Annotated in this window: 53 protein-coding genes (1 of these 53 running past the window's edge); 28 read left to right on the forward strand and 25 right to left on the reverse strand. The window is 50.6% G+C overall.

The genetic code is table 11. The features are described from left to right. Positions 1–311: 311 nt before the first annotated feature. The 8 genes from ACN5NT_RS04660 to ACN5NT_RS04695 all read right to left on the reverse strand — a co-directional run bounded on the left by ACN5NT_RS04660 (position 312) and on the right by ACN5NT_RS04695 (position 8339). Positions 312–1349: an FAD:protein FMN transferase gene (locus ACN5NT_RS04660; RefSeq protein WP_136795412.1), complete on the reverse strand. Its 1038-nt coding sequence runs from the start codon at positions 1347–1349 to the stop codon at positions 312–314. A gap of 22 nt (positions 1350–1371) precedes the next feature. Further along, positions 1372–2247 carry an RnfABCDGE type electron transport complex subunit B gene (gene rnfB / locus ACN5NT_RS04665; RefSeq protein ID WP_136795413.1) on the reverse strand — a complete coding sequence of 292 codons (876 nt, stop codon included), beginning with the start codon at positions 2245–2247 and terminating at the stop codon, positions 1372–1374. Positions 2248–2292: 45 nt separating this feature from the next. After that, positions 2293–3231, reverse strand: coding sequence for an electron transport complex protein RnfA (locus tag ACN5NT_RS04670; RefSeq protein ID WP_419174657.1), 939 nt, complete (start codon positions 3229–3231; stop codon positions 2293–2295). Continuing rightward, a complete protein-coding gene (gene rsxE, locus ACN5NT_RS04675; protein WP_136795415.1) occupies positions 3228–3848 on the reverse strand; it encodes an electron transport complex subunit RsxE in 621 nt (206 codons plus the stop codon). The genes ACN5NT_RS04670 and rsxE overlap by 4 nt, the downstream gene beginning before the upstream one ends. Positions 3849–3868: 20 nt before the next feature. Beyond that, complete coding sequence (locus tag ACN5NT_RS04680) at positions 3869–4765, reverse strand: FMN-binding protein (RefSeq protein WP_136795416.1); 897 nt, start codon at positions 4763–4765, stop codon at positions 3869–3871. Continuing rightward, positions 4762–5808 (reverse strand): RnfABCDGE type electron transport complex subunit D, encoded by a 1047-nt coding sequence (locus ACN5NT_RS04685; protein ID WP_136795417.1) that lies wholly within the window; start codon positions 5806–5808, stop codon positions 4762–4764. The genes ACN5NT_RS04680 and ACN5NT_RS04685 overlap by 4 nt, the downstream gene beginning before the upstream one ends. A gap of 138 nt (positions 5809–5946) precedes the next feature. Next, a complete protein-coding gene (rsxC, locus tag ACN5NT_RS04690; RefSeq protein ID WP_136795418.1) occupies positions 5947–7266 on the reverse strand; it encodes an electron transport complex subunit RsxC in 1320 nt (439 codons plus the stop codon). An 83-nt stretch (positions 7267–7349) separates the two neighbouring features. Further along, the gene (locus ACN5NT_RS04695) at positions 7350–8339 is read right to left on the reverse strand and encodes a dihydroorotate dehydrogenase-like protein (RefSeq protein WP_419174658.1); all 990 of its coding nucleotides are present in this window, start codon (positions 8337–8339) and stop codon (positions 7350–7352) included. Positions 8340–9183: 844 nt separating this feature from the next. On the opposite strand from ACN5NT_RS04695, the gene ACN5NT_RS04700 reads away from it, so the two are divergent. From ACN5NT_RS04700 to hrpB, 3 genes are all read left to right on the forward strand, one after another. Continuing rightward, positions 9184–10080 carry a DMT family transporter gene (locus tag ACN5NT_RS04700; RefSeq protein WP_228721420.1) on the forward strand — a complete coding sequence of 299 codons (897 nt, stop codon included), beginning with the start codon at positions 9184–9186 and terminating at the stop codon, positions 10078–10080. Positions 10081–10180: 100 nt separating this feature from the next. Further along, positions 10181–10537, forward strand: coding sequence for a cupin domain-containing protein (locus tag ACN5NT_RS04705; protein WP_228721421.1), 357 nt, complete (start codon positions 10181–10183; stop codon positions 10535–10537). Between the two features lie 60 nt (positions 10538–10597). Further along, complete coding sequence (gene hrpB, locus ACN5NT_RS04710; RefSeq protein ID WP_419174659.1) at positions 10598–13273, forward strand: ATP-dependent helicase HrpB; 2676 nt, start codon at positions 10598–10600, stop codon at positions 13271–13273. 43 nt (positions 13274–13316) lie between these two features. On the opposite strand, the gene ACN5NT_RS04715 is transcribed toward hrpB, so the two are convergent. The 3 genes from ACN5NT_RS04715 to ACN5NT_RS04725 all read right to left on the reverse strand — a co-directional run bounded on the left by ACN5NT_RS04715 (position 13317) and on the right by ACN5NT_RS04725 (position 17319). Beyond that, positions 13317–15290: a hypothetical protein gene (locus ACN5NT_RS04715; RefSeq protein WP_419174660.1), complete on the reverse strand. Its 1974-nt coding sequence runs from the start codon at positions 15288–15290 to the stop codon at positions 13317–13319. A gap of 262 nt (positions 15291–15552) precedes the next feature. Continuing rightward, on the reverse strand, positions 15553–16110 hold the full coding sequence (locus ACN5NT_RS04720) for a hypothetical protein (RefSeq protein WP_419174661.1): 558 nt from the start codon (positions 16108–16110) through the stop codon (positions 15553–15555). 21 nt (positions 16111–16131) lie between these two features. Next, the gene (locus tag ACN5NT_RS04725; protein WP_419174662.1) at positions 16132–17319 is read right to left on the reverse strand and encodes a hypothetical protein; all 1188 of its coding nucleotides are present in this window, start codon (positions 17317–17319) and stop codon (positions 16132–16134) included. Between the two features lie 479 nt (positions 17320–17798). Here ACN5NT_RS04725 and ACN5NT_RS04730 point away from each other — a divergent pair, with 479 nt between their 5' ends. From ACN5NT_RS04730 to ACN5NT_RS04750, 5 genes are all read left to right on the forward strand, one after another. Beyond that, on the forward strand, positions 17799–17984 hold the full coding sequence (locus tag ACN5NT_RS04730) for a hypothetical protein (RefSeq protein ID WP_136795425.1): 186 nt from the start codon (positions 17799–17801) through the stop codon (positions 17982–17984). 286 nt (positions 17985–18270) lie between these two features. Continuing rightward, positions 18271–19245 (forward strand): transposase, encoded by a 975-nt coding sequence (locus ACN5NT_RS04735; RefSeq protein WP_167495625.1) that lies wholly within the window; start codon positions 18271–18273, stop codon positions 19243–19245. A 6-nt stretch (positions 19246–19251) separates the two neighbouring features. Next, a complete protein-coding gene (locus ACN5NT_RS04740; RefSeq protein ID WP_136795427.1) occupies positions 19252–20013 on the forward strand; it encodes a sulfite exporter TauE/SafE family protein in 762 nt (253 codons plus the stop codon). A 77-nt stretch (positions 20014–20090) separates the two neighbouring features. After that, positions 20091–20570 carry a hypothetical protein gene (locus ACN5NT_RS04745; RefSeq protein ID WP_419174663.1) on the forward strand — a complete coding sequence of 160 codons (480 nt, stop codon included), beginning with the start codon at positions 20091–20093 and terminating at the stop codon, positions 20568–20570. Beyond that, a complete protein-coding gene (locus ACN5NT_RS04750; RefSeq protein WP_136795429.1) occupies positions 20567–21196 on the forward strand; it encodes an NAD(P)-dependent oxidoreductase in 630 nt (209 codons plus the stop codon). Before ACN5NT_RS04745 ends, ACN5NT_RS04750 begins: the two co-directional genes overlap by 4 nt. A gap of 94 nt (positions 21197–21290) precedes the next feature. Here ACN5NT_RS04750 and ACN5NT_RS04755 read toward each other — a convergent pair whose 3' ends face one another. Continuing rightward, the gene (locus ACN5NT_RS04755; protein ID WP_136795430.1) at positions 21291–21851 is read right to left on the reverse strand and encodes a chalcone isomerase family protein; all 561 of its coding nucleotides are present in this window, start codon (positions 21849–21851) and stop codon (positions 21291–21293) included. A 316-nt stretch (positions 21852–22167) separates the two neighbouring features. Between ACN5NT_RS04755 and hslO the strand changes: the two genes are divergently transcribed. Next, positions 22168–23052, forward strand: a complete 885-nt coding sequence (hslO, locus tag ACN5NT_RS04760) for an Hsp33 family molecular chaperone HslO (RefSeq protein WP_136795431.1) — start codon at positions 22168–22170, stop codon at positions 23050–23052. A 109-nt stretch (positions 23053–23161) separates the two neighbouring features. On the opposite strand, the gene ACN5NT_RS04765 is transcribed toward hslO, so the two are convergent. After that, on the reverse strand, positions 23162–23431 hold the full coding sequence (locus tag ACN5NT_RS04765; protein ID WP_136795432.1) for a hypothetical protein: 270 nt from the start codon (positions 23429–23431) through the stop codon (positions 23162–23164). A gap of 218 nt (positions 23432–23649) precedes the next feature. Here ACN5NT_RS04765 and ACN5NT_RS04770 point away from each other — a divergent pair, with 218 nt between their 5' ends. Then, positions 23650–23904 (forward strand): hypothetical protein, encoded by a 255-nt coding sequence (locus ACN5NT_RS04770; RefSeq protein WP_136795433.1) that lies wholly within the window; start codon positions 23650–23652, stop codon positions 23902–23904. Between the two features lie 93 nt (positions 23905–23997). On the opposite strand, the gene aspS is transcribed toward ACN5NT_RS04770, so the two are convergent. Then, positions 23998–25782 carry an aspartate--tRNA ligase gene (gene aspS, locus ACN5NT_RS04775; RefSeq protein WP_136795434.1) on the reverse strand — a complete coding sequence of 595 codons (1785 nt, stop codon included), beginning with the start codon at positions 25780–25782 and terminating at the stop codon, positions 23998–24000. 149 nt (positions 25783–25931) lie between these two features. Beyond that, positions 25932–27185 carry a histidine--tRNA ligase gene (hisS, locus tag ACN5NT_RS04780; RefSeq protein WP_419174664.1) on the reverse strand — a complete coding sequence of 418 codons (1254 nt, stop codon included), beginning with the start codon at positions 27183–27185 and terminating at the stop codon, positions 25932–25934. Between the two features lie 266 nt (positions 27186–27451). On the opposite strand from hisS, the gene ACN5NT_RS04785 reads away from it, so the two are divergent. From ACN5NT_RS04785 to hypB, 12 genes are all read left to right on the forward strand, one after another. After that, complete coding sequence (locus ACN5NT_RS04785) at positions 27452–28441, forward strand: NAD(P)H-dependent flavin oxidoreductase (RefSeq protein ID WP_136795436.1); 990 nt, start codon at positions 27452–27454, stop codon at positions 28439–28441. Positions 28442–28481: 40 nt separating this feature from the next. Beyond that, positions 28482–29819, forward strand: a complete 1338-nt coding sequence (locus ACN5NT_RS04790) for a polya polymerase (RefSeq protein WP_136795437.1) — start codon at positions 28482–28484, stop codon at positions 29817–29819. Between the two features lie 376 nt (positions 29820–30195). Next, positions 30196–31272, forward strand: coding sequence for a hydrogenase small subunit (locus ACN5NT_RS04795; protein ID WP_136795438.1), 1077 nt, complete (start codon positions 30196–30198; stop codon positions 31270–31272). A gap of 96 nt (positions 31273–31368) precedes the next feature. After that, positions 31369–33069: a nickel-dependent hydrogenase large subunit gene (locus ACN5NT_RS04800; protein WP_136795439.1), complete on the forward strand. Its 1701-nt coding sequence runs from the start codon at positions 31369–31371 to the stop codon at positions 33067–33069. Between the two features lie 60 nt (positions 33070–33129). After that, on the forward strand, positions 33130–33771 hold the full coding sequence (cybH, locus tag ACN5NT_RS04805; protein ID WP_136795440.1) for a Ni/Fe-hydrogenase, b-type cytochrome subunit: 642 nt from the start codon (positions 33130–33132) through the stop codon (positions 33769–33771). Continuing rightward, a complete protein-coding gene (gene hypF, locus ACN5NT_RS04810) occupies positions 33749–36145 on the forward strand; it encodes a carbamoyltransferase HypF (protein WP_419174665.1) in 2397 nt (798 codons plus the stop codon). Before cybH ends, hypF begins: the two co-directional genes overlap by 23 nt. Next, positions 36108–36389, forward strand: coding sequence for a HypC/HybG/HupF family hydrogenase formation chaperone (locus ACN5NT_RS04815; RefSeq protein ID WP_136795442.1), 282 nt, complete (start codon positions 36108–36110; stop codon positions 36387–36389). The genes hypF and ACN5NT_RS04815 overlap by 38 nt, the downstream gene beginning before the upstream one ends. Next, positions 36389–37474 carry a hydrogenase formation protein HypD gene (hypD, locus tag ACN5NT_RS04820; RefSeq protein WP_419174666.1) on the forward strand — a complete coding sequence of 362 codons (1086 nt, stop codon included), beginning with the start codon at positions 36389–36391 and terminating at the stop codon, positions 37472–37474. The genes ACN5NT_RS04815 and hypD overlap by 1 nt, the downstream gene beginning before the upstream one ends. Positions 37475–37575: 101 nt before the next feature. Continuing rightward, on the forward strand, positions 37576–38589 hold the full coding sequence (hypE, locus tag ACN5NT_RS04825; protein ID WP_419174667.1) for a hydrogenase expression/formation protein HypE: 1014 nt from the start codon (positions 37576–37578) through the stop codon (positions 38587–38589). Positions 38590–38621: 32 nt separating this feature from the next. After that, the gene (locus ACN5NT_RS04830; RefSeq protein ID WP_136795445.1) at positions 38622–39140 is read left to right on the forward strand and encodes a HyaD/HybD family hydrogenase maturation endopeptidase; all 519 of its coding nucleotides are present in this window, start codon (positions 38622–38624) and stop codon (positions 39138–39140) included. Positions 39141–39149: 9 nt separating this feature from the next. Further along, on the forward strand, positions 39150–39497 hold the full coding sequence (locus ACN5NT_RS04835; protein ID WP_136795446.1) for a hydrogenase maturation nickel metallochaperone HypA: 348 nt from the start codon (positions 39150–39152) through the stop codon (positions 39495–39497). 67 nt (positions 39498–39564) lie between these two features. After that, positions 39565–40314, forward strand: a complete 750-nt coding sequence (gene hypB / locus ACN5NT_RS04840; protein WP_136795447.1) for a hydrogenase nickel incorporation protein HypB — start codon at positions 39565–39567, stop codon at positions 40312–40314. Positions 40315–40388: 74 nt separating this feature from the next. On the opposite strand, the gene ACN5NT_RS04845 is transcribed toward hypB, so the two are convergent. Beyond that, entirely contained in the window at positions 40389–41447 is a 1059-nt protein-coding gene (locus ACN5NT_RS04845; protein ID WP_419174668.1) for a dipeptidase, read from the reverse strand. A 150-nt stretch (positions 41448–41597) separates the two neighbouring features. Next, positions 41598–42536 (reverse strand): hydroxymethylbilane synthase, encoded by a 939-nt coding sequence (gene hemC / locus ACN5NT_RS04850; RefSeq protein ID WP_136795449.1) that lies wholly within the window; start codon positions 42534–42536, stop codon positions 41598–41600. 150 nt (positions 42537–42686) lie between these two features. Between hemC and ACN5NT_RS04855 the strand changes: the two genes are divergently transcribed. Then, on the forward strand, positions 42687–43460 hold the full coding sequence (locus tag ACN5NT_RS04855) for an endonuclease/exonuclease/phosphatase family protein (RefSeq protein WP_419174669.1): 774 nt from the start codon (positions 42687–42689) through the stop codon (positions 43458–43460). Here the strand turns inward: ACN5NT_RS04855 and ACN5NT_RS04860 are convergent. The 4 genes from ACN5NT_RS04860 to ACN5NT_RS04875 all read right to left on the reverse strand — a co-directional run bounded on the left by ACN5NT_RS04860 (position 43414) and on the right by ACN5NT_RS04875 (position 47944). Next, the gene (locus ACN5NT_RS04860) at positions 43414–44844 is read right to left on the reverse strand and encodes a sensor histidine kinase (protein ID WP_419174670.1); all 1431 of its coding nucleotides are present in this window, start codon (positions 44842–44844) and stop codon (positions 43414–43416) included. The genes ACN5NT_RS04855 and ACN5NT_RS04860 overlap by 47 nt on opposite strands. Continuing rightward, entirely contained in the window at positions 44825–45499 is a 675-nt protein-coding gene (locus tag ACN5NT_RS04865) for a winged helix-turn-helix domain-containing protein (RefSeq protein ID WP_419174671.1), read from the reverse strand. The genes ACN5NT_RS04860 and ACN5NT_RS04865 overlap by 20 nt, the downstream gene beginning before the upstream one ends. Before the next feature lie 31 nt (positions 45500–45530). Next, positions 45531–46295, reverse strand: a complete 765-nt coding sequence (pgeF, locus tag ACN5NT_RS04870; RefSeq protein ID WP_419174672.1) for a peptidoglycan editing factor PgeF — start codon at positions 46293–46295, stop codon at positions 45531–45533. Positions 46296–46450: 155 nt separating this feature from the next. After that, a complete protein-coding gene (locus tag ACN5NT_RS04875) occupies positions 46451–47944 on the reverse strand; it encodes a DUF3373 family protein (RefSeq protein WP_419174673.1) in 1494 nt (497 codons plus the stop codon). Between the two features lie 357 nt (positions 47945–48301). On the opposite strand from ACN5NT_RS04875, the gene ACN5NT_RS04880 reads away from it, so the two are divergent. Continuing rightward, the gene (locus ACN5NT_RS04880; protein ID WP_419174674.1) at positions 48302–49090 is read left to right on the forward strand and encodes a sirohydrochlorin cobaltochelatase; all 789 of its coding nucleotides are present in this window, start codon (positions 48302–48304) and stop codon (positions 49088–49090) included. Positions 49091–49154: 64 nt separating this feature from the next. Here ACN5NT_RS04880 and ACN5NT_RS04885 read toward each other — a convergent pair whose 3' ends face one another. From ACN5NT_RS04885 to nifA, 4 genes are all read right to left on the reverse strand, one after another. Continuing rightward, a complete protein-coding gene (locus ACN5NT_RS04885; RefSeq protein ID WP_419174675.1) occupies positions 49155–50684 on the reverse strand; it encodes a DUF3373 family protein in 1530 nt (509 codons plus the stop codon). 269 nt (positions 50685–50953) lie between these two features. Then, entirely contained in the window at positions 50954–51292 is a 339-nt protein-coding gene (locus tag ACN5NT_RS04890; protein WP_136795457.1) for a P-II family nitrogen regulator, read from the reverse strand. Between the two features lie 18 nt (positions 51293–51310). Continuing rightward, positions 51311–52636: an ammonium transporter gene (locus tag ACN5NT_RS04895; RefSeq protein ID WP_419174676.1), complete on the reverse strand. Its 1326-nt coding sequence runs from the start codon at positions 52634–52636 to the stop codon at positions 51311–51313. A gap of 437 nt (positions 52637–53073) precedes the next feature. Continuing rightward, positions 53074–54693, reverse strand: a complete 1620-nt coding sequence (nifA, locus tag ACN5NT_RS04900) for a nif-specific transcriptional activator NifA (protein WP_419174758.1) — start codon at positions 54691–54693, stop codon at positions 53074–53076. Between the two features lie 572 nt (positions 54694–55265). On the opposite strand from nifA, the gene nifH reads away from it, so the two are divergent. From nifH to nifD, 4 genes are all read left to right on the forward strand, one after another. Then, positions 55266–56093 carry a nitrogenase iron protein gene (gene nifH, locus ACN5NT_RS04905; protein ID WP_136795459.1) on the forward strand — a complete coding sequence of 276 codons (828 nt, stop codon included), beginning with the start codon at positions 55266–55268 and terminating at the stop codon, positions 56091–56093. A gap of 92 nt (positions 56094–56185) precedes the next feature. Then, positions 56186–56533 (forward strand): P-II family nitrogen regulator, encoded by a 348-nt coding sequence (locus tag ACN5NT_RS04910; RefSeq protein ID WP_136795460.1) that lies wholly within the window; start codon positions 56186–56188, stop codon positions 56531–56533. Further along, a complete protein-coding gene (locus ACN5NT_RS04915; RefSeq protein ID WP_136795461.1) occupies positions 56530–56904 on the forward strand; it encodes a P-II family nitrogen regulator in 375 nt (124 codons plus the stop codon). Before ACN5NT_RS04910 ends, ACN5NT_RS04915 begins: the two co-directional genes overlap by 4 nt. Positions 56905–56991: 87 nt before the next feature. Beyond that, positions 56992–57671, forward strand: the 5' portion of a protein-coding gene (nifD, locus tag ACN5NT_RS04920; protein ID WP_136795462.1) for a nitrogenase molybdenum-iron protein alpha chain. 958 nt of this gene lie beyond the right edge of the window; only the first 680 of its 1638 coding nucleotides appear in the window; the start codon lies at positions 56992–56994; the stop codon falls past the right edge of the window.

Here is a 57671-nt window from a genome sequence, read left to right on the forward strand (position 1 = left end):
CGTGGGACGTGGGACGTGGGACGTGGGACGTGGGACGTGGGACGTGGGACGTGGGACGTGGGACGTGGGACGTGGGAAAGCGTAACCTTCCCGGAACTCAAAGCAATAAAAAAATCCCGATACCATTCCGGTACCGGGATTTTTCCATATCATTTCTTCAGCCCTTAGTCCCTCCGCCTACCTCAGTCAATTCAGGTGGCGTCAGGTTCGAAGTTTTCATCAATACGCTATAGTTGTTCTATGCGTATTGATGAAACACTGAAGAAGATAGCGTCAGATGGATTGACACCACCCTCGAAGATCCACAATACTTACACCTGCCAACCAGCGGAGTGCGTGGCCTTCCCACTTCTGTCGATCACAAAGCACTCGGTATCAGGCTGTGAGTTGATGAACTTCACGCCATCCACCGGCTCCATAACAAAGACAGAGGTACTGAGGGCATCGGCGTCCATAACGGTGGAAGCCATTACGGTAACGCTGGTGGACAATTGTGGCGAATGGCCGGTCTTGGAATCGACGATGTGGTGGAAAACCTTCTCCCTGTCGTAGAACACCTCATAATTACCGGAAGTGGCAATGGCTCCGTCTTTCATGGTGATTACATCAGGATATTGCTTCGACTTTTTCGGGTCCTGAATTGCCACAGTCCAGGCCCGGCCCTTGGCAGCAGTACCGCTGGTGCGGATATCACCACCTGCATTGATCAGGTGATTGGTGATGCCATGCTTGGCGAGAACCTCTGAAGCCCGGTCAACAATGAATCCTTTGGCAATACCATCGAGGGTAATACCCATATCGCTGTGGGAAAAGAGGATATCGCCGCCCTGTACCTTGATCTTGTCGGTACCTATGGTCGCCAGCAGCTCATTCACCTCACGCTCTACCGGCTCCTTGCCGGCAGCGAACGACTCGTTATACAGGTCGATCAGCGGCTTGACGGTGATATCAAAAGCACCGGCAGTCTCACGGTTGTAATACATTGAGCGCGCCACCAGTTCCTGCATCTCTTTCGGTGGAGCAACGATTCTGCCAACCCCGTTCAGTTCGCTGACCGGGGAGCTGGACTCGAAACGGGTCAGCATGGAGTTGAGACGGTCTATCTCTTCAAAAGCACGACCGATTGCATTCTCCGCCTCATCGCGGGATGGGTGGATGGCAGTCATTGCCACATAGGTCCCCATGGACAACCTGGTAGCGGTTACCTTGTACTCTTTTTTGTTGAAAAGAAATGCCTCAGCCTTTTCCGCCGGCAACAAGGCCACAGAGGCCGCGCCAAGCCCAAGCAAACCGGACAGCTTCAAGAACGATCTTCTCTTCTGATCAACAACATTTTCGGCAGTTTTCATATCAGTATCCAATCCTTTCATATTATCCGGCCATTTTCAGGCCATCTGCGACGTCTCTGGTTATAACCTGACGACCGTCATACATTCTGAAAATATCACGAGGGCACTTGGCAACACAAGCCTCTTCACAACTGGGCCCATAGTCGATACATGCTTTATGGTCGATCTTGATCTTATTGTCTTCATAGCTGACGGCATCCGCCGGGCACGCTTTGACACAGAGCTTACACCCGATGCAGCCCACTTCGCAAACGGATTTTACCAATTTGCCAAGATCTTTGGTTGAACAAGGTACCCAGACACGGGCCTTCAGGGTTTGCAGCTCGATGATACTTTTCGGGCATATCTTGACGCAAGCCCCACAGCTTACGCACTTATCCGGGTTGATAACCGGAAAGTTCTCTACCATTTCAATGGCATCGAACGGGCAAACCGCTTTGCACTCACCAAGACCGATACAGGCATACTGGCACTTGGAAGGCCCGCCGAAGCCGAGGTTGGCAGCCGTGCAGGAGGCAAAGCCGATATACTCATGTTTGTGGCTGACGCGACCTTCGACGCGGGAGCAACGCACCACCGCCATCTGGTCTTCCACGGCAGCCATTTTTTTACCGGTGAGTTCGGCAACCCTGTTGGCAACAGCCTCTTTACCAGGGAAACAAAGATTGGGAGGTACGTCGGGGTCGTTAACCACTGCGATGGCATATCCCTCGCAACCCGGATAACCGCAACCACCGCATTGAGCCATGGGCAGGGACTCCGTCACCTCTTCGATGAGCGGGTTGACCTCAACCGCGAATTTATGGGCCGCAATGGCCAGGCCTATCCCGAAAAACAGACCGATACAGCCAAGCAGAACCACTCCACCTAACGCTATTTTTATTAATGCCGGATCCATATCACTACTCTCATATTCATCCGTTAATAGTTAACATCCTCTGTCCTAGAACAGCTGCAGACCTGAGAATCCCAGAAAAGCCATGGCAAACTGACCGGCAACGATAAAGGCCATGGGCAGCCCCTTGAAAGTTGGCGGAATGTTTGCGAGCTCCAACCGTTCACTGACAGAACTCATGAGATACAGAGCCAGCAGGAAGCCGCCACCGGCACCCAGCGACAGCATCAGGGTCTCAAAGTAGTTGTAATTGTTGTCAGCCAGGATGAGTGGCACCGCAATTACAATACAGTTGGCAATAACCAGGACCAGATAGACACCGAATGAGTTAAACAGTACCGGGTTCACCTTTCTGAGAATGGTATCCACGGCCTGTACCGTCAGTGAAGTGAGGCCGATGAAGATAACGATCTGCAGAAAGCCGAGATTATACGGCACCAGCACAAACTGATAAAGGAACCATGCCATGGAAGCCGAGATCACCATAACGATGGTGAACACCACACCCATACCTTTAGCGGTAGCCTTACGTTTTGCCGTTCCGAAAAACACACAGAGACCAAGGTACTTGGTAAAAACAAAGTTCTGGATCAACAACGCCGAAATCATGATCGAGAACAGATAGCCAAGATAAGACTTGGATACCGTGAAGTCGATTATGGCGTCACCCTTCAGGTTTCGTGCCTCGACCACGTGGGTTTCGGTGGTGTTCAGTGGATCTGCAAATTTCAGGGATACTGACTTGCCGTTTGCTGCCACATCCGCCGCAACAAGCTGCAACCTGATATCGGGGTCCGGCTCTTCGTATACCACATAGTTATTTACGTCACCAGCACCGGCATCTGCTGCACCGGCAAAGGTGACGATGATTTCGTTGTCATCACCAAACTTCTTGCCGCTCACAAAATCTGCAGCCTGCAACCAGGCAGGCAGAAGGAGCGCCACCAGGGTAAAGCAGAGTATTTTACTCAGGTGTTTCTTTATCATGAGGTTACTCCTTTCTTACGCTTGTAGACCACTTCCACCCAATTGAAGAAAGCCATCATGAGCCCGACCACAAAGAAACCGGCACTTGGCAGGATGAAAAACAAGAGCGGTTTGAAGCCGAGAACGTCATAGCCGAGAATCATGCCGGAACCAAACAGTTCACGGAAAGCACCGATGACGACCATACCAACCATAAAACCAAGCCCCATACCGACCGCATCCCAGAACGAGTCGCTCACCTTTTCTTTACAGGCAAACATCTCAAGACGCATGGTGATGATGGCAAAGGCCACGATCAGTTTTACAAAAATTCCCATCTTGGCGTAGGCGTCTGGCATATACGCCGCCAGCACCAGGTCAATTACGGTAACCCAGGTGGCGATGGTCAGTGTGTAGGTAGGAATACGAATACGGGGATGAATTACATCCTTAAAAAGCGATATCGTCACACTGGAGAACACCTGTACGAAAAATACGGCAATACCCAGCATGATACCGTTCATGACGTTGGTGGAGATACCCACAGCAGGACACATGGACAAGGCCAGCTTGAATATCGGGTTCTCACTCAGGATACCGCGACCGAGCAATTGTGAAATAGACTTATCGTTTGCCACGTTACTACCTCTGCTAAAGTTTAGAAGGAAACAGCAATCTGCTGTTCTTTCAGTACGGAGTCGAGGGTATCGATGCGGTATGCAAACTTCTTGGTTATACCTTTCAGACCATCGGTTACCGCTTTGGTAGAGATGGTCGCACCCGTGAGCGCATAAATATCCTGTTCCCTGTACTTCTCCATCATTGCCATCTGCGCAGACTCGTCTACCTTGCCTTCCAGGGCTTTCTGATACTCGCCCGGCAGTGGCTCTTTAACAACTTCCAACCCCTTCAATATCTCAAAGGTCTTACCATCGAACTGGTTCTTGAAGTAATCCTGTTCGATCTCTGCACCAAGACCGGGATCTTCCTCATGCTCCAGGACCTCGAAACCCAGCATGCTGTACTTTGGATCAAGGGCCATCATCACGTGGATAAAGGTCTTGAAGCCCGGGAATTTACCCCCAAGCAGATAGGCAGCCCGCTGACCGTCGTCGGTCACCACAATGGCCTGCTCGGCAAAGACAATCTCCTTGCCGCCGCCAATTGCCGCCAATATTGCTGTCTCCCGGTCTTTTGCAGAGATCGCTTTCTCTTCCGCAAGCTCTACCGGTTGCTGAAAGGCCAGTTTGCCATCAAGATCCAGCACCACGAAAACAAAGGGTGCGGCAGCGTCATGAGACGCCGGCAACAGGTAACCGATGTATTGCTGACCAGCCTCTTTCACCACATAACGATACAGTTCATGCATGACGAGCGATTCAGGCGGTGGAGTCTCGTGACTATAACCGAGTAAGGAGAATCGAACCGTTTCTTCACGAACGTGCTCATTATGGGTCTTGGCCTTGTTGGTAATGATAAAAGTCGAACCCATCACCACCGCTGCCAACAGACAGGAGACCGTCAGTCGGAATGTAATGTTCATTATCTGGTTCATTTGTCACCTCCCGCAGGGCCGGCAAAACGCTTGGGTTTGCAGAAGTTGTCGATAACACTGGCAAGCGGGTTCATCAGCAGGATGGCGTAACAGATACCTTCCGGATACCCGCCTTTCAGCCTGATCAACACAGTCAAGGCGCCGATACCGACGCCGTAGACAAGCTGGCCGGTCTTGGTGGTTGGTGAGGTGACGTAGTCGGTGGCCATATAGATTGAGCCGAGAATCGCGCCACCGGAGAGTATAGCCAGCAGTGGATCGCCACCGAAATAGCTCTCACCGCCAAAGATCCAGGTAAGGGTCGCGATTGTTCCCAGCACAGCCACCGGGGTATGCCAGGTGATGTAGTTTTTATAGATCAGGTAGGCCCCGCCCAACACCAGCAGAAAACCTGAAGTCTCGCCAATACAGCCAGGGCGCCAGCCCAAAAAGAACGAGGTGTACAGGGATGCGCCGGAACCAAACATCTCGGTAAAGGCGACCATACCCTGCTCTTTCATGACGGCAAGCGGGGTGGCGGTGGAGACCGCATCCACACCTGCACCGAAATAACTGAATATCGCCAATCCCTCGACCGGTGGCAGCCAGGCGGAGGTCATCGCCACCGGGAAGGTCGCCAGCAGAAAGGCACGCCCCATGAGCGCCGGGTTGAAAATGTTAAAACCGATCCCACCGAAAAGATGCTTGGCAATATAGATCGCCATTACCGCGCCGAGCACCGGCAGCAGGTAGGACACACCAGGCGGGATAAGGAAGGCGAGCAGCACACCGGTGAGCACCGCGCTTCCGTCTGTTATGGTTACTGGACGTCCCAGGGATTTCTGACTTACATATTCCACCGCTACACAGCTGACAACAGATACGGCGGTGATGATCAGGACCTGGAATCCGAAAATAAAGACCGACAGGAACAGGGGCGGCATAAGGCAGGCCACCACGGTCCACATAATTTTGGCAACCGTCTCATTACTTTTCACGTGGGGGGATACCGAAACTATCCACTCCCTGTGCGCTGGTAATGACTGGTTTTCTGGCACTTGCATGTCTTTAAAGATTCTCCTTGAACTGGTTATTATCTCTCGATGCAGACCACTCAATAACTTTTTTTGACTGCACTTTTATTATTTTTTGGTGTCAGTAAAGCTCGCTACGACACGTTCGGCCGGTTGCTTTTGCACCGGCTATCTTTTGGCCTTCATTTTCGCCAGTCGAACAAACTGCACGAGTGGTCTCTTGGCCGGGCAGACATAGGCACAGCTGCCACATTCAAAACAGTCGAACACTCCGAACCTGGCGGTATCCTCAGCGCGGTTGGCTTCTACATGGATCCCAACTTCTTTCGGCTCCAATCCCATGGGGCAGGCATCAATACACCAGCCGCAACGAATACACGCAGAATGGGGATTGGTATCCACTTCATCTTCTGTGAGAAACAGGACTGAAGAGGTAGTCTTGGTGATTGGGATACTGAGGTCTGACACCGCAAAACCCATCATTGGACCGCCCATGATAATCTTGGTCAGCTCAGGTTTTACGCCGCCGAGGTAGTCAACGATATCGCTCACCTTGGTGCCCACCTTGACCAAAAGGTTGGCCGGCTTATTGATACCCTTGCCGGCAATGGTGACCACCTTCTCATAGAGCGGTTTGCTGCAGGCTACCGCGTCGTAAATCGCCGCTGCGGTAGACACATTGTGTACCACCACACCCACAGCCGAAGGCAGTGACTGGGAAGGGACTTTTCTACCGGTTAAGGCCTGGATCAATTGTTTTTCCGAACCTTGCGGATATTTCACCTCAAGCCCCTGCACCTGAATCGTACAATCGGCGCTGGAGACAGCCTCCGCAGCCCTGGTCATGGTCTCGATTGCATCGGGTTTATTCGACTCGATACCGATCTGACACTTGGTAACACCAAGGATCTTCATGATTATGCGGGCACCTTCCACCACCTCCGAAGCGTGCTCCAGCATCTGGCGATGATCCGCGGTGATATACGGCTCACACTCGGCACCGTTTAACAGCAACTGGTCAATCTGGGCATCCCGGGGCGGACTTAACTTGACATGGGTCGGGAAACCCGCGCCGCCAATACCGATAATGCCGGCCTCATGCACCTTCTTTTTAAGCTCATCCGCAGCCAGCTGCTGCCAGTCACCTGCCTGATAGTCGGCACGTGCTGCCTCGTGATCAACTTTGATAGTCACGGAAGGCGCTGAGACACGCATGGGATGCGCTGAAGTGCCAATGGCCTTGATCGTTCCCGCCACCGGTGAGTGGAGTGGTACTCCCAAGCCCTTTTTCACCTCACCAATAAGGCCTCCCTCGACCACTTCCTCACGCCGCGTAACCGTCGGCTCGCACGGGGCACCAATGTGCTGACCGAGAATAATCTCCAGCTCATCGGGGACCGGCATTCGCTCAATAGGAAGAGCGGCAGTCTGCCCTTTTGCTTCCGGCGGATGTACTCCGCCTTGTAAAAACGTCAGTAATGATTTCATATTATCCACTTACTGAAAGCTAAAATCTGCAGTGCGGGCTTTCGTGTTCCGCACCAGGTTCATCACCCGTATCTGAAGTTCGATCAGACTACGCCACCAAACTGTTTCATAAACTGCACACGTTCAAAGGGTGCCGGGTTCTCCGCCTTGCCATAACTCAATCTGCCACGGAATTCTGCAATGGAGTTGAAATTTTTCTCCTCCATCCATTGTTCCAGACCAGACAGAATCTCGCCGATTTGTCCAGTCCCGTTCTTGTACAGGGTCGATACTACCTGAACTGCCGCAGCACCAGCCAACAACTGTTTAATCACACCTTCTGCGTCGTGAACTCCAGTAGATGCTGCGAAATCCTTCTCTATATTTGCTGAAAGTAAGCCAATCCACCTGAGCGACTCACAAATATCGGCTGGTGTACTGAAGACGTCTGCCTTACTTACTTTCAAAGATTGAATATCGATGTCCGGGCGATAGTATCGGTTGAACAGAACGAATCCAGCCACCCTGTTCTCCGTCGACCAGGCCAGACGACTGACAAGGTTGGCAAGCCCGGCAGAATAATTGCTCATCTTCAGGGCAATGGGAATATCGACCGTCTCACTCACCTTCTTTAAAATAGAGAAGTAGAGCTTCTCGTTCTGCTCACCACTTTTTTTCGGATCACTCGGCAGTTGGGCGATATTCAACTCAAGACCATCCGCGCCTGCCTTTTCCACACGCTTGGCAAAGTCTGTCCACTCGCTGTCGGAAACACAGTTAATACTTGCGATAACGGGAATGTCTACCGCTTCCTTGGCATCCGCGACAAGAGCCAGATACTCATCGACGCTGCCCGCCCTGGTATATTCACGGATATATTCAAACGCATCAGGATAATCTGTGTGATAATCGCCCAAATTAGCTGCCAGTTCAGCCTCAATCTGTTCTTCAAACAAGGACTTCAGAACAACGCCCCCGGCACCTGCTTCAGCCAGTTCCTTTACCTTATCGACCGACCCGGTGAGTCCGCAACTCCCGGCCAGAACCGGATTCTTCAGGTCCAATCCAAGGTATTTTGTGGAAAGATCTTTCATTTTCTTCTCTCATCTCAGAAGTTCAATGTATGATTACGGTCGAGGAGTAAACGGAAAACCCCGCCCTTCTCCACCGCATTACCTGCCCAGCCTGTCTTTTAATCTCGACCAGCCTGGAAACTACATGCTTTCTGTATCTTTACCGATAAAAACATCAATCTATCACTGGCCCGGAAACCCTTGCTCAAGCCCGACTTCATTCATGCCTGAAACAAAACAAGGGATTATCCTCAAAAAAGGACAATCCCTTGTCAAACCTAACAACACCTATTGTATGATCCGGATCCCAGCTCTGCCACGCCCGTGCTAACGCTCCCCGGGCATTGCCGGTCGTCCCCACTCCCTGGCAATTGCCAGCAAGCCGAACTACCTGTTTTTTTTGAGTTGATCAAGACTATCATTTTCTTTTTTCACTCACAATAAAGCTGTATAGTCCACTTAATATGTATTATTCTTGTCGTCTCATCTTTTTCAAGACCAGCTTTTTCACCCATTTCTCACTCGTATATCGCTGACTAACGGTTTTTTCTGCCAAGGTCAAGGCATGAAGATGACCGGTTGACCTGCCGAAACTGCACAAATCAAGACAACTACATGGCAATCATCTGGTAACACAGAAAAAAAATTAAATCGCAATTGCCGCAAAAATATTTGCTAATTCTTAAAATATTGCTTACGGGTTGCATAGTCCGCACACATTCAAGCCGAAAAGCAGTCTATCGCTTGCTGATGACTATACCCGCAATTCATATTTTTACCAATAATAACAAGGGATTTTTCACGAAATGCCGGGCCACTACTCGGTAGAGGCCCGATTGTGCCGCCTGTGCATCAAGTGCTTATTATGTCGAATTTTAAAAGAATAATGGACGCCAACCCCATCTTAATGGTGTTGGGCGGTGCCTTTCTCATCAGCTTTTCCGCTGTCTGGGTTCAGCTTGCCAATGTGCCTGCTGCCACTTCTGCATTTTACCGCGTTTTTTTTGGTTTTTTATTTCTGGTGCCAATTGCCTTTTTCGCCGGAGAACTGAAACGAATACCACCCCGTCTGCTGTCGCTGGCCGTCCCCTGCGCCATCGCTTTTGCCCTCGACCTCTACTTCTGGCATGCCAGCATCGGGTATATTGGCCCGGGACTTGCCACGGTCATCGGTAATTTTCAGGTCTTTTTTATGGCGGCCTGCGGTTTCCTGTTTTTCGGTGAGTTGCTTCGAATCAGGTATATGGTTGCGCTGCCCCTGGCATTTTTCGGCCTTTTCCTGGTAATCGGTTTCGACTGGTCTAACCTGCCCCAGAGTTACAAAACAGGGGTAATCTATGGTTTTCTTACAGCGTTCTGCTATACCATCTATTTGCTGATACTCAGAAAGATTCAAGCCGACAAGGAGGTACAAAGCCGCTACAGCCCGCTGATGCTGGTATCGTTTTTCACTTCCTGCTGCCTCGCCCTCTGGCTCCTTGGTTCAGGTACCAGCTTTGCCATCCCCACCGTAGCCGACGGCATATACCTGCTCACTCTCGGACTGTTCAGTCAGACCATTGGCTGGGTTATGATCGCTAACAGCCTGCCGAAAATACGGCCTTCATATACCGGTCTTATCCTACTGCTGCAGCCTGCGCTCTCCTTTGTCTGGGATGTACTGTTTTTTTCACGACCTACCGCTCCAATTCACTGGATAGGTATTATCATTACTCTGACAGCCATTTATATGGGATTAACCGGCCGCAAGACCGGGCAGTAACAGGATCATTGCAAATATCGGTGAAAAATGTAATCTTCTCTTATACGCCGTGAAATGTAACGCTGTCTTATAACAGCCTAATCACTACCAAGAAGCTGATATGAATATGAAGATTCTGAAGTATACGGATGCACCATCCCATGAGATTGACAACGAAGTTGCCAAGGGGGTAACCGGCCGGGTACTTATCGGTAAGGACGACGAGGCCCACAACTTCTGCATGCGGATATTTACCTTGAAACCAGGTGGTTTTACTCCGCGTCATAGCCACGAGTGGGAGCATGAAATTTTTGTTCACTCCGGAACCGGCAGGGTTTTCAAGGATGGAGAGTGGCAGACTGTCACCGGCGGTACTGCTGTATTCATTCCGGGCAACGAGGAACACCAGTTTATGAACGGCGGAGCTGAGAATTTCACTTTTATCTGCCTGATTCCCTCAGGAGTTGACGAGATCTGATTGAGATGAGCTGTATTGCTATGGTGGTATTGCATACTGCAGGTATATCGTAATACAGCTTTGAGACCTCAACCTCTCAGGGCAACTGCCGAAAAACCGGTTGATGCTGCACGAATCACCATGGCTAAAACGCCCTTACCAGATAGCTCAATAATCGAGCGGTACTCCGAGCTACCCGTCTCCGCAGTCATCTCCAAACTCTCAGCTGCCCTGCAGGAGGCGCACTGTGTGCTCAGTGCGCCCACCGGTTCAGGCAAGACCACACTTGTGCCGATCGCACTTCTCACCCTTGCGCTCATTCCCGATCATAAAAAAATCATAATGCTCGAACCCCGGCGCATAGCCGCCCGTGCCGCTGCTGTGCGGATGAGTACTATGGTAGGGGCCCCGGTTGGTACCATTATCGGCTACCGCACCAGATTTGACTCAAACATTTCCGCCGAAACCAGAATCGAGGTTGTCACAGAAGGAATCCTGATCCGGAAAATCCAGGACGACCCTGAACTGGCCGACACCCAACTGATCATTTTCGATGAGTTCCATGAACGGAACCTTCAGAGCGATCTTGGCCTGGCCCTTTGTCTTGATCTCTGTGAGCTACGGGAAGATCTGCGGCTGCTGGTGATGTCCGCCACACTTGAGGCACCACCAATCTGCACCTTGCTTGGCGGTGGTGTACATATCGAGGCATCCGGCAGGAGCTATCCTGTAGATATACACCACCCTCCCGTAACTCATCGGGCAACCAATCGATTCACTCATCAAAATCCCCGACCTGGCTCAAAATCAGCAATAGTCGATCTGGCACTCACCGGTATCGCGAGAGCCATTCAGGAACAAGCCGGGGACATCCTTGTTTTTCTGCCCGGTGCAGGCGAAATACACCTTTGCCGTGAACTCCTTGCCGAAAAGTACAGTTCACTGCTCGCAGATACTGAATTGCTGCCACTCTACGGAAACCTATCCCACCAGGAGCAAGACCGGATTTTTCAGCCCAAAGCTGCCAGGCGACGTGTCATACTCTCAACCCCCATAGCCGAAACCAGCCTTACCATCGACGGTATTCGCTGTGTAGTCGATACCGGCTACTATCGTCGGCCCGTTCACGACCAGAGCAGCGGCCTGTCACGCCTCACCACCGCCCGAATATCAAAAGCATCTGCGGATCAACGTGCCGGCCGCGCAGGCAGAACCGCACCGGGTATCTGCTACCGACTCTGGGATAAGCACATCGACCACGGGTTGCTTACCAGCACCCCGCCCGAGATAATCAACAGCGAACTCAGCGCCCTGGTGCTGCAACTCGCACTTTGGGGTGTTCGCGATTATTCAGATCTGAAGTGGATTGACCCACCTCGCCGCTCATCCTGGGATAAGGCGTTAGTGTTGCTCAGACAACTGAATTGCCTGACCGATACCGGAGATATCACCGCCCTGGGCCGAAAGGTCACCCCGCTGCCAGTGCATCCCCGGCTAGGGGTATTGCTTATTAAGGGAAATAGAGAGGGGGCCTGCTGGACAAGCTGTCTTCTTGCGGCGCTGCTCTCAGACAAGGACATTTTCCGAAGCCGGTCTGTCACCGCAGATATTCTGCCACGCCTGGAAGCTCTCTGGTCATTGGCCGATGCAGGTTCGGGCAGAAAGGTTCATCCCGCAACAGATGTGCGATTCTGCAAGGCTGTCATCAAACAGGCACGCCAATTATTGAAAATTGTCGGCGGAACTATTGAGTCAAAACCTCAGTTGAACGATGCTGGGTCGTTACTCGCCCATGCCTATCCCGACAGAGTCGCCTCCCTGAGATCCGGATCACGCACATCATACCTTCTTGCCAATGGCAGAGGCGCAATGCTGGCTGCTGATGACAGTCTCGCTGGAACACCTCTTCTCGTTGCAGCCCAGGTCGGTGATACCGACCATAGTCCACACAGCGGACAGAGCAGGATCTACATGGCCGCGCCGATCACCCGAGCGGGCCTTGAATATTTCCATACTCATCTGCTCCAGGAGATCGAGGACGTCAGCTGGGATCAGCAAAATAGACGAGTAAAGAGCGCTATCGAACTCAGGCTTGGCCAGCTTGTACTTGAGAGCAAAAAATACACCAGCCACGACAGCGACAAAACAGCACAGGCTTTCATGGATGGGGTTGGCCAAAATGGTTTGGCAACACTTCCCTGGACACGGGAATCCCGCGATCTTCAGGCACGCCTCTGCTCACTGCATCACTGGTTGCCCGATACGTGGCCTGATCTTTCTGACGAGCATCTCGCCAACGATCTTGACTGGCTTGTACCCTACTGCTCAGGGATGCGAAATCTCGGCCAGCTGAAATCGCTGGATATGAAAGCTATCCTGCTCTCCATGTTCGACTGGAACCAGGCTCAGCAGATCGATGGCTTGGCCCCGAGCCATATCCAGGTTCCAAGCGGCTCGAAAATCCGGCTCAACTATACCCCCGGCGAAGCACCAGTTCTTGCCGTACGATTGCAGGAACTGTTCGGACTTTATGAAACACCCCAGGTGTGCCGCAACAGCGTATCGGTTCTCATCCACCTGCTCTCACCCGCCCAGCGCCCGATCCAGGTCACACAGGATTTGAAGTCTTTCTGGCTCAACACCTACCCCGAAGTGAGAAAGGAGATGGCAGGCAGGTATCCCAAGCATTACTGGCCGCAGGATCCGTTTGAGGCCCAGGCGACCAGAAAAACGAAGAAACAGATGGATAGGAAATGATTCAGACCACCACAGGGAAATACGGAATTCCTCGGTGCGCTTTCTAGTTTGATGACCTTACCTGTCCGATTAGCGGGTTAATGACGGGCGCACCGATTCCATAGATAACCACCATCCCTGTGCCGCCGCCCATGGTAGCGGTCCTCCTGTCAGGATTGTCGTCTACCAATGCGGGTATGACATCCCAATTGTTCGCCATCCAAACGTTACCTGCATCATCGAGCATCGTATCGGTTGATTCTTGCAGTACTCCGGAGCGGTAATAGTGGATTATTTCACCAGTTTTCTTACCATCAGGGCAGAGTTTTTCATTGGTACCACACATGTGGATAAAGCCAGTGCCCAAAAAATTACCGATGAAAACCGTATCATCGCCTGCAATACTAACCCCCCAGGGTGCATAAATTTCACCTTCCAACACTTGCTTTTGGAGGACTGCACCATCGGGGGATATCAGCGTCATGTTGCCTGTCTTGGTTATACCCTGCTGTTCATTTTTAAGAACTTTCTCGATATTGATTTTGAACTCTTCGATGATACTTGCTTTTTCAGGTACTTTTGCGAGCGGGTATCCCATCGAAAAATTATTTCCAACCCAAACATGACCGGACGAATCAATGGCAACTCCACGCGGCGCCATGCCACCTAGCTGGATTTGCTGCGCCTGATCTGGCTGACCAGCGAGGAAACGCGTTACCGTGATAGACCCATTGTTTGTTACCCAAACGACATTTCGATTGTCGACGGCAACAGCAAAAGGTCTTTTCAAACCTGGCACGTTGACAACCTCACCCTTGGTGTGATCACCCTTTGGAAACCGGATCAGTTGGTTCAGTTGGTTGTCGCAGACCCAAACATCCCCATTAGGTGCCGTTGCCAGGCCCTGAAGCGCCCCATTCTCGCCATCGACATGCGCAGGGCCAAGTACCTTACCATCAAGGTCAAAAACACCGACCGTGCCATTAAAGCTACTAACCCACACTTTATCGGCCGAAACCGTTGTGCCCCAGCCAATACCATCGAGGCCCTGCCCATTATAGCCTACAAGAGGAGGCGATAGGGCCTCGCCACCTGGTGCCAGCCTGACAACGCCCCCACCAATCGCCTTTGAGAGCCCGGACTGGGAGCCCGGCATCCAGTTCTGCCCGCTCCATAGCTGCCCACGATTATCAAACATCAGCCGCCCTGGAGAATAGGTCCCACCTCCAGACAAACGCACCATGAGTGCGAAGTCATCCGGAACATAACTGAGATAGGGTAAGAAGTTGGTAGAGCGGCGCTCCTCACCATCGGGGTACGGGAATGCCGTAGTGAATAGGGCGAATAATTCTTTGGTGTTGAGGTAAGGCCTCACGGCAATGTTACGCAATGCCGTGAGCGTACTCTTGCCAGCAGTTATATCTATAAATTTTTCGCAGTTCGAGGGATCATTTCTGGCGCCGCACAATGACATAAGTGCTGCAAGGGTATTCATTCGAGCGACGGTTTCGGAAAACGTCAGGTTACTTCCATTCAGGACAGTAGCGCCGAAGGTGCCAGTAGATACGTCAACCAGGTTTTGCACATGCTGCGACCCGATTAAAAGGCCATTGGCAGAACCTGTTATGCTCTGATCCTCGGCAAACAGGCCAGCAAGAGGCCATACAGAGCCAATAGTTGAAAGTTCATTTATGGTAACGGCACCCTGCTGATCCGCACGAAGCACGGCTAATCCTGCATAATTGGGCACATCAACGCCATCAATTTCTCCGCCCTTTGAAATAAGATAGTAAAATCCCGCGACAGGAGCAGGCACAGTATCAAACTGTATTTGCCCCGCCTTCGTCGTGCTGCCCTGCCCAAGCATTTTAGGCTTCGTTTCAGGCTGTGCTTGCCAAAGCGTTACTTCAGCATTGGATACGGGTATGCCTGCTGAAAGTACCGTTATTGAAAACTTTTGGTCCGATGACCACGCCGCCGATGTTGTGAGTGATAATGCCAGCAAACAAATGAACCAGTAAATAAATGTATTTTTCATTTTTGCACCTATTACGAATGATTGAGATTGCTGTTCGTTGCACCTTAGACTCAAATTTGAAACCAAAACGCTAGTGCTCGACGAAAATGATAAACACGCAAAGCGTGACTGGCTCTCTTTCGAAAAAAACTTCAACTATCCGTTAATGCGGGGTCTCCCCCTAGTGGTGATTTTTGTGTCCAGGCCACCCGAAAGACCAAGAGACAGATGATAGGAAGTAAAGCATAGGACGCCTCTCTCCTTTCCCCTCTCGCATACCTTGCTACGCTTTACCAAGTATACTCAGGAAACTGGCATATCCTTCACGATCAAAGTTATTGGATCTTTCGTTCATGAAACCATGCAGGTATTTCGTTTTGTGGCATTGAACGTTCGCCTTGAACGACAATCTTTCACATACTTGCTGAACATCGTAGGTGGGCTCTGTTGCTGCAAAATACCATGTGATTGGAATCTTCGGGTTTATTTCTAAATACATTCTAAGCTGGGAACTATAGAAGCAAATTGCTTTTGTATCTTTGTACAGTTCCAACTTCTCGGATAATGCCCATATTGCAGATGCGCCTACACTGAATCCTAGTAATGTAATTTCTTCTGACTGGTTTCCCTGTAACTTTGCATGCAATGTCTCAGCATATGTATCCAGGCCAATTTGACTTTTGAAATATGCGTAGGCTTCTGTTTCATCCCTGAAGCTCAGATCTTCACCTCCATAAGGGTCGATCACCTCAACATGGGAGTATTTACTTGAAATATTGACTAATAATTCAAGTAACGCCTTGGTGTTACCAAAAATGTCAGAGACAACCTTGAGTTTCATATCTCTCTCATGCAGGGTGCGTTAATCGTCGTTATGCTTTTCGGTGTCCGCTGACTCTAAATCACTGCGCAGATAGCTGATCACCTCTCTGTCCAGCAGAAACTGACCTGGCCAACTCTGCTCAGCCACTCGTTCTTTAGTCAGTTCCTCCCTGGGCACTATCACATCTACTCCGAAAGGGGTTGGTTTTCTGATAGCATTCTCATCAGCCACGACATGGGACCCATCCAAGGCCAAAGCCGCTGTACCGGAATCGATAATCAGTTTGCGGTTGGCCAAGCGTTCCTTGCGGGAGGGCGCACAGACACTTCGACAAAATCCACATACCGTGTAGTAAAACCAGTCAGGATCAAAGACCGCCTGCCGATAGTCGTTGAAGCTGTTATCAGCACTCTGCATCTGTGGGTCCGCCTTCTGCAGGCGTATGCACAATGAATCAAGTTCGTCTTTTTCCTGAGGCAGGCCACGGCTGAGACGATACGGGCTCCAGTTAGACCAGCTGCCGGAAGCGGCCAACCCCTCATAACCTGTGCATCCGATCCAGCAACATGTGTTTGGACGTTTGCCGGAAATAGTTTCCGTAATGCCGGCGACTGTAACCTTGGTCGAGTTTTGGGGGTGAATCATTGCAACGGGACAAACCAAACTACACATTTTGCATCTGTCACAGGGATGTTTTTCATCCGGGATTGGCTTGTCTGCGATCAGGGGAGCAGATGTAATAACACTCCCCAACTCAACCAGTGCGCCATATTCTCTGGTGAGCAGGTTACCACTCCAGCCCAGACGGCCGACCCCGGCGGCAAGAGCTGCGTAGCGGTGTGAAAAATCTGGGTGAAACTCTGTCAGCTCTGTTATGTCGGCGGCATCTTTCTCAGGTCTGTAATTGTTGTTCAGGTCAACGTTAACAGCCTCATATCCTTCCGATCTGAGAAATTCGACAAGCTCATCCCCTATGGTATAAAGCGATTGCACTATGGATTTTCGATTTTCACAATGAGGCTGCCAACTTTTTTTGCTGATAAAGTCCCGTACGATCTCCTTGTCCAGCGAGAGTGCAAAGGAAACAACTGAATTTGCAGAATGTAAGAGGTAACGTGGATCAGCCGATGGAGGCCCGTCTGCAAGAGCCTTTCTGGTGGTTATGCCGACCAGATGAGCACCGAGACTCAAGGCAATGGACTTCAATCGTGTTTCAATGGGTTCCATAACGATCTCTCATTCAATTTGATCTTATATTCAGTTCATGAACTCTTGAATCTGAAAAAATTCTGCCATTGCTGCGTCCGGAGAAGTGGTGGACTCAATATTCCGTTACTTCGATTTTTCTTCTTTACAATACCCCAAAAGGGAAGAGCTATGGCTGGTATGTCGAAAAATTTAATTTTACTCTGACCGTTTTAGATCCTCCAGTCTTGAATATTTCTTTTCAGCATTCCTTTTACCTGCATCACATACGAGCACTGAAAGTGGTTAGACATTCATTCTGGTAGGACATTCTACAAACAAAAAGCAGCCTTGCAGAATCGCAACCAGAAGATACCACACAGTAGCAGCAGGTCTATTTTCCTTTCCAGAATATTGCCAATTCGGCTTGATGAACTAGAAACAATCACTATACTCTAACTTGTAGTTTGATCTGTTCTGCTATCACAGAACAATAAAGACACACCAAAGGAGGAAATGTCATGAGCATGAGAGGCGATATTATCTCAAAAGAGTATCAGAAAATGGTCTGGATCAGGGACAAAGACGGTAAAGAATACGCATGTTATGCCGAAGACCTCAAAAGTCTTAAGAAAAAAGAGGATATGACTGAAGAAGAGAAAGAGAAATGTCTCGATATCAGTCAGGTTGTTGGGGCCAACTGGTAAGCCTCAACCTTCCCAGAATGTGGTCGAATCAAGTAGCGACCATTTTAAATTGCCTTTTTGAATATATGAAATCCCTGCAACTATGTTGCAGGGATTTTTTTGTTTTAACCACGAAAGAGCCTGCTGGGCCTCTCTGGCAAAATCGAGGTTAAACCTCTCAACTCTACACGCTCTCCTGATGCCTCCCTCTTCCCAACCTCCAAACAATCAAGTACAATCGACCCCATGCAGTTAAGCACTTAATATCCGGTCACCGTTTTTATCCAACCCACCGATGGAGAGAAGTATGGCCAGACCTCTGCGAGTGCAATACCCCGGTGCCATTTACCGGATCAGTCACCAGGGCACCGGCAGGCAACAGGTCTTCCGAGGCAAAGGGGATAGAATCAGTTTTCTCGATTCTCTTGAAAAGTCTGCCGCCACCCATGGGGTTAAACTTTTTGGTTTCGTGCTGATGGACAGAACGTTTCAACTGCTTGTGCAAACACCGAGAGGCAACCTCAGCAATTTTATGCGCCAGCTCAACATCCTCTATACCAGCTACTTCAACAAGACCCACAGGCGAAGTGGCAATCTTTTTCGTGGACGCTTTAAATCGCTCCTGATCCAGGACAGCTACCTCGATCTTGCCGGCTGCGCCATGCATTTGAGCCCCGCACAAACCCGGCTGAAACGAAGAATGGAGAATAATGACCGCTGGGATGATCTCCGCCGGTTTGGCTGGTCCAGCCTGCCTGGGCATCTTGGTCGATACCCACGCTATCCATATGTAGACCATAGCCGGCTGCTGGCCAACTTCGGCGGAGATACCCCTCAGGGACGAGAACGTTATGGCCGTCATCTTATGGGCAATCTTGATCAGGCCTGCGATCTCACACCACACACCAGGGGGCAGGCCATACTTGGGGATAAGGATTTTTTAAATAATGTAACTGAGCGCGCCATGACTTTTCAATCTTCGAACCAACACAAACCTTTACCCATAGATCCGGAACACGTACTCCTGGTACTCGAACAGTTCTGGCAAAGCCCCCGTAGCGCTTTTCTCACCACTCCTTCTTCAAGGCGAATGGTTGCCATTGACTTTCTTTACCGGCATTGCCGTATGACCAATCCTGCAATTGGCGACCTGTTCGAGCTTCACTACAGCACCGTCAGCTCATTGCGTAATCGCCTTATCTCGCTTCGCCAGTCAGACAAACTGCTTGATGGTGAAGTGCTCACCATCGAACGGAGTCTTAGCCGCTCTCTCTGCAATTGATCTTCCATGGACGTACTTACCACCGAAACCTATCTACTGATTTTCTTCGCTTTTCTGCTTGGCGGTATTGTTAAAGGCATTATCGGCACCGGACTGCCCACCATTGCCCTGGCCATAATTACCGCAACCATCGGCCTGAAAGAAGCCATGGCCATAATTTTATTGCCATCAATTCTGACCAACATCGGCCAGGGGTTGTTGGGTGGTCATCTCGTTTATGTGGTCAAGCGCAGCTGGAGTTTCCTGGCAATGACCTTCTGCACTGTATGGATTGGTGCATCTCTTATCACCAGAGTGAACATCAGCTGGCTCTCCGCCCTTCTCGGCACAATTCTACTTATCTATGCTGTTGTAGGTCTAACTGCCCGTATTCTACCAAAGCCTGGTTCAGCCGAGAGCTGGATGAATCCTCTTTTCGGCTCTGTCAATGGCTTGCTGACAGGCCTCACCGGCTCCTCCGTGATCCCCGGTGTACTTTACTTACAAAGCCTTGGACTTAAACGGGATCAGCTCATTCAGACCATGGGGCTGCTGTTTCTCATTTCCACCTCCACCCTGGCAATGGCACTGCAGAAGAACCAACTGCTCAACCAGGAATTACTCATCCTCTCCGGGCTTGCCTTCATTCCCGCATTTCTTGGAATGCTGGGTGGTATACATATCCGCAAGCGAATTTCCGAAGCGCTCTTTCGCCGACTCTTCTTTATTTTTATGCTCATTCTTGGGTGCTACATCTTTGGCCGAGCGATCCATCAAGGTATATACTGACAGTGGAAGTGGTGCAAATGTTCAGCTAAAGAGCACCTTCCACCCATATGCTTTCTGTCTATTGCCAAAGGTGAGCCATGCATAATCCCAATTACGCAGAGTACAGCCTCGCTCAACTGGGAGATTGTCTCAACCATATCAACAGGGATAAATACCCGGACCGGTATCAGCTGCTGCTCCATGAGATCTCACTTCGAACGGAACGCGGCGAGGCTGTCTGTGATCCCCTGATCAATGAACTCACAGGGGCGGATATACCATTTTCTCTGGCACTCAGACTCTGGTTATGTTTCTGCTGGCGATACACCATTTGCAGCGCAGGGGTCGCGGCACTGTTTATGGCTTCATACACTGCCATGAACAGACTGTACATTCTCTCGCCCCTGATCGTTGGTCTGATGGTGGCGGCAACCATTGCCCTCCTGATTCTCAGCGGCGCTGTGATCATGAAGCAGGCCCTGGCCAGGCCCTACCGTCCGTTTCGTATACGTGTTACACCTGCTGCCGTCTCGACAACCGACTCATTACTCACTCAACCAGCAAGGAGCACAACATGAACATTCTGATTATAGGGTGCAGTCGAGGTATTGGCCTTGAACTTGTCAAGCAGACCCTTGCTGCAGGCCATCTGGTTACTGCGCTGGTACGAAATCCTGACAAGTTCCACCTGTTACATGAAAATCTCTGCACAGTTCTGGGAGACATCCGTGATCCCATTCAGGTAAATGAAGCGGTCAAAGGTCAGGATGCGGTCTGCCTGACCATCGGGGTTCCAATCACCTTCAAACCCGTCACACTGTTTTCCGATGGAACAAGAATAGTTTTAGAGGCCATGAAAAACCACGGTGTCCCCCGGCTTATCTGTGTCACCGGAATAGGCGCAGGTGACAGTAAGGGGCATGGCGGTTTTTTATATGACGTCATCTTCAAACCACTGCTATTGAGAACTATTTATGAGGACAAGGACAAACAGGAAGAACAGGTAAAAAAGAGCAATCTTGAATGGGTCATTGTCCGTCCGGCCGGATTAACCAATGGGCCAAAAACCGGTAGTTATATGACGTTCACCCATCTTGAGGGGATCACCTCAAAACGTATTTCCCGTCGTGATGTGGCGCACTTTATCGTGGCTGAACTGGCTGAAAAACGATTCTCCAGACAGGCGGTGCTGCTCACGTACTGACATGATAAAAAATTTCCTGTAAAACTTCAAAAGCCCGGTCAGAGATTAATCCGGCCGGGCTTTACGAATTTCTACAAATGATTGCTCAATTCTTTCAAGAACCGAGCAACTTTTTCTTCAGGTCCTTGGTAACAGGCTTATCTCCAAGCCAGATTGCGAACATTGCGTCCGCAAAGTCCTTGCCTTCAACCACCCCTTTTTCGACTCCTGCCACCGTCACAGCAACGCCTTGTCCCGGGATATAGTTCAGCACAATCTGATCACCTTTTTTGACTGTGACGAACATCGAGTTGAATTTTTCGATCCGATCAGCCATTGCTGCTCTCACATCTTCGCTCAGATTCCCTTCGAACCCTTCATTCCAGGCACCGACAAGTTTTTCAGCGCTCACCTCATCGTAGAGGAAGTGCATCACCATCATCTTCTGCCCCTCATCGGCTATGACTGCCGCCGCATCTTTTGCCGGATTTTCGAGGTAAAGCTCTGCGATATAGATCTTGAAAAACATCTTTGACCGTATACCGGCACCGTTCAGGTTCAGGGTTACCCCATCTTTTCCCGCCAGGCTCTCGGCCACAGATACCCCTGCAATGTCCTTTGCAAAACCGGATGCTGCCAACAGCAGCGTCATGCCAATAGCCAGAATTAAACGCATACAATCTCCTCCCTCTCAAAGGTTTCGATTTTCTCCTTACCGGAATTTCTCATGAACATTTTGTCGAAACTAAGAAATCTGTAACCCGCAGGCACTGAAATACCTTATCAAGCCGTTTTTCTAACAAAATACTCTTGAGAATCCCCCTACCCTCTCTTCCATCTTACGTTAACTGCAACCAGTTATATATACTCCAAATTATCTATCAGGAAAAGAATTTCTGTGGTTTGCCACATGATAGGTGCATGATTATAGGGTATACTGATTGACGTTCAACATAACCCCCATATCTATAACTACGTATAGTAATAAATTTATGAAAGATATTCTTCACCGCGTCATCGCCGATGACGGTAAGTTCTTCGGCCTTGCCTGCGACACCACCAGACTTGTTAATGAGGCCTGCAGAAAACACGATGTCGGCCCTACCGCTGCAGCTGCTCTCGGCAGGGCACTTACCGGTTCGGCACTGTTGGCAGCACTCATGAAAGATGGCCAGTATGTTCAGTTAAAATTTGAAGGGAGCGGTCCCCTGGGTAAGATCATAACCGAAGCCGGCTATGATGGCTGGGCCCGGGGCTATGTTGCCAATCCCCAGGCAGATGTTCCTTTAAAGAATGGCGCCGTGGATGTGGCTTCCGGTCTCGGCCGGGCTGGTTTTCTGACCGTCACCAAGGATATCGGCGGCAAGCGGAAATATCAGGGGATGACACAACTCTACACCAGTGAAATTGGTGAGGACATTGCTTTCTACCTGCTGGAATCAGAACAAACCCCATCGGTTGTTGGGCTCTCCATCCATCTTCAGCCTGACGGAACTGTCAGCGCTGCGGGCGGTTATCTTATTCAGGCCCTGCCCCCTGTGGATGAAGAGATCATAGGTTATCTTGAAAAACGGGTGAACAGCCTTGACTCTGTTGGTCAAATGTTGCTCTCTGGTAATACCCCGGCAGAGATACTAAGCCAGCTTTTTGCGGAAATACCTCACCATTCCACCGCTAGTACCGACCTGATCTATCAATGCAGTTGCAGTGTGGAAAAAATGGAGAGGGCCGTGTTTTCTCTTGGCAAACAGGAGTTACAACATCTGCTGGAGAACGAGGGTGGAGCGGATGTGCAATGTGAATTCTGCCGTGACAACTATCATTTCGACCGGTCGGACCTCGAAAGAATGATCTCTTCAGGCAGCTCCAAACAGTAACTTCAGCGTAAAATTGCTACATGCAACTATTTTCATGACGAAAGAATCCGCTGGCAAAGACATAAATCATGCCTCTGCCAGCGGATTTTTCTTTTTTTATCTGTTTGTGTCAGGACTTACCGTAAAGCTTGAGGTTGCGCTTTAATTGTCCGACCTGCACTCCCAGGGGAATACATCTGTCTTTCTCCAGGCAAGCCTTTGCCTCAAAATCCTCAACAAACGTTTTCAGATGCTTGTTGCCTCGCTTAAGATCAACCACCCAGGCGCCGCGTTTCCAGTCATACTCTACCGTATAATCCGAACCACACGTACCCGCTTCAGGCATGATGCTTTCTATTTTCCTGCAAATGGCCTCTCTGCCCATAAGCTTCTGAGCCATGATTTCACCTCCGATAGATATCTATCACTCTGATATTGACTGCATCAGCACGAACGTTTGCTTCTGCATACCTACAATGTAGGCACGCTCCACCGTCATTCAAGACATACCAAACCACTGAAAGGCCGCCTTTATATAAAAAAATCGAGGGAGGTCACTCTATGATACCCCTCCCCCTTTATACTCCTTGTCAGAACACTACTAAGGGAGAAGAAAAAATGGGGAACAAATCACAGTCTACCGTCAGCACAGCACCTGCATTCTCAATATGTTCAATAACTGCTGCCTTCCAGTTACGAGCTGAAATATCGACCTTGTTCAAAAGGTTGTTCGTTGGGGAGAGCAAAACATTCGTTCGCAGGGGGTGGGAGATGTTGCAATACGGCCTTACCACACTCTTGATTACTGCCATATTTCTGGCATGCGGCTGGCTGTTTCTGATCCAGCTCGCAGAACACGGCTGGGGTGGCTGAGAGAATGGGCCCCATCAGCGGAGCCATTCGACAATGTTCAGCCAATAAAAAACCCCGGAACAGCGTTGGCTGCCCGGGGCTATAAACAGGTACTTACTCTTTCCAATCAGGACGGAGATACAACTCAGTGAGCTGTTTTCTGTCCACCGAAGAAGGTGCCTCGGTGAGCGGACAGGTCGCCTTCTGTGTTTTCGGGAAAGCGATTACGTCACGGATGGAGCTACAACCGCAAATCAGCATAAGCAGACGGTCGAGACCAAAAGCAAGACCACCATGGGGCGGAGCACCAAGCTCAAGAGCCTTAAGCAGGAAGCCGAACTTATCGTTTGCCTCTTCTTCACCAATACCAAGCGCATCAAGCACTTTGGCCTGGACATCCCGCTGGTGGATACGGATGGACCCACCGCCGATCTCGGTACCGTTCAGCACCAGATCGTAGGCCCGGCTGTATACCGCGCCGGGATCACTCTCGAGCTTATCCAGATCTTCTTCTTTCGGGGCTGTGAAGGGGTGATGCAGCGCCTGGAAACGTTTGTCCTTCTCATCATATTCAACCAGCGGAAAGTCGGTGACCCAGATGAAGTTAAACTCATCTTTTTTCAGCAGGTCGAGGCGACGGGCCAGTTCAAGGCGAAGCTCGCCGAGATACTGGAAGACAACCTTCTTACTATCTGCACCGAAGAAGAGAACATCGCCTTCTTCTGCACCAAGAGCCTCTGCGATAGCAGTACGCTCTTCCTCGCTGAAGAATTTGGCAATCGGTGACTGCCACTCGCCATCCGCCTTCATCTTCACCCAGGCCAGACCTTTGGCGCCGTACTGGATAACATAATCAGTCAGATCATCGAGATCCTTTCTGGAGAAGCTCGCACAGCCCTTGGCGTTGATCGCGCGGACGGTACCGCCACCATCGGCAATTGAACGGAATACCTTGAAGCTGCACTCCTTGGCTATATCGGTCAGATCGATCAACTCCAGGCCGAAGCGGGTATCCGGACGGTCGGTACCGAAGCGGGACATTGACTCGTCGTAGCTCATACGGGCGTATGGCGGCTTGAAATCAATACCGAGAGTATCCTTGAACAGCTTGGCGATCATGCCTTCGGTCATGGCAATGACCTGCTCCTCGTCGACAAAGGAAAGCTCCATATCGATCTGGGTAAACTCAGGCTGGCGATCGGCACGGAGATCTTCATCACGGAAACATTTGACGATCTGGTAATAACGATCCATACCGGCAATCATCAGCAGCTGCTTAAAGAGCTGCGGAGACTGGGGAAGGGCATAAAATTTACCGGCGTTTACCCGGCTCGGCACCAGGTAGTCCCTCGCACCTTCCGGAGTTGAACGGGTCAACATCGGAGTTTCAATATCCAGGAAGCCATTATCGTTGAGATAATTGCGGATGGACTGCACTGCCTTGTGGCGCATGATCAGGTTTGAAGCCATCTCCGGCCGCCGCAGATCGAGATAGCGATATTGCAGGCGCAGGTTGTCGGAGACCTCGGTTTCCTCATCCAGCGGGAATGGCGGGGTCTGGCTGGAGTTGAGTATACGCAGATCATCGATCAACACCTCAATCTCGCCGGTTGCCAGCTTGGGATTAGCCATATCACCCGGACGGGCTTCAACTCGGCCCTTTACGGCAAGAACCCACTCACTTCTCAGCTGGTGCGCCTTAGCGTGGGTCTCCGGATTCACCTCCGGATTAAATACCACCTGGGTAATACCTTCACGGTCGCGAAGGTCGATAAAAATTACACCACCGTGGTCACGTCTGCGCAGGACCCAGCCCATCAGTGTGACTTCTTCTCCGATATTGTCCTTGCCGAGTGCATTGCAGGAATGCGACCGGACTAAGCTTCCCATTGATTCCATGATTCGTCAGTCAGGTTAAATTGTTCTCTGCCGTGAACAGGCAGAGAGGTAGATTATCTGGTGGCCGGACAGGTTGTCCGGCCATACAGTTCACAGTGTTATTATATTTTAAAAAATATCGTATAAAATCTTGCCAGGGCCCTGGTCGGTTATGCGCCGGCCAGCTGCTGCTGAATGGCTGCAGCATCAAGAGCGATATTGATCTGCTCCTGATTTCCCATGTTTCTAAGTACACCTGTGCCTTTTGCCAGTTCATCATCACCGACAATAAGCACGTAATTCGAACCGGCCTTGTCCGCCTGTTTCATCTGACTCTTCAGGCTTCGCCCCTCGTGATCCAGACCGACACGCAGTCCCGTCACGCGCAACTCATTGACCAGACCGTAGCAGAGACGAACTGCCTCCTCTCCGAGGCCGGCAATAAACAGATCGAGTTCATTTGGTCGTCCCTGATCCTGTTCTTTCTGCTGCAGCAGGAGAACCAGTCGCTCCAGGCCGAGGCCGAAACCGATACCGCCTATTTTTTTCGGCCCGCCCAGCTGTTCAACCAGGCCATCATAACGGCCACCGGCACACACTGCAGACTGGGCACCCAGATCGCCAGTGATAAACTCGAAAGTAGTTCTGCAATAGTAATCAAGTCCGCGAACCATGAACTTGTTTACCTGATAGTCGACACCAAGTTGTTCAAGGCTGCTGCGAACGGCACCGAAGTGCTCGCCGCAGCCGGCACAAAGATTCTCTACGATGGAAGGAGCATCTGCCACTTGCTCACGACATCCCGGCTTTTTGCAATCCAGCACTCTCAAGGGATTTGTTGAGCTGCGTCTCTTGCAGTCATCACAGAGGTGATCAATTCTTTCACTGAGAAACGCCAGTAATTTTTCCTTATACGCAGGACGGCACTCGCGGCAACCCAGGGAATTCATCTCCAGGCTGACCGAGATTCCCAATTCGCTGAAAATCATGGCGGACATTGCCATCACTTCCGCATCGACCCGGGGATGGTCGGCACCGATTACCTCTGCACTCACCTGGTGAAATTGCCTGAGGCGACCTTTCTGCGGACGCTCATGACGGAACATCGGTCCTATGGTGAAAATTCGCTGAATCGGCCGCTGCACATAAAGTCCGTGCTCGATATAGGCACGAATAATCTGAGCTGTCGCTTCAGGGCGCATGGTAACCCCTTTATCGACAAAGCTGTACATCTCTTTTTCTACGATATCCGTTGCTTCACCTATAGAGCGTGCAAAAAGCTCAGTTTTCTCGAGTATTGGCAAACGTATCTCTGAAAACTGAAACCGTGATACTATATCGCGAACCGTCGCTTCGACGCGCATCCAGAGCGCGACATCTGCGGGAAGTATATCTTTAAAGCCATTCAGGGCCTTGAGCTTCATCAAAGTCCCTCCAATTCTGGGAAAGAGTGGAATTGTTCTGCTGATAATCAAAAAAGCATAAAATAAAACGCAAATTTCCGACTTTGTCAAGGAAAGCCCAAAAACGTTGCAAAACCCTCACCATAAGTCGCGCGCTTACATACAAACATCCCCAAGGTATTCATATGCCTGTAGTGTCGCAATATCTGCCCGCTTGACAAAAACAGGCAAGAGGGGCATTATCCGTCCTGCTACTACACTAATATTTAACAGGAGTATTGACGTACATGAAGTTACCATCACTAACTATAGGCAAATTCACTGTACCGTTCCCTCTTTTGCAGGGTGGTATGTCAATCCGGGTTTCAACCTCATCTTTGGCAGCGCCGGTCGCTAACTGCGGCGGCATCGGAATTATTGGCGGCTCCGCCATCCCGGCCGAGGAATTGCAGGAAGACATCCGAAAAGCAAAGGCCATGACAGACGGCGTTGTAGGCGTAAATATCATGTACGCCATGAAGAATTTCTACAACAACGTCATGGGCTCCATCGAATCCGGAATCGACATGATCGTAACCGGTGCAGGTTTTTCCAGGGATATCTTCAAGATCGGCAAAGAGCACAATGTTCCGATCGTTATGATTGTATCCTCACCATCACTGGCAAAGCTGGCTGAAAAGCTTGGTGCGTCTGCCATTATCGCCGAAGCTGCAGAGGCCGGCGGTCACCTTGGCACCGACAAACCTCTGAGAGAGATTTTCCCATCCATCCGTGATGCAGTGAAAAACATTCCGCTCATCGCTGCCGGCGGCATCAGCAACGGCTATGAAATGGCCGAAATGATGGACAAATACGGCGCCGACGGCGTTCAAATCGCTTCCCGCTTCGTGCTCAGTGAGGAGTGCGACGTAAGTGACAAATTCAAACAGGCCTACCTGGACGCAGGCAAGGAGGACATTGTCCTTACTTCTTCGCCCGTAGGTCTTCCTGGCAGAGCCATCAACACCCCTTTTGTCTCCGGTAAAAACAGCGGTGAGGATCACAGCACCAAAAGATGCGTTCACAAGTGTCTCAAGAAGTGTGATCACCACTACTGTATTAGCGAGCGCCTTATCGCATCGCGCGATGGAAACATTGATGAAGGCCTGGTGTTTGCTGGTTCAAATACTTATAAGATGAAAAATATTCTGCCCGTTTCTGAGATTTTCAACCAATTCAAAGAACAGGCAGAAGCGGTATACAAGGAAGGAATCGGATTCGCTCCAGCGGCATCCTGACCTGATTGTTGCCACGGTACATACTAAGGAAGTTTCAGCTATGCCTGGCACGACCACAAATTCCATCCGTATAATTACATCTAAAGAGCATCCGATCACCCCCGAGCAAATCTCGGCGGATGCTCTTTTCGTGCTGAAAAAGCTCAACAAGGCCGGATTTTCAGCCTACCTGGTCGGTGGTGGAGTGCGCGATCTCTACCTTGGCAAAAAGCCCAAGGATTTCGACATCAGCACCAACGCCCGCCCCGGCCAGATCAGGAAGCTTTTCCCCAATTCAAAAACCATCGGAAGAAGATTCCGACTGGTACAGGTTATCTGCCGAAGTGGTTCCATAATCGAGGTTTCGACCCTGCGCTCCTTAAGCGAGCACGACCTTGACGGACCTGAAGCGGTACTGGCTCCCAATAACACCTTCGGCAGTCTCGATGAAGATGCCCAGCGGCGTGATCTGACGATCAACTCCCTTTTTTACGAGATCGAGAATCAGACTATTATCGATTATGTCAGAGGCGTTGATGATCTCGATGCCTGCATCATACGCATTGTCGGTGACCCCCAGAAGCGCATCAACCGGGATCCGGTCCGGGCCATGCGAGCCATTCGACATGCGGCCCGCAACAATTTCAGCATTGAGGAAACCTCTCTCAAGGCGATTTGCGACAACCATAAAAAACTCCTGCTCTGCCCTCCGTCCCGACTAAGGGATGAGACCCTTAAGGACATCTACAGCGGCGCTGCGGAACCATGGTTCAAGCTCTGCATAGAGACAGATATATTTTGCGACCTCTTCCCTATTTACCGCAAAACTATAGACGCAAAGGTACATGGCAGTACCGGTTGCCAGGAGCAGCTGCACAAGGTTTTCGCCACCATTGACAGGGTAAACAATATAGCCGTATCGAACAATGTCTCCAGGCAACCTGACTTTTTTATGATGGCGCTGATCCTGATCCCGTGGGCAGAAATCAAATACGGCATCTTTTCAAAACAATTCAAAGGTCCGGAACTCTTTCACACCAGCAAGAGAATACGTGCCGATATAGATAACCTGCTCGGAGTCCAACTGAACCTCCGGCGCTCCCTCCGGCAGGAGATGACCACTCTGCTGACCAACCTCAACTCTCTCATCCATCACCGCCAGAACAACTCCTGGCCCAAGTGGCTTCGCAAGAAAAGTTACTTCAAACGCTGCCTGCTTTTCTACCGCTGTTACATGGAAATCACTGCCGACAAAGAAGTGAGCGAAGAACATCTCGAGATAGTGCACAGCTTGCACAAGACGCCAACCGAGCACAATGCCAAGCACGTCTCCAGCCAGCGCAACCGACCCGCTTTTGCGCCCAGGTCAAAAAAAGGCATTTTTGGTTTTAAAAAGTAACCGTCCTCTTTGAACAACTTGCCCAACGGAGATGCCCGGAGCCCTGCCCTCCTCTTTTTCTCCTATATCGCGCAAGTGCTTATTATTATGGTTATTTATCTTTTTGTTCATTAATTGTAGTGCTTTGCATAACCATTTTTGATATATTGCCCACGCATTTTATTTGCATTTATCAACAATTATATCTAAGTACAACTATGATTGCTTAATCTGCGTAATCTCCCTTTTTTCGGATCTTTAGTGAATTCAGGCGCACTTTCCGGGAAGAGGGCTAAATGCGTTTTGAGGTTGTTGTTCTTATTTTTAGCCCGGCATAGCGGTGCCGGCACATTCGCGCGCTTGCGCACAATTGTTGTCACAGCAATAGGAGGTTGATATGGCAGACACGGTAAACACAACTCTGGATCCGCAACTTAATCGGCGCGGTTTCCTCAAGGGTATCACCATGGCAGCCGCAGCTTTGGGGATGTCCGACGCAGTGATTCCCAAAATGGTTGAGGCTGCTGCTTCCGGCGAACGCCCAAGAGTTATTTGGCTGCACTTCCAGGAATGTACAGGATGCACCGAGAGCCTTCTGCGCTCTTCCCATCCTGATCTGGCCCGTCTCATCTTAGACATTATTTCTCTCGACTATCATGAAACCGTCATGGCCGCTGCAGGTCATCAGGCTGAGCACAATCTTCATGACACCGTGCAGAACCATCCGTTCATTCTCGTCGTCGAGGGTGCTATTCCTACCAAAGAGAACGGAATTCACTGTATGATCGCCGGCAAGACCGCTATGGAGATCCTCGCCGAAGTAGCACCGAAGGCCAGCGCGATCATAGCAATCGGCACCTGTGCCACCTATGGTGGTGTTCAGGCCGCTGCTCCAAACCCAACCGGCGCCGTCGGTGTACAGGAACTCGTTGACAAGCCAGTGGTTAACATCTCCGGCTGCCCACCGAACCCTGTCTCTTTCCTCGGCACCATTCTCCACTACCTCACCTTTAATCGTCTGCCTGAGCTGGACAAACTTGGACGTCCCAAGTTCGCATACGGTCGAAGAATTCACGACCACTGCGAGCGTCGCGCTCACTTCGACGAAGGCCGCTTCGTTGAGCAATTCGGTGACGAATTCCACAAGCTCGGCTACTGCCTCTACAAGGTCGGTTGTAAAGGTCCGGAGACTTTTTCCAACTGTCCTGCAGTACGCTTCAACGACGTCGACGTATGGCCGGTAAGTGTTGGACACGGTTGTATTGGCTGTACTGAGCCAAACTTCTGGGATACCATGACTCCGTTCTACGAGAGACTGCCTCAGGTCAAGATCCCCGGTACCGGTATCGTCGCAGATGCTGACAGCATCGGCAAGAAAGTCATCGGTGTTACCGCAGCAGCTGTCGGTGTTCATGCAGCCGTTGGTATCGGCAAAGGCCTGATCAAAGGAAAAGGCGGTAGCGACGAAGCATAATTCGTCTGCAGCGTAGTTCAGTGAATTTCATACCTGCACGACGATACTGCATGCAGTTCGTCAGCGGTATACCAATATTTTATGGAGGTTTAGCTCATGGCTCAGAGAATTACCATTGATCCGGTAACCAGGATCGAGGGTCACTTAAGAGTAGACGTAGAAGTAGATGGGGGCGAGGTCACAAAAGCCTGGTCTTCCGGCCAGATGTACCGTGGTCTTGAAAACATCTTGAAAGGTCGCGATCCGCGTGATGCATGGCTGTTCGTACAGCGTATCTGTGGTGTGTGTACCACCGTTCACGCCATGGCGTCAGTTCGTTCCGTAGAGAACGCCCTTGGCCTTGAGATCCCGCTGAACGCTCAGCTCGTCAGAAACATGGTTCAGTCCATCCATTGTCTGCACGATCACATCGTTCACTTTTATGCCCTCTCAGCACTTGACTGGGTAGACGTGGTTTCCGCCCTCGACGCAGACCCTGTCGCCACTGCAAAACTGGCCGACAGCCTTTCAGACTGGCACGGTAACAGCCCTAAACGTTTCGCCGCAGTAAAAGACAAAGTAAAAACCCTCGTAGCCAGCGGCCAGCTCGGACCGTTTGCCAATGCTTACTGGGGCCACGAGGCAATGAAGTTGCCACCCGAGGCAAACCTGATGGCGGTTTCCCATTACCTGGAAGCTCTCGACTATCAGCGCAAAGCCACCCAGGCTCTGGCCATCATCGGCGGCAAGAACCCACACGTACAGAACCTCTCCGTAGGTGGTGTTACCACCAACCTGTTCTCTGAGAACCAGACTGCGGTAACCATGGAGCGTCTCTACTACATCAAGCAGCTGGTAGAAGAGGTACGTGACTTCATCAAGATGGTTTACATGACCGACGTTGTAGCTGTTGGTGCACTGTACAAAGACTGGCTGCCATACGGCGCCGGTGTTACCAATTACATGGCGGCTCCTGACATGTTCCTCGATGCAGCAGGAACCAAGGCCGATCTGCCGGGTGGTACCATCTTCGATGGCGACCTCAGCACCATCAAGCCAATCAACACCATCGCTGACCAGTATTTCATCGACAACGTACAGGAATCAATTGCCAAGGCATGGTACGACGGCGACTGGTCCAAGCATCCGTGGGAATCTTCCACCGATCCGAAGTTCACCGAGTTCGAAGACGATGGCAAGTACACCTGGCTCAAAGCCCCTCGTTTCCAGGGCAAGCCAATGCAGGTCGGTCCTCTGGCGCAGATGGTTGTTGGTTACGCACAGGGTCACGAGAGAACTGTCAAAGCAGTTGACGCGTGTCTCAGCCGTATCAGCGCAGTTGCCGGCGTTCAGGTTGGTCCTGAAATCCTGCACGGCACCATCGGCCGTCACGCAGCCCGTGCAGTACGCGCCGGCATGATGGCGGATCTGGCTCTCGAGCACTGGGATCACCTCGTAAACAATCTCGCCAGCGGCGATTACGAGATCTTCAACCCACCTGTCTTCCCGAAAGGCGAGCAACGGGGTGTTGGTGTGCACGAGGCTCCTCGTGGTCTGCTTTCTCACTGGATCGTTATCCAGGACGGCAAGATCAAGAACTACCAGGCTGTTGTACCTTCAACCTGGAACGCCGGTCCTCGCGATGCAGAAGGTCAGCTCGGACCATACGAGGCATCTCTCATGGGTAACCCTATTGCTGATCCTGAGAGACCTCTCGAGGTTCTTCGTACCATCCACTCATTTGATCCATGTATCGCCTGTGCGGTTCATATGCTTGATCCGGAAGGCAAAGAAATGGTGAAGGTAAAGGCTCTGTAACAACAGGTCCCTGAACACGAAACCTTTCTTTCCCGGTACTTACCGTAGGAGGTATATACAATGGCAACATATGAAAAGAAGCAAGCATGGAGCATCCTGCTTCGGATGTTCCACTGGATGTATGCCCTTTCCATTGTGGCTCTGTGTATCACGGGTTTTTACATCAACACCCCGTGGACCAACACAATGATCGAAGGCAGCGCAAGCTGGCCAATGGCCTGGATGCGCTTTACCCACTTCGTTGCGGGCTACGTCTTCTCATCTGCGTTGATTATTCGCGCATTTTTGTACATTTTTGGTAACTCTCAGGAGAGAGTCTGGGATATTCTGCCGATCACACCACGCAACATCAAGAATCTCTTCGGCACTATCCTGCGCTACGCGTACATCACCGATAAACATGACGTTCGGTTAGGTCATAATGTAATTGCAGGACTGACCTACCTTTTCACCTTCGTCGTCGCTATCTTAATGGTAGTCAGTGGTTTCTACATGCTGTTCCCTGAAGCTCCTTTCTGGCAGGGGATGGGACTCGCTATATTTGGTAGCCAGCAGTGGGGCCGTTATATCCATCATATCGCTATGTGGTGGTTCATGATTTTCGCTCTTATCCATGTCTACCTCTGTATCTGGAATGACGTGAAAGAGCCTGAGGGTATCATTTCCTCTATCTTTACCGGTGACAAGTTCGTACACAAATAAGCAGGAACATAAAGGGCTCGAAATCCTCATCCGCGGCACAGTCCAGGGTGTCGGATTTCGACCCTTTGTCTACAACTTAGCCTCTCGTCTTGGCATCCACGGTACTGTAAGTAATACCAGTGATGGCGTCCATATACGGGCGTACGCCAACGACGACGGGCTATTTTCTTTTCTTGAAGGGTTGAAAACAGAGGCTCCGCCTCTTGCCCGCATCACTTCAATTGACGAGAAACCTCTGGTCGAACCTATCGATCCGGCCCATGAGGATTCTTTTACCATCCTCGCCTCGGTTGCAGGCGACTCTGCCAAGACAGCAATACCACCAGATATAGCTATCTGTGATGACTGTATCCGGGAACTGCTCACCCCCGGTGACCATCGCTTCCACTACCCTTTTATCAATTGCACCAACTGTGGGCCACGCTTAACCATCGTGGAATCGATTCCCTATGACCGGCCTAAAACCTCGATGAAGGTTTTTCCCATGTGCCCGGTGTGCCTGGAACAGTACCAGGACCCCACCGATCGTCGCTTTCATGCCCAGCCCAACGCCTGTGCCCATTGCGGACCAGAACTTTTCTGGCATGCCAAGGACGGTACCAGACGTATCTGCGACTCCCCCCTGGCCGAGGCCGCAACCGCACTTTCCCATGATATGGTGGTGGCTATGCGCGGTCTCGGTGGTTTTCACCTGGTTGTAAACGGTCACTCCCAACTGGCCGTGGCAAAGCTCAGGGAGAGGAAAAATCGCCCGCATAAGCCGCTGGCAGTCATGATGCCTGATCTTGAAACGGTCAGGAAATATTGTGTTGTTGATGATAAAGAGCAGGATCTGCTCACTTCCGGCGCACGACCTATTGTACTGCTCAAAAAGAGAGACAGCTTCTCTCTGCCGTCAGATCTTGCCCCGGAGATGAATGAATTAGGCGTGATGCTGCCCTATACCCCCTTTCAATATCTTCTCTTTCAGCAAAAGGAATGTCCTGATGTCCTGGTTATGACTTCAGGCAATGCCAGCGGCGCTCCGATCTGTACCGCCAACGACGATGCGCTCAAGCGACTGGCCCCGATCTCGGACAGGTTCCTGCTGCACAACCGTGACATCGTTACCCGTGTTGACGACTCAGTTGCCCGTGTTACCAATCATCGACCGCAGATTTACCGCCGGGCGAGGGGCTACGTTCCTACCCCACTCGACATCCCCTGGAAATTACCGGCAGGTATCGGCTGCGGTGGCGGCCTGAAATCCACATTCGCGCTGAGCGAGGAGAAAACCGTCTATCTCAGCCAGCACATCGGTGACCTTTTTAATCTCGAATCATTTGATTTCTATAGCGAATCTGTTGAACATCTGAAAAAGGTCTTCCAGATCGAGCCCGAGATTGTGGTCTGTGATCTGCACCCCGACTATATGAGCAGCCACTATGGCGCAGAACTGAGTAAGGAGAAAGGCCTCCCGCTCTATCAGGTTCAGCATCATCATGCCCACGCAGTTGCCGTTATGGCGGAGCATGGCCTTGAAGGGCAAACACTTGCCGTTGTTCTCGATGGCACAGGCTATGGTCCTGATAATACCATCTGGGGTGGCGAAATTCTGCTGGCTGACCTCACCGGCTACCAGCGCCTGGCCCACCTTCAGTATCTGCATCAGCCCGGTGGCGACGCTGCGGCCCACGAACCGTGGCGAATGGGGTTGTCCGCGCTGTTTCAAATGCGAGGGGGAGAACCCTGTACACCCAATGAGTTGCCAAAAGGGCTGCACCCGATCCCTAGCGAGCAGGTCAAAATCATCAACACCATGCTCGAAAAAGGTTTCAACACCCCAACTACCTCAAGTTGTGGTCGCCTGTTTGACGCAATGGCCGCCATCCTCGGCGTTCGACACACCATAAGCTATGAAGGACAGGCAGCAATTGAGCTGGAAGCACTGGCCAGGACCGCTGCCACCAACACCTGGTATCACCAGATCCCCGATTTTCAGCGTCTTGCAGGCAATCCACCATTGTGCAAAAAGGGCGAAAAGTGGGAGATATGTTCATCGGAATTTGTTACACTGGCGCTCCAGGCACAGGCCCAGGGATTGAGCCGGGCCGGGATCGCCTTACAGTTTCACTTACAGCTTATCAGCTGCATCTGTGAACTGGTTGAGCGGTTGTCCGTTACCACCGCTGTCAGAAACGTTGTCCTTGCCGGAGGTTGCATGCAGAACAGCTTGCTCCTTGAGGGATTACAACGAAAGCTGACCGCTAAGAAATTTGCAGTTTTTACAGGGGAAAATGTACCGATCAATGATGGTGGCATCTCCCTTGGCCAGATAATTACAGGAGGTCTGCAGCATGTGTCTCGCAATACCCATGAAGGTTGTCAAGGTTGAAGGCAACCCCGATGACTTCACAACCAGCCAGCTTGCCACCGTCGACGCCGATGGCATCCAGAAAGAAGTTCGTCTCGATATCGTTGACCACTGGCCCAATGTAGGCGACTACGTAATAATACATGCCGGTTTTGCTATTCACTCCCTGGTTGAGGAAGAGGCGAAAAAAAACCTCGCCTTGCTCAAGCAACTGGCAGATACCATGCCGGAAGAACTTCTCACCTCCCCGGATGATTTGAAATAATGAAACACTATGATGAATATCGTGACGCAGAGCTGATCAAGCCACTCGTTGAGGAACTTCATCGCTCTGTTACCAAACCGTTGCGGGTAATGGAGGTCTGCGGCTCCCATACCATGGCTATTTTCAGAAACGGACTCCGTTCCATCCTGCCGGATGGTTTGGAACTCGTCTCTGGTCCCGGCTGTCCCGTCTGCGTTACCTCAGCTCCACATATGGACGCTTTTATCGCCATGGCTGACAGGCCAGGTGTGCGGGTCGCAATTTTTGGTGACTTGTTCCGAGTACCGGGATCCAACGGCTCCCTTGCCAATGCCAGTTCCAGAGGGGCCAGGGTTGATATCGTTTATTCACCGATGGACGCCCTTGAAATTGCCAAAAACAATCCTGATGAGCTGGTCGTTTTTCTTGGTGTTGGTTTCGAGACCACCACTCCGACTATCGCCGCCACCATCATGGCTGCCAAGGTTCAGAATGTGCAGAATTTCACCGTGTTTTCTACCCAGAAAACCATGCCCGTTCCCCTGAACGCCCTGCTCGGTGATCCTGAGTTGAAAATTGACGGCCTGCTTTGTCCCGGCCACGTCTCGTCAATCATCGGGGCCAAAGCATACCAGCCGCTTGCTGATAAGTTCGGCCTGGCCTGTGTGGTTGCCGGATTTGAAACCGCTGACCTCGTCAAGAGCCTTTCCATGCTGGCCCGGCAGGTCGCCACCGGCGATATCAAGGTTGAGAATGTCTACTCTCGTGTCGTTAACTGGGAAGGCAACCCACGCGCCCAGAAGATGGTGTATGAAATCTTCGAGCCCTGCGATACCAACTGGCGTGGCCTCGGCGTCATACCCGGCTCCGGCCTGAAGATTCGTGATCAATACCAGGAGTTTGACGCTCAGGTTCGCCTTGAAATCGAACTGCCGGAAGTCGAAGAAGCCAAAGGCTGTATGTGTGGTCAGATTCTCAAGGGTATCAACACCCCTCAAGATTGCCCGCTCTACGCGAAACGCTGCACCCCGGCCAACCCGATTGGCCCCTGTATGGTTTCCAGTGAAGGCACCTGTGCCGCCTATTTCAAATACGGCCAGGATTAAGTTCAACTGCTGGAAAGCAGTCGGTGCTCTTTACCAGACTTCTGGACGGTAATGTTTTTTATAGAGCGTTTTTTATAGCGTATTGGATATAAAAGGATCTCATGTCAGATAAAACTATTCTTCTCGACCATGGCAGCGGCGGTCTCGCCAGCCAGGAACTGATCGGCACTCTTTTTCTCAAGCATCTCGACAACCCGATCCTGCACAGTCTTGAAGACAGTGCAATCATAGAAAAACAATCCGGGCGACTCGCCTTTACCACTGATTCGTATGTGGTCGACCCGCTGTTCTTTCCTGGTGGGGATATCGGCAAACTCGCTGTACACGGCACCATCAACGATCTCGCCATGCGGGGAGCCAAACCTATCTGCCTCAGCCTGGGTCTGATTCTGGAAGAAGGGTTGCTCCTGGATGATCTGGAAAAAATCATCATCTCCATCGCCGAAGCATGCAACGAAGCGGATGTTCCGGTGGTTTGTGGAGACACCAAGGTGGTACCGAAAGGAAAAGGTGACAAAATCTTTATCAATACCTCCGGCATAGGGGTCGTTGCCGATGAGATCAATATCTCATCCAAAAACGCCAAAGCCGGTGACGCGGTGATCCTTTCAGGCACCCTGGGCGATCATGGCATCACCATCATGACCCGCCGCGCCGGAATCAGTCTCGATGGCGATCTGAAAAGCGATACCATGGCGCTTCATGGCCTGGTGGCGAAGCTGCTGGCCGAGCTGCCTGGCGATGTCCGCACCATGCGTGACCCGACCAGGGGAGGTGTGGCCACCTCACTCAATGAAATTGCAGATGCAAGCCGGCTCTCCATCGAACTGAAGGAAGAGGATCTTCCCATACGACCGACAGTCCGTGCCGCCTGTGAAATGCTCGGGCTTGAACCTCTGTACCTTGCCAATGAGGGCAAGATGCTGCTTGTTGTAAGCGGTGACAAGGCTGAGCAGGCCCTGGCCGTGATGCAATCTACCAGAGAAGGCGCTGAAGCAAAAATTATAGGCAGGATCGTCGAAGGAAAAGCGGGTCGGGTTGTAATCAACACCCCGGTAGGTGGTTCGAGGGTAGTGACCCAACTTCATGGTGAGCCACTGCCGAGAATCTGCTGATATCATAAATTACTTAGCCAAGAAAACTTACTATGACAGAGACAAAGAAAATAGGAATCGCCGGTATCGGCAACCTGTTGCTCAGGGATGAAGGCTTTGGCGTTCATGTTGTTCATTACCTCCAGAATAATTATGATTTCCCCGAGAATATTGATATTCAGGACGTGGGCACCGCCGGCATTTATATGGCGCCATTTCTTGAGACCTGCGATCCCGTATTGGTGATCGATGTTGTCGATATTGCAGGGGAACCCGGCTCATTCCACTTTTACTCCCTCCAGGATGTGAAAGCCGGAACGTTCCAGACCCGCATGTCTCCCCACCAGCTTGGCCTGCTCGAGATTGTCGAGGTGTGTAAACTTCGAGGCGAGGCACCTGAGCAAGTTGAGTTCTACACCATAATCCCCAAAGAACTCACTGAAAGTATTGAACTCTCAGACGTTGCCGAAGCACGGATGGTTGAAGTTTCCGAGATGATACTGAAGAGGCTCGACGAACTTGGAGTGCAATATACCAAGAAAGACGTGCCATCCGGCACAGGACCAGTCTGAGGAGCCACCATGCATGAAATGTCACTGGTCCAGGGGTTGTTCGAGCAGCTCAAAGGACTCGCAGCAGAAAACAATTCAACCAAGGTGCTCAGTGTCACCATGGAGATTGGACCCATCTGCGGGGTGGTCGTCGACTCGTTTCAGTTTGGTTTTGAAATCCTTTCTTCCCAGGAAGAGATGTTCAAAAACACCGAGTTGATCATAGAGATACCTGAAGTAACCTACACCTGCACCAGCTGTGGCCATCAGGAAGTGTCGGCCGGTGAAAGACCCGATGCATGTGCCAAGTGTGACGAGTTTTTCCTCACCCCGTCGGGTGGCGACGACCTCATCCTGAAGAGGGTTGAGATGGAATAGCAGGCTGCAACTGTATTACTGCCTGATTATCAGGGATTTTATATAATTTTACTACGAGGGAACGACTATGTGCGATAGCTGCGGTTGTCCAAGCCCATCACATACCCATGATCACGATCATTCCCATGACCATGATCATAGCTCCAAGACTGTCGATGTTCACGCCAGTCTCTTTGCTGCCAACGATGCCATGGCCAAAGCCAACAGGGATCACTTCGATGAACTCGGTGCAGTGGCGCTGAATCTTATCAGCAGCCCCGGTTCAGGCAAAACCACCCTGCTTGAGCACACCATCGAAGCTCTCAAGGGCGAGATCAAGATCGGTGTTATTGAAGGTGATCCCGAAACGGACCGCGATGCAGAGCGCATCCGCGCCAAAGGTGTGCCAGTCGTGCAGCTCACCACCGGAGGAGCCTGCCATCTTGACGCGGCCATGACCCACAAAGGCTTCCATCTGCTGGAAAAAGAGCCTGGTTATGAACCGGTCGATCTGCTTTTTATCGAAAATGTGGGGAACCTGGTTTGCCCGGCAAGTTTCGATCTGGGCGAGCATGAGCGGGTAGTACTTGTCTCTGTACCGGAGGGACCGGACAAGCCGGCAAAATATCCACGCACCTTCGGCACCGCACACACCTTTCTTATCACCAAGACCGACCTGCTGCCCTACTTCGACTTCCCGGTTGAAGAGGCGCGCGGCGAGGCCCTGAAGACCAACCCGAACCTGAAGGTGATGGAGCTTTCCAGCACTACAGGCGATGGTTTTGACGCCTGGCTCGACTATTTAAGAGCCATGGTGAAGGCCAAGAAAGCAGCATAGGGCTGAAAGGCTGACCACAAGCATTGAAAACAAACACCAAAGCCTCCGGAAGCATGCTTCCGGAGGCTTTGGTGTTATGCTAACTGCTCCCCGAAAAATCTCAGCGCATTACCGCTGCAGATCTTCTCAACCACCTTTTGCGACAGTCCGGACTTTACCATCTCCGCGGCAATTCCAGGCAACACCCCGATCCCTGAAGCATCTGCGATCAACCCGGTAACACCATCGAAATCACTGCCAAAACCAAGGCAGTCTTCGCCGCCCACATTGATGAAATGACGGATATGCTCAATGAGTTGTCCAATTTGAGCCGGCGGCAGGCTCCCCAGGGCCTCTTCGCTCAACCTTTCAGCCTTCTCATTGGTCATGGTTCCGTTTTTAAAACCCTCGATTATGCGAATTCTGTTCTGCTTATCATGCACATAGTACTCCGGGCAGATAAAACCGGAACCGAGGGCAAGCCCGATCATGCCACCCCGATCGGCAATCTCACGAATCATCTCATCGTTCAGGTTACGTTCATTCGCGCACACCGATCTTGCGTTCGAGTGGCTGGCAACAAAGGGTTTATCAGTGATTTCTGCAATATTCCAGAACGCCTCATCGGAGGCATGGGAGACATCCACAACCACGCCAACCTCGTTGCAGCGCTGAATTAACTGCTCTCCTAATGCGGTGAGCCCGCCACCACTGCCAAAAACAGTACCGCAAAATTCATTATCGTCCCAGGCAATGGTCAGCAGCCGGACCCCATCCTGATAGAACTCATCTAGCAGATCAACACGCCCCTGCAGCGGCACAGCGCCTTCAATGGCTTTGACAATACCGGTCAGTCGCCTGCCTTTCGACCTTGCCTCAACCAATGTTTGCAAATCTGCTTTGGATCGTACCAGGGAAAGTTGCTCGCTGTGGGAGGCAACAAGATCGTCTATGGCTGCCAGGTACTCCTTACATGATTTGTAATCCTGTTCCGGTTTGCCGGTTGCCATCACAAAACAGGCAAAGACCTGCAAGGCCACATTTGCATCAGCCAACTGCGGTAAACCAATGTGTAATCCCTGCCCGCTCGGGAAATCCCCATCACCATCGGCAACGGCTTTAATCGTATCACAATGCAAATCGACGAACTCCATTGCACCTCCAGGTTATTACCAGTATGTACTGAATCAGACAACTGAGGCCGATCCCAGAGAAAACTGAGACCGGCCCTGATCTGTCAGGTAAAAGGGGTGAGGATAAAGGGGAACCTATATCTTTCTCCTGACACCTCACCTTTCACATTTCTAGCTCTTCGCTTGTTGACTGCGAATCTCAGCCAGCATCTCCCGGCCACCGTTTTCGAGAATGTACTCCCCTGCCTCCTCTCCGAGACTGGTTGCACTTTCCACCGCACCACTTACGGTTTTACGTAAAATACGTGTACCATCAAGGCTGACCAGACCGACAGTCAGGGTAATGCCTTGCTCACTGAGTTTGGCGAGGCCAAAAGCCGGAATAGAGCAGCCACCTTCCAGGGCTTTCAGATACGCCCGCTCCGCCAACAGGCATGCTTCACTTTTGCTGTTATTGAGACAAGCCCGAATTTTTTCCAACTTGTCACCGTCAAGACTGGTAGCAGCCTCTATCGCGATACAACCCTGCCCCACCGGCGGCACAAATTGTTCTTCATCAAATATTTTCACAATAAGGTCATCGTATTCCATGCGCTTTACCCCGGCATAAGCCAGCATCAGGGCATCACAATCCCCATCGCGCATCTTACGGATTCTGGTCTGCAGGTTTCCACGCATCTCAACCGCTTCCACGTGCGGGTAGAAATGCTTCAACAGGGCTACCCGTCTCACCGACGAGGTGCCAATACGAACTTTCCTACTGGTATCTTCGAGATCAATGCTCTTATCATCACTCACCAGAACATCGTTTACCTTCTCGCGATCGGTAAAGGCGATCAGCTCGAATCCTTCCGGCAGGCTCGATTGCATGTCCTTGGCGCTGTGCACTGCGATATCGGTAATGCCGCCTGCCAACTGCTCTTCAAGCTCCTCTGTGAAAACGCCTTTGCTGCCGATTTTAGCGATAGAGGTATCGAGAACTTTATCGCCAATGGTCTCCATGCTACTTATTTTGGTATGTATGCCGACAGCCTGCAACATTGCAGCAACCGTTTCAGTCTGCCACATAGCGAGTTTGCTCTTTCTGGTACCGATTGTAATAGTGGTCATTTGTTTTTCCTTACTTCAAGCAGAGCGGTAATTATAGTATTGTATAAAATCTGGTGTGGAGTGCTTCTCAAGTATCTTGACTGGCCCCTGAATCTACCATATACACTGGAGCAATGGAATCCATCTTTGGGTCCACCAAGTCAATCTGTCATGCGAATTCTTCTGTATAATATCCGATATGCCACCGGCCATCTGAAAGGATATCACAAGCCGTTTCCGTTTATTGGTTTCTTCAAGCGTACCGAGGTCAATCTCCAGCGCATAATCAATTTCATCCGCTCTGTTGACCCGGATATCATCGGCCTGATTGAAGTCGACTCAGGTTCTTATCGCTCCCGTAAAACCTGCCAGGCAGAAGAAATCTCCAACATCCTGGGCTATAACTGTATTGCGGAAACCAAATACAGTGAAAAATCACTGGCCCAGAAGGTGCCCATTCTCAACAGGCAATCCAATGCCCTGCTAACCCGGGAACGGATCCACGACAACACCTTCCACTATTTCCGAGAGGGCGTAAAGCGGCTCATCATCAAGACTGAACTGGAGGAGGCAGTAATCTTTCTGGTGCACCTCTCACTCAAATACCGACATCGCCAGCACCAGCTTGAGTATCTGCACACCCTGGTAAAGCGCACCAAAAAGGAAGTTATTGTGGCAGGTGACTTCAACACATTTTTCGGCAGTCGTGAATTAAAACTCTTTCTTGCCGCTTCAAATCTTGAGAGCGCCAATATTGAGAATATCCCCTCACATCCAAGTCATTCACCGCATAGACAGATAGACTTCATCCTCCACAGCCCTGGGATATCCATAGATAACTTTTATATTCCCGATGTCCGGCTGTCTGATCATTCGCCGCTGATTTGTGATTTCTCGTTCAAGTCATCGGTTGCAGAAGAACGGTTTTCGGCAGTGACACCGTAAAGCAACTTCCCTTATGCAGTTCACTGGTAACTGAAACTGTTCCGCCATGGGCTTCGACAATCGCCTTCACCAGGTTCAACCCCAACCCCAATCCCTGCTGCGACCTGGATCGGTCTCCCCGGTAAAGCCTGTCCCATATTCTTCCCTGTTCATTTGGTGAAATGCCCATGCCGTCATCCTGAAAGTGGATGTGGATGAAGTCATCAGCAACCTCTGTTGTTACCTCAACAGACCCGCCGTCTTTGCCATACTTAATTGCGTTGTCCAAAAGATTTGCCCACACCCGCGCAATCCGCGATGGGTCAGCCTGGATATACAGGTTGGCTGCCATATGGGCACGCAGGGCAATGCGCCGTTCTTCTGCCACATATTCGTACAGCGCCATCATTTCGGTAATCGACTCGGCCAGATCTACCTGGGTACGTTGCAGCTTTAAAGCACCCGCCTCTGCTTCGGCAACGTTCATCATAATGCCAAGCATAGACAACACCCGTTCCGACTCTTCAAGACAGTCTGCCAGAGAATCACGAAGTCTCTCTGTATCACTTGCCTCCTGCAACCCGAACTCTGCCACCGAGCGCAATCGAGTAAGAGGCGTCCTGAGATCGTGGGCAACATTATCCAGATTTGCCTGCATCTCTTCCACCAACTTTCGATTTCGCCCAAGAAGCACATTCACCTCCTCATATAGAACATACTCTTCCGGAAAATTACCGACAGGCGAAATCCATAGTTTGCTTTTATCCCCCACCTTTTCCAAATTGCTTCGTAGTCTGACGAGCGGTATCACCGTATGCTTTACAACCATCAAAGCGACAAAACCGCAGAGAATCCCGCCCGCTACCACAACAGCAAGAAAGAGATACGCAATGGCAAATACTGTCTGGCGTGAATCCTGACTGGGTTTACCAGCCTGCAGCATCAACCCTTTGCCAAGTTCAACAGTCACCATAGACCAATAGGTGATTGTGGAATTGTTTTTGGAATCTGTGATCGCCAGAGGATACCATGGGGTATTAATCACAGGCTGCAGATGCAGGATTTTCTTATACAGGGAGTGGTGCGTATCCCCACCTGCCACCAGCATCTGGTCTTCCCCGCGACGCAACCGGACAAAACCAAGCCCTTTCAGTTCAACCCTGTCCTGGGCTATTACCTGGCCAAACTGGACCCGGGCCGGATTGTTGCCTTCGACGTGACTCTCAATCAACTCATCCAGCAATGCCCTGGTTGTCTCAACCTCAGAGGTCCCAAGCTTATGACGCACAACGCCCAGCGAGATCAGAGCCAGGATGCATACGATACCAAATGTGACTATCAAGACCGGAAGCGCACTCCTGCACCTTGCAAGGGTCAGGTCATCTTTAGTCAGCCCGAAGGACATAGCCCATTCCCCGCACGGTCTGGATCATTTTTTTGTCAAAATCCTTGTCAACCTTATTGCGCAGTCGGCAAACCAGGACATCAACCACATTGGTCTGAGGGTCAAAGTTGTAATCGTATACCCGCTCAAGAATTGTCGTTTTTGAAATAACGGCGCCACTGTTTCGCATCATTAGTTCAAGAAGGGCATATTCCTTGGCCGGCAGTTCGATTTTTTCGCCGGCTCTGGTTACTTCGTGCCTGAGCAGGTCCATTTCAAGCTCACCCGCAGCCAACATGGTCGGCTGGGCATTCTTTTTGTCTCGTCTGATCAACACCTGGATGCGAACCAGCAACTCGGAAAATGAAAACGGTTTGATCATATAATCATCGCCACCCCGTTGCAGGCCCTGGATACGGTCATCTACCGATTGCCTCGCGCTTAAAATAAGAACTGGGATATTTACACCGTGCTTTCGCAGCCCTTCGATTACCTGCAGCCCATCCATCTCCGGCAGCATGATATCGACCACCGCGGCGTCATGGGTACCCTCCAGCCCCATGCTGAGGCCATCGGTACCGTTATAACAGGCATCAACAGCAAAACCCGCCTCCCGCAAGCCTTTTTCGATGAATCCGGAGATCGTTTTATCGTCTTCTATGAGTAGTATGCGCATGAACCAATTCCTTTCTGACAGCCATTGAACATCACAGTGCGATCACTGAACAATTTCTGCCCGTGATACCATTACCTTCCCTGCAGGCACGCCGATAGGAAAAATAGTCTTCAGAACAACTAGTGCATCGGCCCGACAGGATGATTGCCGAATCTGCCAACCCCTGCTCCAAGAGCTGGTCTCTCGATATCTGCCAGAAATCAAACCGGAGCCGGTCGTCCATATGCTGCTGAAAGTGAGCCGGAAGTTCTTTCTGATAATGAACGAACTCTGCACAGCAGGGCCCCAGTGAAGGGCTGACCACCGCGCGCATGCAACCAGGATTACAACCAAACTCTTTTTGCATGGCCTGCACTGTGGTGCCGATAATGTTCATCACACTTCCGCGCCAGCCGCTGTGTACCGCGCCAATCACCTTGTTTTCCGGATCATAGAGCAATAGTGCCTGACAATCCGCATGCTGGACCATGAGCCCCACATCCGGTTGATTGGTGATAAATGCATCATATCCATCCACTTCCAGATCTTCGGTGAGTGGCTCAGCAAGAGAGTAGACGTTGTCTCCATGCACCTGCCTCCCTGAAAGCAGGTGACTCACGCCCATCCTCGCTTTCACCAGCCTGCGGTTTTCTGCGACGAGCTTTGGCGCATCTCCCACAGCAAGACCGATATTTAAAGAATCAAATGCTCCCTTGCTTACTCCGCCATGCCTGTTGAACAACCCATACCTGCAGCTATTGCCCTGTAATCCTGCAAATTGTTCTATATCAGGCAATCCGCACTTATCCTGTTCCATTGTTTTCCTTTTGTTATTGTGCCATTGTGGCATCGTAGGTGACGCACCATATAGCCTCAAAAGGGTATATCAAAGGAGAACAGCGAGCAACAAAAAAGGGGAGCATCCATTGCTGGACACTCCCCTGGGTGAAACAGATACGCTGTGAAAGTGTATTAGAATTTTGCCTCGAAGGTCAGGTAGATCTGATCGGCACTTTCTATAGGATCCATGCTAGCAACCATCGGATCATTTACTTTATAAGGGTACATATTCCAGTCACCAGAGCCGGTATAATCGTACTCGTAATGCTGGTATCCCAACCGGATAAAGGTCTTGGCGTACTTTGAAATCGCCTCTCCGGTCGGCAGATCATAAATCATATAAACTTCGTAAACCTGACCTCTGGTAGCAAGTTTTGATTGATATATCTCATCATGCCCTGGAGACATAGCGACCCAATACTGGGAGCCCCAGTTAACTTCAGCACCGAGCTTTAAACCGATGTTGTCCATATCGTAGCGAACACCCGCATAGAGACTGTAACCATGCTCGTTGTCTGTATTTGCAGGAGCCATCGGAGGATCCACATAGTAGCCTCCACTATTGAACATACCATTAGAATTAGGCATGGTCTGGGAGTAGCCGCCGGAAAGGAAGTAATTGAGGTCGCCTACTTTATTCTGATAAACCGCTGAGGTATGCCAGATGTCTCCGAGGTTAACTCTGTCACCCATTCCACTCATTTCTCCGAAGCCCATATCAATAGCTTCATTTTGGAAGTTCGGATAATTGATAACATTAAAGGCCATAAAGGACTGAAGATAAAGGAAGCGGTCATCCTTTTTCATGATATCCCAACTCAATCCAGCAAAATCCATATCATCAATGCTGCCAGGGGAATCTACTTGTAACCCATCTTCAAAGCCACGACCATAGCAGAAGCGAATCTTGCTTGAACCCAGGGCTTCCGGCCCCCAGCTCCAGCCATAACCAAGTGCCAGGCCATCAAACGGGTAGGTCATGAAGGCCATAGGGGTGGCCAGTCGATCATCCTCACCCAGCCGAACCTCTGAAGGAGGTCCATCCGTTGTTGGCCTGCGGCCAATGGAGAACCACATCGGCAAGCCACCAATATTGTTCCAGTTGACAAAGGCCCGATCCACATAAAGACTACTGTCTCCGATTGGAGTACGGCTCACATTGCCGTCAAACTCCGGCCACATAGCCCCTGAATCGTCCTGAAAAGCTGACTGCATGCCCCAGGTCTTGTACATGGCGAGGCGACCTTTGAACTCAACGTTCTCAGTTGCTTTGACCCGCATATTCAAGCGGAACCGGTTGGTCCAGAGAGAATCATTGCTGAGACTTTTACCACCAACCGTATCCGCATTGTAATAATCAACCCGAGACCTGAAATCTCCATAAAACTTTATACGCGAAGCGAGATCCCAAGCTTCTGTTTTATCGTCGATTTCGTCTAAAATATCTTCCTGTTCCGCGTTTACCGCCTGCTGATCGGCAACTGCAGATTTCAACTCGATAAGCTGCCTGCTCAGCTCTTCAATCTTGCGCTCAAGATCAGATACGTCTGGTGCGCTGTTTGCGGATGCTGCCATCGGTAATGCGAGCATACTCGCAAGGGCTAGTGTGGAAAACCTTTTGATCATAACTCCTCCTCCTGAATAAAAACCGGCTCAATCTCCCCATGAAAAAGAACCAAGCACTTCTATCTCCCCTGCTGCTTCAACCCTGGAGCTCTCCTACTCCGTGGTCACTGCAACAGTATTACGTTATTTTATTATTTAGGATTTTAATTTAATATTTGATTTCTTTAACGCTGTCAACAGGATATATGACTCATCACAATCCTGAGCAGATAGCTCGAGCCACTATTACGCTGTAACACGTGCAATCACTACCCACAGCGCCATCAGCCACCACAAATTTAAATTGAGAGTTTTTCTGGAAATAGCATTTTGAAACGTTTAGACTGAAGGCCTCAATGACCATCACAAGGACATAAAATGAAGATACCGGTAATTCTCACCGCCTCCAGCGCGGCCGAACAAGCACGCGCCACCTATCTGGCTCTCGAAAACCATATTCGAGGCGCTCTGCCAGTCATTCACACCAACCAGTATGAGTTTCACTGGAGCTACAGCAGTCGGGTTGCTAACAGGGAAAGGGCAAAAGGCAGCACATCATCATTACCTGAAATCGGCGATGTGGTCAGACAGTTGATTGATATGGGGCATAAGCATGCCATTATGCAATCTCTACAACTCATCGTTGGCCATGAGTTTCATCAACTGCACCGAGAGGCGAGTCATACTGAACAACTCGCATGCCACCTCGGGAAACCTCTTCTGACTGCTCCTGATGATTTTTATGAGTTCATGAAAATCCTTGCAACCATTGCAAGTCCATACCCTGATCACGCTCTTTTGCTCGTCGGCCATGGCACACGTCATGCTTCATGGCCCCTATATCTTGGCCTGGAGCAGGTCATGCAGCGCCATTTCGGCAAGCGGGCGTATGTTGGAGTTGTGGAACACTATCCGGATAGTACCGACATTGAACAGCGCATTACACTCAATGGCCACAGCAAGGTCCTGGTCATTCCTTTCTTTATGGTCGCTGGTGTTCACTTTCATCGTGACGTCGCCGGAGAGGGTATGTCTTCCTGGAGGAGCAGGATGCTGAGGGCAGGGCTTGAAGTTGAAATCGCCTGCAGGGATGGCCTTGGCGCACTACCTGATATCGGCCGGATCTTCGCCCGCCATATCACGGACGCATCAGCCGAGATAGCATAAATGCCAAAGGGAGTAGCCAGTAATGACTACTCCCCTGATATAATAACTGTAGCTGAAAGGATATTTAGAAATACGCCTCAAAAGTCAGATAAATCTGATCAGCACTTTCCACAGGATCCTGGCCAAAGGCCTGCAGCATTGCCAGGTCTCCCGCATCATCCAGATCAAACGGGTAGAGATTCCAGTCACCCGAACCCGAATAATCGTATTCATAGTGCTGATAACCAAGCCGCATAAAGGTCTTGGCATATTTTGAAAGTGCTTCTCCCGTGGGCAGATCATAAATCAGATATACTTCGTACACCTGGCCCCGCGTCGCCAGTTTAGACTGATAAATCTCGTCATGACCGGGAGACATGGCGAGCCAGTACTGGGAGCCCCAGTTAAATTCCCCACCCAGTTTCAAGCCGATTTCGTCCAAATCATAGCGTACACCCGCATAAATGGAATAACCATCCTCATTATCGGTGCTTGGTGTGCCGTCGAAAAAGAACATACCCTCGGAATCTGGTATGGTCTGGGAATAGCCACCTGCGATGAAATAGTTGAGGTCACTGACTTTATCCTGGTAAACAGCAGAGGAATGCCAGACGTTGCCCAGATTCTTGCGAGGGCCAAACCCGCCCGGATAATTTGGATCAGTTGGGTCCATAATGGGATCCTGCTGCACTCCGAATTCTACGAATTCAGACTGGAAATTTGGGTAATTGGTAATGTCGAACCCCATAAATGACTGAATATAGGCAAACCGATCACCCTTTTTCATGATATCCCAGGCAAGGCCTGCAAAATCCTTGTCATCGACGCTGTCGGCGGAATCCGCCTGCAGGCCATCTTCAAACCCTCGGCCATAACAGAAACGCACCCTGCTGGTGCCCATCTGTTCAGCCCCCCAACTCCAGGCATAACCGAGCACCAGGCCATCAAAAGGCCAGTTCATGAATGCCATCGGGGTACCCTGCCGCTCATCGAGACCGAGACGAATCTCTGCAGGCGGGCCGTCGGTGGTGGGCCTGCGACCTATGGAAAACCACATCGGCAGTCCCGCGATGTTATTCCAATTAACGATTGCACGATCCACATAGAGCGAGCTGTCTTCCGCCGGGGTACGAGTTACATTGCCATCAAATACCGGCCACATAGCACCTGAATCATCAGTGAATGCCGATTGCATGCCCCAGGCCTTGTACATTGCAAGTCGACCTTTGAACTCGACATTTTCTGTGGCATTTACCCGTAAATTTAAACGAAAACGATTTGTCCAGAGAGTGTCATTCTCAAGATTTCTGCCAAATACCGTATCCGCATTGTAGTAATCCAGACGTGATCTGAAATCACCGTAGAACTTGAATCGTGCGGCCAGATCCCAATCCTCTGTTTTTTCGTCGATTTCGTCCAGGAATTCTTCCTGGTCCTCGTTTAATGCCCTCTGCTCGTCCACCGCTGCTCTAAGCTCAGCCAATTGCCTGCTCAATTCCTCAATTTTCAGCTCAAGCTCAGACACCCCTGGTCCACCGCTGTCACCATTTGCTGCTGCCGTAATCGGCAATGCCAGCATACTTGCAAGGACAAATGTAGAAAACCTTTTGATCATAGTCTTCCCCTCCTTTACAAAACTGGTTCCGGCCCCTAACCCATACAACGCGTTGCCTTTTTCTCCTCTTTACCTCCCCCCAAAATGCAAATGCATTTGACTGTCAGGCATTCATTGTAGCAATTATAGCATCGATCTGGATAAATCATAGAGATTAAATGCAAAAACCTCCCGAACTGTGCTTTTCAAAATCGAATCCCCAAAAAAAATGGGGCCACTCCTTTCGGAGTGGCCCCAAACAGCAAGAAGGTTGGGTTTTGCTGGTGGAACTAGATTGCTTCTTTACCGCTTTCGCCGGTACGAATCCGCACAACATTCTCGACCGGTAGAACAAAGATTTTACCATCGCCAATTTTTCCGGAGTTGGCAGCCCCTCGAATAGCTTCAACAACTTTGCCTGCTATTTCGCTATCCACAACAAGTTCGATCTTAGTCTTCGGATTGAACTCCACGTTATACTCTGCACCGCGATAGACTTCCTTATGGCCTTTCTGACGTCCGTATCCTTTCACATCTGATACTGTCATTCCTGCAATGCCGAGGTCGGTGAGAGCCTCCTTTACGCTTTCGAGCTTGAACGGCTTGATGATTGCCTCGATTTTCTTCATTATCTCAATCTCCTAATATCAATCCTTGGTGAACTCCGGATATGCATCAAGACCACACTCGCTGATGTCACAACCTTCAAGTTCCTCTTCTTCAGTTACACGGATACCCATGATAGCTTTCAGTGCCAGCCATACTACGAAACTTGTACCGAATACCCAGGCGAAGATCACTACGATACCGGTGAGCTGTGCTACGAGAGACCCTTCCGGATTGGTAAAAGCTACGGCGATCAGACCCCAGATACCGACAACACCATGCACTGAGATTGCACCAACCGGATCATCAACCTTGGCTTTATCTATGAAGACGATGGCTGCCACTACGATGAGACCACCAATTGCACCTACGATTGTTGACAGCAAAGGGCTTGGGGTGAGAGGTTCAGCGGTAATCGCAACCAGGCCGGCAAGAGCACCGTTTAAGGCCATGGTCAGATCAGCCTTACCGAACCACGCTCTGGAGAAGAGCAGCGCTGCCACAAGACCACCAGCCGCGGCGGTGTTGGTGTTGACAAAAATCATGGATACGGCGTTCGCTTCTTCAATGTTACTGATCTTCAGCTCGGAACCACCGTTGAAACCGAACCAGCCGAGCCAGAGGATAAAGGTACCGAGGGTAGCCAATGGCAGGTTAGCACCTGGGATAGCGTTGATTCTCCCACTTACATATTTGCCTTTACGTGCGCCGAGCAGAAGTACACCGGCGAGAGCTGCAGAGGCACCACAGAGATGAACAACACCGGAGCCTGCGAAATCGAGGAAACCGAGAGCGTCGAGGAAACCACCGCCCCACTTCCAATACCCCTGTACCGGGTAAATGAAACCGGTCATAACTACAGCAAAAGCCAGGAATGCCCACAGCTTCATGCGCTCAGCAACAGCTCCGGAAACAATAGACATAGCGGTCGCTACGAACACCACCTGGAAGAAGAAATCAGACATAGCGGAATAGTAGGTATCTCCACCACTTGCCAGTACATCAGCTACGGAGTTATCAGCACCGAGGAAAAAACCGAACCCTGGGATAATGCCGCTGCCGTCGCCGTACATGATGTTGTAACCGACGATCATATACATAATACAGGCGATAGAGTACAGTGCGACGTTCTTGGTAAGAATCTCAACGGTATTTTTGCTGCGTACCAGACCAGCCTCAAGCATGGCAAAACCGGCCGCCATCCACATTACCAGAGCACCCGACATCAGAAAGTAGAAAGTATCCAATGCATATGCAAGGTTGATCAGGGTGTCACCTACGCTGGCAACCTCTTCAGCACAAGCCGGCCCGGCTATGGCCAGGGAAGCGAGCAAAGCTGCTCCACCCCAGTACGTTCTGTTCTTCATCTTCAATCTCATTTTCACGACAATCCCTCCTTGTGGTTATAGCCTGCCCTTTCCCTCTTCTGAAACAGCAGATAAATTGGACAACAACAAATTTGTCTTTCTTATTACAAACACTGTGCCAGACCTGTTTTTTTCTTCACATCCCGCTAATCCAGGCACATACAGCCAATATTGGCCGAAATGCACTGCACCTCGGCACAAACAAGGATTACATTTAAGTAAGAATCAAACATCTATCATGCCACTTTTGTAATACTTTTCTTTTCCGTTTCTGCAGGTAACTACCAGCCGACCAGTAGGACAACAGCCCAATCCCACGAAAAAAAAGCACCATTCACGATAGGCGTGAATGGTGCTTTTCAAGATACTGACCAGATCAGATGATACAGATTACATAGTTGTAAATAGCTCCAACAAGGGTACGGGGTATATCACCATCAGCGATACGCGTCCAAACGTGACAGTCCATATTTCTTGATCCGGTATCCTATCTGCCGCTGGGTGAGCCCAAGCTCCCTGGCTGCACGAACCTGTACCCAGCCATGTCGCCTCAATGCTGCCTCCACCTCTTCTTTCTCCAGCTGCTGTAATGATTTTCGCCCTCGGATAATAAGGGGGGCTTCCGCCACCGGTGGTGCTATAGCTGCCTCATCCTGAACCAGCATTGCCCCACCCGCAGCACTGTTCCTCCTGACAAGCACATTTGGCGGAAGATCAGCCAGGGTTAACCGGTCTCCTTCAGCCAGGATGATCATACGCTCAACCATATTCTGCATTTCCCGGACGTTGCCAGGCCATGGATAATCAATGAGAAAGTCGAGCAATTCCGAGGTCAGCATCAGCTTCTTGCCATTACGCTGGTTGCTCATACTGAGGAAATGGTTGAGCAGTAACGGAATATCCTCCATCCGCTCCCTGACAGGCGGTAACTGAATCGGCACCACATTCAATCTGTAGTAAAGATCAGCCCTGAAATTCCCTTCCTCTACAGCCTGCTCTAAGCCGACATTGGTGGCGGCAATAATTCGAACATCCACGTCATATGTTTTACTGCCACCAATCCGCTCGAACTGCTTTTCCTGCAGGACTCTCAACATCTTCGCCTGCAGCGCCAACGGCATCTCGCCGATTTCATCAAGAAATATCGTGCCTTTATTCGCCAGCTCGAAACGCCCGGGCCGAGTCGCGTGAGCACCTGTAAATGCACCTTTCTCATGGCCGAACAACTCACTTTCCAACAAAGTTTCCGGCAACGCAGCGCAATTCACTTTAATAAAGGCCTTGTCTTTTCGACCTCCCGATTCGTGCACTGCTTTCGCCACCAGCTCCTTGCCTGTTCCAGACTCACCGAGCAACAGCACAGTAGCTGAGCTTGGGGCTATTTTTTCTATAATGGAATACACTTCCTGCATGGGCTTGGAGTGCCCTATTATATAATGACCATCATGACGACTATGCAACTTTGCCTTCAGCGAGCGATTTTCCTCCTGCAGCTTGGCCTCTTTACGCTCTATTTCTTCATGCAGGGTTATGAACTGGGCCATCAGTGTAGCCAGCACAGTTAGAAACCTGACATCCTCGTCAAAGGAGACATCGCTGCCAAAAAGACGGTCAACACTCAACACTCCAACGGTCTTTTCCTGCATCAATACAGGAACCCCCAGAAAAGACAACCGCTCCTTACTAAATGCGGGACGCGAACCCGTTCTGTTGAGAAAGAGCGGCTCACTATGAATATCCGGAACGACAAAAGGCGCCTTGGTCTGGAAAATTTTCCCATAGACACCTTCATCAGGCCTGTACACGCCCCTCTGCTTTTCCTGTGTGGTCAAACCGCAGCTCACCTTGATCATCAACCTGCCGGTCATCTTGTCGAGCAGCAGCAGGGTCGCCCGTTCCATTTGCATGGTATCGTTCAACACCTTCAATACACTGGCAAGAGTTGTCTCCAGATCAACAGCCTTGCCGATAAGTTTTGTTATTCTATGTAATGCGAGCAGTTCTATGCCCTGAGTTGACTCCCCTCTTTTCGCGAAGCCGGATTTTGCGTAGTCCATCATCGCTCTCCTTAGCTGCATGAGGATTGCATGGATACCCATTACAATCCTTTCCATTTTTCATCTGTTAATCCTCAAAATCCCTGACTTTCAGATTACACAGCAAGTATTGCACCAAATTGGCACATTTTTGCTTTTTTGTCATTTTGTCACATACTTTCGGACACATAAGCGGAAACAGTTCTAACTATCATCTGCTAACATCAACCATTACTCTCACTTTCCTGTGACGAACCTGTACATTTTCGTAAAACTATCCTAAATTTTTTTTCGCCAATTTCCTTACATGCCACATCGTCGTATGTACCGATCTGACATTCCTGTAGCATTCGGCACAAAACAGAAATCACCGCCATCCCCCCCACCACACCACCCAAGGCCACACCAACAGTGCTCAACAGTACGATTTAATTACATTTAAACTTTTGAGCACGTGTCTGGCACACCATTTGCGATAACAGGTTGCAACAGATACACACTGCAACAGGCCGGCAGCTTTCAATTGTGTCGGAACACGCAAACCCAAAAACCCAGGTACTTAAACAGGTACCTCAGCTCGAAAGGAGATCACCATGCGCAAAGTGGCAATCTACGGAAAAGGCGGAATCGGAAAATCAACCACAACCCAGAACACAGTTGCCGGCCTCGGAGAAATGGGCCGCAAAGTCATGGTCGTCGGCTGTGACCCTAAGGCAGACTCTACCCGTTTACTTCTCGGCGGCCTGGCCCAGAAATCCGTTCTCGACACCTTGCGCGAAGAAGGCGAGGACGTTGAACTGGATGATATCAGAAAAGCCAGTTTTGGTGGCTCATGGTCAGTCGAATCCGGCGGGCCGGAGCCAGGCGTTGGTTGTGCAGGGCGAGGTATCATTACCTCCATCAACATGCTTGAGTCCCTGGGTGCCTACGATGAGAAGGAAGGACTTGACTACGCGTTCTACGATGTACTTGGCGACGTTGTCTGTGGTGGTTTTGCAATGCCTATCCGAGACGGTAAGGCTGAAGAGATCTACATCGTCTGCTCCGGTGAGATGATGGCCATGTATGCCGCCAACAATATCTGCAAAGGTATCGTCAAGTATGCCCAGTCAGGCGGTGTTCGCCTGGGTGGCCTGATCTGCAACTCAAGAAACGTCGACAATGAAAAAGAGATGATCGAAGAGCTCGCAAAAAAGCTCGGCACCCAGATGATTTATTTCGTGCCACGTGACAACGATGTACAGCGCGCTGAGATCAACAGAAAGACCGTCATCGAGTGGAACCCAGAAGCCAAACAGGCCGACGAATACCGCGGACTGGCCGAGGCTATCGATACAAACGATATGTTCGTTATCCCTACACCGCTTGAAATCGAAGAGCTTGAGCAGCTGCTCCTGGACTTTGGCTTACTGGAAGCGTAACCGAATTTTATTTTATGCAATTAGTGCTGAACGAATCTCCACATTCCCTGATTCATTCAGCGCACAGCACAGACTTGAAGGAGAAATATACCATGATGATCATGATTCGGGCCATCGTTCGACCGGAAAAAGCTGACGACGTACTTGCCGCATTAATGGATGCCGGTTTCCCCGCAGTTACCAAGTATTCCGTTGCCGGGCGCGGTAAGCAGCGAGGCATCAAGATCGGTGAAGTCACCTATGACGAGATCCCCAAAACCATGCTGGTGAGTGTTGTTAAAGCGCAGGACAAGGACTTCATCATCAGCACCATTATGAGCGCTGCCCGTTCCGGCACCAAGGGTGCTTTTGGAGACGGCAAGATCTTCGTGACCGATGTTGAAGATGTATACACCATCAGCTCCGGCATAAAAGAGCCTACAGAGGAGGTGACCGCATGAAAGAGGTAATCGCGGTTGTTCGTATGAATATGATGAACCGCACCAAGGCAGCTCTCTCTGATGCTGGTATAGCAGCATATTTTGCCCACGAAGCCCAGGGACGCGGCATGGGTTTCATCAACCCGAAACTGCTTGAAGGCGTAGAGCAAGGATATGAAGAGGCCGCAGCACTGCTTGGTGAGAAAGGCAAGCTTTACCCGAAACGCATGGTAACAGCGGTAATAGAGGATGATCAGGTGGACGAGGTGGTTGAAGCCATCATCAAAGTCAATCAGACCGGTAAACCCGGCGATGGCAAGATCTTCGTCCTGCCGGTTGCAGATGCAGTACGTGTTCGAACCGGAGAATCCGGCTTGAAATCTATCACGTAACGTAAGCCCATCAGCAGACTGCAGCAAATTTCAACCAACAACAACAGGGAACGATGGTTATCCGCCGTTCTCTGCCAGGAGATACAAATGGGTAAAGCACAGAAAGCCGTTCAGTGGGATCCCACTGACATAAAACAAAAACTCCTTGAAAAGTATCCGCCCAAGGTTGCCAGAAAACGTGCCAAGCAGATACTTATCAACGAAGCACAGGAAAACACCACGCCGGAGATTACCGCCAACGTGCGAACCATTCCGGGTATCATCACTATGCGTGGCTGCACCTACGCCGGCTGTAAGGGCGTTATCATGGGCCCCACCAGCGACATCGTCAATCTGGTCCATGGACCGATCGGCTGCAGCTTCTACGCCTGGCTGACCAGACGAAACCAGAGCGATGCCTCAGGCCATGAGAACGCCAACTTCATCAACTACTGCATGTCCACGGACATGCAGGACTCAGACATCATCTTTGGCGGTGAAAAGAAGCTGGAACTTGCCATTCAGGAGGCATATGACACTTTTCACCCCAAGGCTATCGCAATTTTCGCAACCTGCCCTGTGGGTCTGATCGGTGACGATATTCATGCGGTTGCAAGGAAGATGAAAGAGAAGTTTGGAGACTGTAACGTTTTTGCCTTCAGTTGCGAAGGGTATAAAGGTGTTTCACAGTCCGCCGGCCACCATATCGCCAACAACCAGGTATTTACTCATCTGGTCGGCAAGAGCGAACAGGAAAAGACCGATAAATACAAGATCAACCTCCTGGG

The organism is Desulfosediminicola sp., from assembly GCF_048381775.1.
In the GTDB taxonomy this organism is placed as follows: domain Bacteria; phylum Desulfobacterota; class Desulfobulbia; order Desulfobulbales; family Desulfocapsaceae; genus Desulfopila; species Desulfopila ganghwensis.

Bases quoted from the DNA above. Each gene is read 5' to 3' on its own strand.
- ACN5NT_RS04660 (WP_136795412.1), bottom strand. From the start codon at position 1,349: ATGAAAACTGCCGAAAATGTTGTTGATCAGAAGAGAAGATCGTTCTTG.
- rnfB (WP_136795413.1), bottom strand. From the start codon at position 2,247: ATGGATCCGGCATTAATAAAAATAGCGTTAGGTGGAGTGGTTCTGCTT.
- ACN5NT_RS04670 (WP_419174657.1), bottom strand. From the start codon at position 3,231: ATGATAAAGAAACACCTGAGTAAAATACTCTGCTTTACCCTGGTGGCG.
- ACN5NT_RS04680 (WP_136795416.1), bottom strand. From the start codon at position 4,765: ATGAACCAGATAATGAACATTACATTCCGACTGACGGTCTCCTGTCTG.
- ACN5NT_RS04685 (WP_136795417.1), bottom strand. From the start codon at position 5,808: ATGCAAGTGCCAGAAAACCAGTCATTACCAGCGCACAGGGAGTGGATA.
- rsxC (WP_136795418.1), bottom strand. From the start codon at position 7,266: ATGAAATCATTACTGACGTTTTTACAAGGCGGAGTACATCCGCCGGAA.
- ACN5NT_RS04695 (WP_419174658.1), bottom strand. From the start codon at position 8,339: ATGAAAGATCTTTCCACAAAATACCTTGGATTGGACCTGAAGAATCCG.
- ACN5NT_RS04700 (WP_228721420.1), top strand. From the start codon at position 9,184: ATGTCGAATTTTAAAAGAATAATGGACGCCAACCCCATCTTAATGGTG.
- ACN5NT_RS04705 (WP_228721421.1), top strand. From the start codon at position 10,181: ATGAATATGAAGATTCTGAAGTATACGGATGCACCATCCCATGAGATT.
- ACN5NT_RS04715 (WP_419174660.1), bottom strand. From the start codon at position 15,290: ATGAAAAATACATTTATTTACTGGTTCATTTGTTTGCTGGCATTATCA.
- ACN5NT_RS04720 (WP_419174661.1), bottom strand. From the start codon at position 16,110: ATGAAACTCAAGGTTGTCTCTGACATTTTTGGTAACACCAAGGCGTTA.
- ACN5NT_RS04725 (WP_419174662.1), bottom strand. From the start codon at position 17,319: ATGGAACCCATTGAAACACGATTGAAGTCCATTGCCTTGAGTCTCGGT.
- ACN5NT_RS04730 (WP_136795425.1), top strand. From the start codon at position 17,799: ATGAGCATGAGAGGCGATATTATCTCAAAAGAGTATCAGAAAATGGTC.
- ACN5NT_RS04735 (WP_167495625.1), top strand. From the start codon at position 18,271: ATGGCCAGACCTCTGCGAGTGCAATACCCCGGTGCCATTTACCGGATC.
- ACN5NT_RS04740 (WP_136795427.1), top strand. From the start codon at position 19,252: ATGGACGTACTTACCACCGAAACCTATCTACTGATTTTCTTCGCTTTT.
- ACN5NT_RS04745 (WP_419174663.1), top strand. From the start codon at position 20,091: ATGCATAATCCCAATTACGCAGAGTACAGCCTCGCTCAACTGGGAGAT.
- ACN5NT_RS04750 (WP_136795429.1), top strand. From the start codon at position 20,567: ATGAACATTCTGATTATAGGGTGCAGTCGAGGTATTGGCCTTGAACTT.
- ACN5NT_RS04755 (WP_136795430.1), bottom strand. From the start codon at position 21,851: ATGCGTTTAATTCTGGCTATTGGCATGACGCTGCTGTTGGCAGCATCC.
- hslO (WP_136795431.1), top strand. From the start codon at position 22,168: ATGAAAGATATTCTTCACCGCGTCATCGCCGATGACGGTAAGTTCTTC.
- ACN5NT_RS04765 (WP_136795432.1), bottom strand. From the start codon at position 23,431: ATGGCTCAGAAGCTTATGGGCAGAGAGGCCATTTGCAGGAAAATAGAA.
- ACN5NT_RS04770 (WP_136795433.1), top strand. From the start codon at position 23,650: ATGGGGAACAAATCACAGTCTACCGTCAGCACAGCACCTGCATTCTCA.
- aspS (WP_136795434.1), bottom strand. From the start codon at position 25,782: ATGGAATCAATGGGAAGCTTAGTCCGGTCGCATTCCTGCAATGCACTC.
- hisS (WP_419174664.1), bottom strand. From the start codon at position 27,185: ATGAAGCTCAAGGCCCTGAATGGCTTTAAAGATATACTTCCCGCAGAT.
- ACN5NT_RS04785 (WP_136795436.1), top strand. From the start codon at position 27,452: ATGAAGTTACCATCACTAACTATAGGCAAATTCACTGTACCGTTCCCT.
- ACN5NT_RS04790 (WP_136795437.1), top strand. From the start codon at position 28,482: ATGCCTGGCACGACCACAAATTCCATCCGTATAATTACATCTAAAGAG.
- ACN5NT_RS04795 (WP_136795438.1), top strand. From the start codon at position 30,196: ATGGCAGACACGGTAAACACAACTCTGGATCCGCAACTTAATCGGCGC.
- ACN5NT_RS04800 (WP_136795439.1), top strand. From the start codon at position 31,369: ATGGCTCAGAGAATTACCATTGATCCGGTAACCAGGATCGAGGGTCAC.
- cybH (WP_136795440.1), top strand. From the start codon at position 33,130: ATGGCAACATATGAAAAGAAGCAAGCATGGAGCATCCTGCTTCGGATG.
- ACN5NT_RS04815 (WP_136795442.1), top strand. From the start codon at position 36,108: ATGTGTCTCGCAATACCCATGAAGGTTGTCAAGGTTGAAGGCAACCCC.
- hypD (WP_419174666.1), top strand. From the start codon at position 36,389: ATGAAACACTATGATGAATATCGTGACGCAGAGCTGATCAAGCCACTC.
- hypE (WP_419174667.1), top strand. From the start codon at position 37,576: ATGTCAGATAAAACTATTCTTCTCGACCATGGCAGCGGCGGTCTCGCC.
- ACN5NT_RS04830 (WP_136795445.1), top strand. From the start codon at position 38,622: ATGACAGAGACAAAGAAAATAGGAATCGCCGGTATCGGCAACCTGTTG.
- ACN5NT_RS04835 (WP_136795446.1), top strand. From the start codon at position 39,150: ATGCATGAAATGTCACTGGTCCAGGGGTTGTTCGAGCAGCTCAAAGGA.
- hypB (WP_136795447.1), top strand. From the start codon at position 39,565: ATGTGCGATAGCTGCGGTTGTCCAAGCCCATCACATACCCATGATCAC.
- ACN5NT_RS04845 (WP_419174668.1), bottom strand. From the start codon at position 41,447: ATGGAGTTCGTCGATTTGCATTGTGATACGATTAAAGCCGTTGCCGAT.
- hemC (WP_136795449.1), bottom strand. From the start codon at position 42,536: ATGACCACTATTACAATCGGTACCAGAAAGAGCAAACTCGCTATGTGG.
- ACN5NT_RS04855 (WP_419174669.1), top strand. From the start codon at position 42,687: ATGCGAATTCTTCTGTATAATATCCGATATGCCACCGGCCATCTGAAA.
- ACN5NT_RS04860 (WP_419174670.1), bottom strand. From the start codon at position 44,844: ATGTCCTTCGGGCTGACTAAAGATGACCTGACCCTTGCAAGGTGCAGG.
- ACN5NT_RS04865 (WP_419174671.1), bottom strand. From the start codon at position 45,499: ATGCGCATACTACTCATAGAAGACGATAAAACGATCTCCGGATTCATC.
- pgeF (WP_419174672.1), bottom strand. From the start codon at position 46,295: ATGGAACAGGATAAGTGCGGATTGCCTGATATAGAACAATTTGCAGGA.
- ACN5NT_RS04875 (WP_419174673.1), bottom strand. From the start codon at position 47,944: ATGATCAAAAGGTTTTCCACACTAGCCCTTGCGAGTATGCTCGCATTA.
- ACN5NT_RS04880 (WP_419174674.1), top strand. From the start codon at position 48,302: ATGAAGATACCGGTAATTCTCACCGCCTCCAGCGCGGCCGAACAAGCA.
- ACN5NT_RS04885 (WP_419174675.1), bottom strand. From the start codon at position 50,684: ATGATCAAAAGGTTTTCTACATTTGTCCTTGCAAGTATGCTGGCATTG.
- ACN5NT_RS04890 (WP_136795457.1), bottom strand. From the start codon at position 51,292: ATGAAGAAAATCGAGGCAATCATCAAGCCGTTCAAGCTCGAAAGCGTA.
- ACN5NT_RS04895 (WP_419174676.1), bottom strand. From the start codon at position 52,636: ATGAAGAACAGAACGTACTGGGGTGGAGCAGCTTTGCTCGCTTCCCTG.
- nifA (WP_419174758.1), bottom strand. From the start codon at position 54,693: ATGGACTACGCAAAATCCGGCTTCGCGAAAAGAGGGGAGTCAACTCAG.
- nifH (WP_136795459.1), top strand. From the start codon at position 55,266: ATGCGCAAAGTGGCAATCTACGGAAAAGGCGGAATCGGAAAATCAACC.
- ACN5NT_RS04910 (WP_136795460.1), top strand. From the start codon at position 56,186: ATGATGATCATGATTCGGGCCATCGTTCGACCGGAAAAAGCTGACGAC.
- ACN5NT_RS04915 (WP_136795461.1), top strand. From the start codon at position 56,530: ATGAAAGAGGTAATCGCGGTTGTTCGTATGAATATGATGAACCGCACC.